45 protein-coding genes and 3 pseudogenes are annotated in these 52,354 nt (G+C 60.4%); 28 read left to right on the forward strand and 20 right to left on the reverse strand.

Features of this window, described 5'->3' with window-relative positions; genetic code table 11:
- From AC1D35_RS19530 to AC1D35_RS19540, 3 genes and pseudogenes are all read left to right on the forward strand, one after another.
- A partial coding sequence (locus tag AC1D35_RS19530) for a hypothetical protein (RefSeq protein ID WP_477939603.1) occupies positions 1–903 on the forward strand: 903 nt, incomplete at its 5' end.
- Between the two features lie 5 nt (positions 904–908).
- A pseudogene (locus AC1D35_RS19535) lies at positions 909–1,262 on the forward strand (ABC transporter ATP-binding protein); the annotation flags it as partial.
- A 152-nt stretch (positions 1,263–1,414) separates the two neighbouring features.
- Positions 1,415–4,153, forward strand: a complete 2,739-nt coding sequence (locus AC1D35_RS19540; protein WP_477939605.1) for an ATP-binding protein — start codon at positions 1,415–1,417, stop codon at positions 4,151–4,153.
- A gap of 81 nt (positions 4,154–4,234) precedes the next feature.
- Here AC1D35_RS19540 and AC1D35_RS19545 read toward each other — a convergent pair.
- The 6 genes and pseudogenes from AC1D35_RS19545 to AC1D35_RS19570 form a co-directional block, all read right to left on the reverse strand.
- Positions 4,235–4,806 (reverse strand): annotated as a pseudogene (locus AC1D35_RS19545) (pyridoxamine 5'-phosphate oxidase family protein); the annotation flags it as partial.
- A 53-nt stretch (positions 4,807–4,859) separates the two neighbouring features.
- Positions 4,860–5,537, reverse strand: coding sequence for an isochorismatase family protein (locus tag AC1D35_RS19550; RefSeq protein WP_477939607.1), 678 nt, complete (start codon positions 5,535–5,537; stop codon positions 4,860–4,862).
- Between the two features lie 26 nt (positions 5,538–5,563).
- Entirely contained in the window at positions 5,564–6,391 is an 828-nt protein-coding gene (locus AC1D35_RS19555; RefSeq protein WP_477939609.1) for an alpha/beta fold hydrolase, read from the reverse strand.
- A gap of 41 nt (positions 6,392–6,432) precedes the next feature.
- Positions 6,433–7,179: an alpha/beta hydrolase gene (locus tag AC1D35_RS19560; RefSeq protein ID WP_477939611.1), complete on the reverse strand. Its 747-nt coding sequence runs from the start codon at positions 7,177–7,179 to the stop codon at positions 6,433–6,435.
- A gap of 64 nt (positions 7,180–7,243) precedes the next feature.
- The gene (locus AC1D35_RS19565) at positions 7,244–8,215 is read right to left on the reverse strand and encodes an alpha/beta fold hydrolase (protein WP_477939614.1); all 972 of its coding nucleotides are present in this window, start codon (positions 8,213–8,215) and stop codon (positions 7,244–7,246) included.
- A gap of 201 nt (positions 8,216–8,416) precedes the next feature.
- Positions 8,417–9,346: a LysR family transcriptional regulator gene (locus AC1D35_RS19570; RefSeq protein ID WP_477939616.1), complete on the reverse strand. Its 930-nt coding sequence runs from the start codon at positions 9,344–9,346 to the stop codon at positions 8,417–8,419.
- A 79-nt stretch (positions 9,347–9,425) separates the two neighbouring features.
- On the opposite strand from AC1D35_RS19570, the gene AC1D35_RS19575 reads away from it, so the two are divergent.
- Positions 9,426–10,319: a DMT family transporter gene (locus tag AC1D35_RS19575; protein ID WP_477939618.1), complete on the forward strand. Its 894-nt coding sequence runs from the start codon at positions 9,426–9,428 to the stop codon at positions 10,317–10,319.
- 452 nt (positions 10,320–10,771) lie between these two features.
- Here AC1D35_RS19575 and AC1D35_RS19580 read toward each other — a convergent pair whose 3' ends face one another.
- The 5 genes and pseudogenes from AC1D35_RS19580 to AC1D35_RS19600 all read right to left on the reverse strand — a co-directional run.
- Positions 10,772–12,271, reverse strand: coding sequence for an ABC transporter permease (locus tag AC1D35_RS19580; RefSeq protein WP_477854748.1), 1,500 nt, complete (start codon positions 12,269–12,271; stop codon positions 10,772–10,774).
- On the reverse strand, positions 12,268–13,116 hold the full coding sequence (locus AC1D35_RS19585; protein WP_477939621.1) for an ATP-binding cassette domain-containing protein: 849 nt from the start codon (positions 13,114–13,116) through the stop codon (positions 12,268–12,270). The genes AC1D35_RS19580 and AC1D35_RS19585 overlap by 4 nt, the downstream gene beginning before the upstream one ends.
- A gap of 3 nt (positions 13,117–13,119) precedes the next feature.
- Positions 13,120–14,088 (reverse strand): ABC transporter substrate-binding protein, encoded by a 969-nt coding sequence (locus AC1D35_RS19590; RefSeq protein ID WP_477939623.1) that lies wholly within the window; start codon positions 14,086–14,088, stop codon positions 13,120–13,122.
- 35 nt (positions 14,089–14,123) lie between these two features.
- Complete coding sequence (locus AC1D35_RS19595; RefSeq protein ID WP_477939625.1) at positions 14,124–15,473, reverse strand: NtaA/DmoA family FMN-dependent monooxygenase; 1,350 nt, start codon at positions 15,471–15,473, stop codon at positions 14,124–14,126.
- A 231-nt stretch (positions 15,474–15,704) separates the two neighbouring features.
- A pseudogene (locus AC1D35_RS19600) lies at positions 15,705–16,142 on the reverse strand (IS5 family transposase); the annotation flags it as partial.
- Positions 16,143–16,385: 243 nt separating this feature from the next.
- On the opposite strand from AC1D35_RS19600, the gene AC1D35_RS19605 reads away from it, so the two are divergent.
- The 5 genes from AC1D35_RS19605 (at position 16,386) to AC1D35_RS19625 (ending at position 20,642) form a co-directional block, all read left to right on the forward strand.
- Positions 16,386–16,943 (forward strand): VOC family protein, encoded by a 558-nt coding sequence (locus AC1D35_RS19605; protein WP_477854744.1) that lies wholly within the window; start codon positions 16,386–16,388, stop codon positions 16,941–16,943.
- A 318-nt stretch (positions 16,944–17,261) separates the two neighbouring features.
- Positions 17,262–18,227 (forward strand): LysR family transcriptional regulator, encoded by a 966-nt coding sequence (locus AC1D35_RS19610; protein ID WP_477939627.1) that lies wholly within the window; start codon positions 17,262–17,264, stop codon positions 18,225–18,227.
- 105 nt (positions 18,228–18,332) lie between these two features.
- Positions 18,333–19,046, forward strand: a complete 714-nt coding sequence (locus AC1D35_RS19615) for an SDR family NAD(P)-dependent oxidoreductase (RefSeq protein ID WP_477939629.1) — start codon at positions 18,333–18,335, stop codon at positions 19,044–19,046.
- A 70-nt stretch (positions 19,047–19,116) separates the two neighbouring features.
- Complete coding sequence (locus tag AC1D35_RS19620; RefSeq protein ID WP_477939631.1) at positions 19,117–19,749, forward strand: DsbA family protein; 633 nt, start codon at positions 19,117–19,119, stop codon at positions 19,747–19,749.
- 215 nt (positions 19,750–19,964) lie between these two features.
- Positions 19,965–20,642, forward strand: a complete 678-nt coding sequence (locus tag AC1D35_RS19625) for a type 1 glutamine amidotransferase domain-containing protein (protein ID WP_477939633.1) — start codon at positions 19,965–19,967, stop codon at positions 20,640–20,642.
- A 195-nt stretch (positions 20,643–20,837) separates the two neighbouring features.
- Here AC1D35_RS19625 and AC1D35_RS19630 read toward each other — a convergent pair whose 3' ends face one another.
- Complete coding sequence (locus tag AC1D35_RS19630; RefSeq protein ID WP_477939635.1) at positions 20,838–21,743, reverse strand: DMT family transporter; 906 nt, start codon at positions 21,741–21,743, stop codon at positions 20,838–20,840.
- 96 nt (positions 21,744–21,839) lie between these two features.
- Here AC1D35_RS19630 and AC1D35_RS19635 point away from each other — a divergent pair, with 96 nt between their 5' ends.
- On the forward strand, positions 21,840–22,628 hold the full coding sequence (locus tag AC1D35_RS19635; protein ID WP_477939637.1) for an AraC family transcriptional regulator: 789 nt from the start codon (positions 21,840–21,842) through the stop codon (positions 22,626–22,628).
- A gap of 736 nt (positions 22,629–23,364) precedes the next feature.
- Here the strand turns inward: AC1D35_RS19635 and AC1D35_RS19640 are convergent.
- From AC1D35_RS19640 to AC1D35_RS19655, 4 genes are all read right to left on the reverse strand, one after another.
- Positions 23,365–23,871, reverse strand: coding sequence for an SRPBCC domain-containing protein (locus AC1D35_RS19640; protein WP_477939639.1), 507 nt, complete (start codon positions 23,869–23,871; stop codon positions 23,365–23,367).
- Between the two features lie 77 nt (positions 23,872–23,948).
- A complete protein-coding gene (locus AC1D35_RS19645) occupies positions 23,949–24,743 on the reverse strand; it encodes an SDR family NAD(P)-dependent oxidoreductase (protein ID WP_477939641.1) in 795 nt (264 codons plus the stop codon).
- A gap of 56 nt (positions 24,744–24,799) precedes the next feature.
- Positions 24,800–25,291, reverse strand: coding sequence for an SRPBCC domain-containing protein (locus AC1D35_RS19650; RefSeq protein WP_477939643.1), 492 nt, complete (start codon positions 25,289–25,291; stop codon positions 24,800–24,802).
- A gap of 3 nt (positions 25,292–25,294) precedes the next feature.
- Positions 25,295–25,897, reverse strand: coding sequence for an NADPH-dependent F420 reductase (locus tag AC1D35_RS19655; protein ID WP_477939645.1), 603 nt, complete (start codon positions 25,895–25,897; stop codon positions 25,295–25,297).
- 160 nt (positions 25,898–26,057) lie between these two features.
- Here AC1D35_RS19655 and AC1D35_RS19660 point away from each other — a divergent pair, with 160 nt between their 5' ends.
- The 4 genes from AC1D35_RS19660 to AC1D35_RS19675 all read left to right on the forward strand — a co-directional run bounded on the left by AC1D35_RS19660 (position 26,058) and on the right by AC1D35_RS19675 (position 30,452).
- Complete coding sequence (locus tag AC1D35_RS19660) at positions 26,058–26,987, forward strand: LysR family transcriptional regulator (RefSeq protein WP_477939647.1); 930 nt, start codon at positions 26,058–26,060, stop codon at positions 26,985–26,987.
- Positions 26,988–27,638: 651 nt separating this feature from the next.
- Positions 27,639–28,712 carry an ROK family protein gene (locus AC1D35_RS19665; RefSeq protein WP_477939649.1) on the forward strand — a complete coding sequence of 358 codons (1,074 nt, stop codon included), beginning with the start codon at positions 27,639–27,641 and terminating at the stop codon, positions 28,710–28,712.
- 267 nt (positions 28,713–28,979) lie between these two features.
- Complete coding sequence (gene lov / locus AC1D35_RS19670; RefSeq protein ID WP_477939650.1) at positions 28,980–30,029, forward strand: blue-light-activated histidine kinase; 1,050 nt, start codon at positions 28,980–28,982, stop codon at positions 30,027–30,029.
- A gap of 39 nt (positions 30,030–30,068) precedes the next feature.
- Positions 30,069–30,452, forward strand: coding sequence for an alpha/beta hydrolase (locus tag AC1D35_RS19675; RefSeq protein ID WP_477939652.1), 384 nt, complete (start codon positions 30,069–30,071; stop codon positions 30,450–30,452).
- Positions 30,453–31,006: 554 nt separating this feature from the next.
- Here AC1D35_RS19675 and AC1D35_RS19680 read toward each other — a convergent pair.
- Entirely contained in the window at positions 31,007–31,957 is a 951-nt protein-coding gene (locus AC1D35_RS19680) for an AraC family transcriptional regulator (RefSeq protein ID WP_477854724.1), read from the reverse strand.
- 108 nt (positions 31,958–32,065) lie between these two features.
- On the opposite strand from AC1D35_RS19680, the gene AC1D35_RS19685 reads away from it, so the two are divergent.
- The 7 genes from AC1D35_RS19685 (at position 32,066) to AC1D35_RS19715 (ending at position 42,736) form a co-directional block, all read left to right on the forward strand.
- Positions 32,066–33,268 (forward strand): MFS transporter, encoded by a 1,203-nt coding sequence (locus tag AC1D35_RS19685; RefSeq protein ID WP_477939653.1) that lies wholly within the window; start codon positions 32,066–32,068, stop codon positions 33,266–33,268.
- A gap of 884 nt (positions 33,269–34,152) precedes the next feature.
- Entirely contained in the window at positions 34,153–34,893 is a 741-nt protein-coding gene (locus AC1D35_RS19690; RefSeq protein WP_477939655.1) for a polysaccharide biosynthesis GNAT family N-acetyltransferase UppQ, read from the forward strand.
- Between the two features lie 886 nt (positions 34,894–35,779).
- Positions 35,780–38,200 (forward strand): penicillin-binding protein 1A, encoded by a 2,421-nt coding sequence (locus tag AC1D35_RS19695; RefSeq protein WP_477939656.1) that lies wholly within the window; start codon positions 35,780–35,782, stop codon positions 38,198–38,200.
- Complete coding sequence (locus tag AC1D35_RS19700; RefSeq protein ID WP_477939658.1) at positions 38,200–39,864, forward strand: peptidoglycan D,D-transpeptidase FtsI family protein; 1,665 nt, start codon at positions 38,200–38,202, stop codon at positions 39,862–39,864. The genes AC1D35_RS19695 and AC1D35_RS19700 overlap by 1 nt, the downstream gene beginning before the upstream one ends.
- Positions 39,865–40,318: 454 nt before the next feature.
- Positions 40,319–41,221, forward strand: a complete 903-nt coding sequence (locus AC1D35_RS19705) for a helix-turn-helix transcriptional regulator (protein WP_477939680.1) — start codon at positions 40,319–40,321, stop codon at positions 41,219–41,221.
- Between the two features lie 91 nt (positions 41,222–41,312).
- Positions 41,313–42,020 carry a YbhB/YbcL family Raf kinase inhibitor-like protein gene (locus tag AC1D35_RS19710; RefSeq protein ID WP_477939660.1) on the forward strand — a complete coding sequence of 236 codons (708 nt, stop codon included), beginning with the start codon at positions 41,313–41,315 and terminating at the stop codon, positions 42,018–42,020.
- 26 nt (positions 42,021–42,046) lie between these two features.
- Positions 42,047–42,736, forward strand: coding sequence for a class I SAM-dependent methyltransferase (locus AC1D35_RS19715; protein WP_477939662.1), 690 nt, complete (start codon positions 42,047–42,049; stop codon positions 42,734–42,736).
- 372 nt (positions 42,737–43,108) lie between these two features.
- Here the strand turns inward: AC1D35_RS19715 and AC1D35_RS19720 are convergent, their stop codons facing one another.
- Complete coding sequence (locus AC1D35_RS19720) at positions 43,109–44,047, reverse strand: sugar-binding transcriptional regulator (protein ID WP_477939664.1); 939 nt, start codon at positions 44,045–44,047, stop codon at positions 43,109–43,111.
- A gap of 84 nt (positions 44,048–44,131) precedes the next feature.
- Between AC1D35_RS19720 and AC1D35_RS19725 the strand changes: the two genes are divergently transcribed.
- The 7 genes from AC1D35_RS19725 to AC1D35_RS19755 all read left to right on the forward strand — a co-directional run bounded on the left by AC1D35_RS19725 (position 44,132) and on the right by AC1D35_RS19755 (position 51,327).
- The gene (locus AC1D35_RS19725) at positions 44,132–44,845 is read left to right on the forward strand and encodes an HAD family hydrolase (protein WP_477939666.1); all 714 of its coding nucleotides are present in this window, start codon (positions 44,132–44,134) and stop codon (positions 44,843–44,845) included.
- Positions 44,846–45,014: 169 nt separating this feature from the next.
- Positions 45,015–46,649 (forward strand): ABC transporter substrate-binding protein, encoded by a 1,635-nt coding sequence (locus AC1D35_RS19730; protein ID WP_477939668.1) that lies wholly within the window; start codon positions 45,015–45,017, stop codon positions 46,647–46,649.
- A gap of 76 nt (positions 46,650–46,725) precedes the next feature.
- The gene (locus AC1D35_RS19735; protein WP_477939669.1) at positions 46,726–47,742 is read left to right on the forward strand and encodes an ABC transporter ATP-binding protein; all 1,017 of its coding nucleotides are present in this window, start codon (positions 46,726–46,728) and stop codon (positions 47,740–47,742) included.
- The gene (locus AC1D35_RS19740; RefSeq protein ID WP_477939671.1) at positions 47,739–48,722 is read left to right on the forward strand and encodes an ABC transporter ATP-binding protein; all 984 of its coding nucleotides are present in this window, start codon (positions 47,739–47,741) and stop codon (positions 48,720–48,722) included. Before AC1D35_RS19735 ends, AC1D35_RS19740 begins: the two co-directional genes overlap by 4 nt.
- An 11-nt stretch (positions 48,723–48,733) precedes the next feature.
- Positions 48,734–49,663 (forward strand): ABC transporter permease, encoded by a 930-nt coding sequence (locus AC1D35_RS19745; protein ID WP_477939673.1) that lies wholly within the window; start codon positions 48,734–48,736, stop codon positions 49,661–49,663.
- An 11-nt stretch (positions 49,664–49,674) separates the two neighbouring features.
- Positions 49,675–50,553 carry an ABC transporter permease gene (locus AC1D35_RS19750; RefSeq protein WP_477939675.1) on the forward strand — a complete coding sequence of 293 codons (879 nt, stop codon included), beginning with the start codon at positions 49,675–49,677 and terminating at the stop codon, positions 50,551–50,553.
- Positions 50,554–50,583: 30 nt separating this feature from the next.
- Positions 50,584–51,327, forward strand: coding sequence for a glycerophosphodiester phosphodiesterase family protein (locus tag AC1D35_RS19755; protein ID WP_477939677.1), 744 nt, complete (start codon positions 50,584–50,586; stop codon positions 51,325–51,327).
- A gap of 141 nt (positions 51,328–51,468) precedes the next feature.
- Here the strand turns inward: AC1D35_RS19755 and AC1D35_RS19760 are convergent, their stop codons facing one another.
- A complete protein-coding gene (locus tag AC1D35_RS19760; RefSeq protein WP_477854710.1) occupies positions 51,469–51,762 on the reverse strand; it encodes a hypothetical protein in 294 nt (97 codons plus the stop codon).
- A 340-nt stretch (positions 51,763–52,102) separates the two neighbouring features.
- Positions 52,103–52,303, reverse strand: a complete 201-nt coding sequence (locus tag AC1D35_RS19765; protein ID WP_477939681.1) for a hypothetical protein — start codon at positions 52,301–52,303, stop codon at positions 52,103–52,105.
- Positions 52,304–52,354: the final 51 nt, after the last annotated feature.

Below are 52,354 nucleotides of genomic sequence, written 5' to 3' on the forward strand. Positions count from 1 at the left end.
CATATGAGCTGGCACTGGGGCGGCTCCTACAACGTGCCTGAAGGCGCGCGCTCGATCCTCGAAATCGACGACGGCAGCGGCAGCCTGTTTCTCGATTTTCCCGCTTTGCCCGCCGGCGGCGGCCGGCTGCTGCTGGCAACGCTCGACCCGCACTCGCACAACGGCCAGCGCTTCATGCCGGCCACCACCCTCTTCCTGCGCTCCTTCTATCCCTGGCTGAACTGCGAACTCGGCATCGTGCGGCCGGCGAGAAATCGCTTCACCTATCTGCAATGCTCGCATTTCCCCTCGGAATGGCATCCCGAATGGATTGAGGAGAGCCTGAAGCAAGTAGGCTTCGAACCGCTCTTCGCTCCGCTCTACGACCTCGGCCCCGAAATGCTCGCCGAGACAGATACGCTCTACATTCCAAGCAGCCATGACGAGTTCTTCCTGAAGAGTCGGGCGAACGATCTCCTCGCCTTTCTCGAACGCGGCGGAAACCTGATCATCGCGGCCGAACCCTGCCAACCCTGGCTGCCCTTCATGGCGCCGTTCCACGCCGTGCCGCCGCGTCCCTTCACCAACATCAAGGTCCGCATCCGCGACGACCGCTTCGCCATCTTCTCCGATCTCGGCGACGGCTTCGATGGGTGGAAGGGAATTTTCGGCCAGTATGCGCGCGGCTGGACCGATCCGCCGCCCGGAGCGATCTGGCTCACCGATGTCGGGTCTGAGCATGATCCGAAACCGGCGGACTGGATATGGCAATATCCGACCCAGACCAGACGCGGCGGATATGTCTTCATGCACAATGGCGACAACATGACCCGCTATCCAGACCGAGGCCCGAAAAAGGAAGCGCTGCTTGCCAATATCGCCGTCGCGCTCCGCAAGCTCTCAATAGGCGAGTTGTTGTTCTAACGGGATACCCGCAGMAATTCTCCGGCGGCCAGAGGCAGCGTATCTGTATCGCCCGTGCCCTCGCGTTGGAACCGAAAGTCATCGCTGCGGACGAGTCAGTCTCCGAACTGGACGTTTCCATCAAGGCTCAGGTGATCAACCTCCTCCTTGACCTGCAGGAGTCGCTTGGTCTCTCCTACCTGTTCATTTCGCACGACATGGCAGTTGTCGAACGCATGAGCCACAAAGTAGCAGTCATGTATCTCGGTGAGATCGTGGAGATGGGACCAGCGAGTTCGGTATTTTCCAACCCACAGCACCCATATACCAAACGCTTGATGGCTGCGGTGCCGATTCCTGACCCGTCGCGACGGAACATGGTTTGGGCACTGCCAGTATCGAACTAACGGTTCATACTGTGCAAGATCCCTGTGTGAGAGCTGAACAAACTGGCCATTAGCTCGCCCTAGATATGTCTTGCAAATGGGCAAGTGCGGTGTGATGTCTGGATTTTGGGATGTGTGAGGGCTAAGTGTCGAACGACGGTCGGTCGCGTACCTTGTCGAAACAAACCGCCTACCAGTTTGGCGATTTCCGGCTGATGCCAGAGGCCCAAGCCCTCCTGTATAAGGGGCAGGCCGTCGGGCTCGGCGGGCGAGGTTTCGATATTCTCACCCTTCTCGTAGCGCGGGCTGGCGAGGTAGTCAGCAAAGCAGATCTGTTCGCGCACGTATGGCCAGACTATATCGTCCACGACCATAACTTGAAGGTCAATGTCGGCAACCTTAGACGCTCGCTGGCCGAACTCGATCCTGCCACGGAGTATATCGCAACCATCGCAGGCCGGGGCTACAAATTCGTCGTCGAGTTGGAAAGCGATCGCCCGGCGCCAGCACGACAGATTGCTTCAATCACAAGTCATCATACCGCTCTACCCCAGGTGAGGCAGCTCCTCGGCCGCGATGACGCGATCCGGCAAATCCGCGGCCAGCTCGACCAACCGGGTTATGTCACCATCGTCGGGCCAGGGGGGGCCGGAAAAACGTCTCTTGCGGTCACGGTTGCTCAGCAATCCTGCGGGGCAGGCGAGGCCATCGCCTTTGCTGATCTCTCGACGCTCAGCGATCCGCGATTTGTGGTGCCAGCGATCGCGTCCGCTCTCGGCGTCTCCCTCGGATTTGACGATCCGATCACAGGCGTGATCGATGTCCTTCGTAGCAACAAGCTGCTTCTGATCATCGACAATTGTGAGCACGTCATCGCGATGGCCGCGACGGTGGTCGAGCGGATATCATCAGAGGTTCCTGCTGCCCGTATCCTCGCGACCAGCCGCGAGCCGCTGAGGACGCGGCAAGAGCAGATCCATTTTCTCTCCGGGCTCGCTTATCCAGACCCGACAACGGCGCTCTCCACGAGCGATGCGGTGCAGTTTCCGGCGGTCCAGCTCTTCATCACCAAGGCGCGCGGCTCTGGCGTTGGGAAACCGACGGACGAATATGTTCGGAATGTCGTCTCGATCTGCACCCGGTTGGAAGGCCTGGCACTCGCTATCGAATTGGCCGCCGGCACGGCCAGTGTTCTTCCACCCTCGGCGCTCGATGACCTCTTCAAGGATGGCTTTGATTCGATGAGTCGGGGCGCAAGGGATACGCCCTTGCGCCACCAGACGCTGGAGGCCACGCTCGACTGGAGCTATCGGCTTCTTCCCGATCGCGAGGCTGTATTGCTCGGTCTGCTTTCGGTGTTTTCGGGACGTTTCAACACTGACGACGTGGAGGCTATGTATTCCGCTGGCGCTCTCGAGCCAATGACCGGACGCGACGCCCTATCGCAGCTTGTGGCAAAATCGCTCGTCGCCGCAGAATACGACGGCGGGACTGTGAACTACAGGCTGGCCGAGAGCACCGGCACCTATGCTGCACGGCGTCTTTTTGGTTCACGCTACAGGGAGAAAGCACGGCAACATTTTGCCATCCGGATAAKGGATAAGCTGCAGATCGCCGAACGGGAATGGTCATCACAGACGTCTCGCGAATGGCTCGGGAAATATCGGAGGCAGATCGACGATGTCCGCGCCGCGATCGCCTGGGCGTTCGATCCTGCAGGCGACGCTGCTTTGGGTGTCGAACTGGTGGTCGCTGCATTGCCGCTGTGGCAAGAGCTTTCAGCGTTCAGGGAAATGCTGGAGGCGATCGACCTTGCAAGCTCAAACAGCGCTGCATTGGTAGGGCTTGCGCCTATGGGACGAGCAAAGCTCTCCACCGCGCGGGCCTGGGCCATGACGCTGGCACGAAACATGCACCCGCAAACTGAAGATGCCTGGCGCGAAAGTATCTATCATGCGAACGGGTCTCGCGATGCCGAGTTTCAAGTGCGCTCGGCATGCGGACAAGCCGTTTTCCTTGCTTATTCCGGCCGGCCGCGCACGGCGTTACGCAGCATGAACGATTTTGCGGCAGCAAAGGGTTTGGACTGGGCATCAGCGCCCGACGGCAAGCGGCTGTTGGCGCATATCGAGATTTACGCTGGTGAGCTAAATTCAGCATCAGCGCATCTTGAGGCGCTGATGGGTGAATGGGGTCACCTTGAAGAGGGTCATGGACTGTCCCGGTTCCAGGTCGACTTACCCGTTGGCATTCGTCTGTCTCAGGCATTTTTGTTCTGGTTACAGGGTGACCCTGATCGCGCTTCCAGTCTGGCCAGTCGCGCCATTGATCGTGCCGCCGATCTCGATCACATGATATCTTTGGGCAATGCCATCTCGCTGGCTGCTCTACCCATCGCTTTCGTGGAGGGTGATCTGGAAATCGCTTCGCAGCTTCAGCGGCAGTTGGCCGACGTCAGCAGGCGTGAAAGCGTCGGCATTTACGAGGGGACAGCCACATTTTTCGACGGTGCTATCCAGTCGGCTCGAGGTGACGAAGCTGGTTTTACCTTGATGCAAGACAGCATTGCCAGATTGCTCCGGGGAAGCTGGCGTGCTCGCGTCCCTTTCTACCGCAGCCTATTGGCGGAGGCCTATATTGCTGCAGGCGAGACGCAACTTGCCGAGAATAGCCTGCGCGCCGTGCTTGGTGAAATCGGGATTCGTGAGGAACGTTGGTGGCATCCGGATCTTTGGCGCGTCGCGGGCATGATTGAGGCTGGAAGAGCCCGTCCACACCAAGCAATGCGCTATTTCCAGAAGTCGTTGAACAGCGCGCTTGCCATGGGTGCGGGCGCAGCGACCAAGCGGACCCAGCTTGCCATGGCTACAACAGACTTGCGCTGAACCTGGCGCTTCAATCTGAGGTTCGATGATTGCCCCCTCAATCTTTTCGTCGCGAGCCGATGCGCTCCATGAGCGACGCATTTCTCGCTCCAGCTGGGTAATCTTGTCCAGAAGGTGCGGTGAGGCCGCCAGAAATTCGGCTTCGGTCAACTGCGGCACGATATGTTGCAGACAGTTCCAGTCGAGCGCCTCAAGCTTCAGCTCGAAAAGGCGTTCAGCCTTGGCTCCATATTCACGGTCTGTGATGCTCTCCGTGAGCACCGCGTCCGCGTTGAGTTCCAGCTTCTAATCTTCAGCCGGGTACGGGCTGGATAGTCCATCAGAAACAGGCATGTCCGGTCGTTCTCTGCCAGATTTCCGGTGCTGATATATAGGCGATTACCACGGTGATCGATGAAGGCGAGCGTTCTATCATCGAGGACCTTGAGAAAGCCCTGAGGCCCGCCGCGATGCTGGACATAGGGCCGCCCGTTTCCGAAACCGATGCCGTATAGAAGCTGTCGCGCTGTGCGATGAACGCGATTTCTCTCATCGAGRACCGGTCGAATTCGCGGTGCCCCTTGAAGTCGGACCCAGAGACGATCCGCTCCCATTTCTGCTTGCGCCCTGCAAACTGCAGGCGTGATCGCGATATCCACGATACCATAAGTCATATCGTATCTCCCTAAGGTGTGGTCAGTTCGCAGGGCGGGGGATGCATACAGTGCTAGATTGCCTCTCTAGCGGCCTGCTGCGCTCGCGCATAGCTCTCGGCCACCGCAGCATAGTTGGGCGCGACCAGTCCGTAGAGCTTGCCGAGTTCGGCAGCCTCAGGCCGCGCCCAAGTGCGGTGAAGCTCGGACAGCAATGCGTTGGTCGATGTCGGCTTGACGCCGCCCTGCACGAACCGGGCAAGCGAAATCCGAGAGGCCATTTCGCTCGGATCCCCCGACGCATCGAGGACCGCATAGACGTCGTAACCGGCGGCGCGGGCGTCGAGCGCTGGAAACATCACGCAGACGCTGGTCCAGACGCCTGCCATGATGAGAGTATTGCGGCCGGCCGAGCGAACCTTTGCGACAAAATCATCATTGTCCCATGCGTTCACTTCCCCCTTACGCGGCACATAGACGGCGTGCGGAGCCAGTTCATGGATCTCGGGCATCAGCGGACCATTGGTGCCGGCAGGTTCCGAGGCGGTCGTAATGACCGGGATATCCAAAAGAGTGGCAAGCCTGGCGATCATCTCCACATTCCGGCGCAGATCAGACACCGAAATGTCCTTAACGGTCTGGAACAGCCCCGACTGGTGATCGAGAAGCAGGATCAGGGCGTCGGAGGGATCGATGAGGGCCGCGCCGCCACCGGTCGGAAGCACGCTCGGCTTGGATTTGCTATTGTACATGGTCATTGTCCCTTTTTAGGTTTCAGTTAGTGGGTCAGGTTTCGGGCGAGGAAGTCGCGCATTACCGGGATCATCTCGTCCGCCTTGTCTTCGAGGGCGAAATGTCCGGTATCGAAAAAATGAAGTTCGGCGTTGGGCAGGTCGTGGAGATAGGCTCGCGCTCCCTCGGGCCGAAAGATGGGATCATGCTCGCCCCATAGGACCAGCGTAGGCGGCTGGTGTTCGCGCAGATAAGCGTGAAACGCGGGGTAGAGCGCGACGTTGGTCCGATAGTCGTAGATAATATCCAGCTGGATTTCCGCGCTGCCCGGGCGGTCGAGGAAGAGCTGATCGTACAGCCACGCCGCGGGATCGATTCGCGCCTCGTCCTTCGTGCCGGCGAGATATTGGAAACGTGTGCCGTCGAGCGACAGGAAAGGCCGCATCGCGTCGCGGTTTACCGGGCCGTTGTCGGCCCAATAGGCGCGCGTCGGCGCCCAGAAATCCCCCATGCCATCCTCGTAGGCATTCCCGTTCTGGACGATCAGGGCGGTCACCCGGTCCGGATGCGCGAGCGCCACGCGAAACCCGGTTGGCGCGCCATAATCCATGACATAGAGAGCGTAGCGTTCAACACCCAGTTGCTTGAGAAGGCTAGCGATGACATTCGAGAAGGCGGCAAAGCCATATTCGAAGTCGTTCGAAGAAGGCATTCCCGACAGACCGAACCCCGGAAGGTCGGGCGCGATCACATGATAGCGGTCGGCGAGCGCTGGAATGAGGTTGCGGTACATGTGCGAAGAGCTCGGAAAACCGTGCAGCAACACCACGACAGGTGCGCCCCTTTCTCCGGCCTCGCGGTAGAAGACTTCCACTCCGGCAACGCTCGTGGTTCGGTGATAGGTGACAGGCCGGTTCATTGTCTGGTTCCCTGGGTCGGCGTTGAGGCCGAGGCAGCGACCGCAATGAATGCGGCGACTTCCTGCGGGTGCGACATCATCACGGCGTGACTGCAGTCTATTTCGGTGATCGCTGCGCCGGCACGGGCAGCCATCCGGCGTTGCGCACTTGGCGGCACCATCCTGTCGGCGGACGCAACGAGATAGAAGCTGGGTTTGGTCTTCCATGCTGCATGGGTGAGAGGCGCAATGACCGCCGCAAGGCCCCAGGGCAGCTGCGCCGCTGCCATGAACCGCGTGGTGGCATGGGCGACATCGGCTGCGAAGGCTTCCGGAAAGCTGGCCGGGTCGACAACAAGGTAGCCGTCCTGCGGGGGGAGCAGCGGCGCCTTTGCCTCGCCAGGCTCTTCAGGAGCTTCGTTCAGCGCCGCGACCGACTCTCCGACATCCGGTACGAATGCCGCGATATAGGCCAGCGACCGGACCTTGGGGTTGGCGCCGGCTTCAGTGATGACGGCTCCACCGTAGCTGTGGCCCACCAGAAGAACCGGGTGTCGGGCCGCAGCGATCAGACGCTCGGTGGTGGCAACGTCGCCTTCAAGCGAGATCGTCGGGTGTTGGGCGACAAGCACTTCAAATCCGCGGTCGACAAGTTCGCCATAAACCTGTCGCCAGCCTGAGCCGTCGACAAAAGCACCGTGCACGAGGACGATCGAAAGGGATGGCGCCCCAGTTGCCTGGGTACCCAAAACGGGATTGGTCATGATCTTTTCCTTTGAGGGGGCTGGCGGCGGGGCCGTTGGCCCCGCGAAATGGATTAGTTATCGATTAGTCGCAAACCTTGCGGTCGAGGAAATCGCGGATGAGCGGCGCCATCACGTCGAGTTTGTCCTCAAGGGCGAAATGACCACTGTCCAGAATGTGCATCTCGGCGTTCGGAAGATCGCGAAGATAGGGATGTGCGCCGGGTTCGGGGAAGATCTTGTCGTTCTTGCCCCAGACGATCAGCGTCGGCGGCTGGTGATCGCGGAAGAAGGCCTGGAACTGCGGGTAAAGCGGAACGTTGCTACCGTAGTCACCCAGCAGATCGAGTTGAATGTCTTTGTTACCAGGGCGATCAAGCAGGGCCTGATCGACAACCCAGTTGTCGGGGCTGATATGTGCGACATCACCCATGCCGTCGGTGTACTGGAACTTCGTCGTTTCGAGCGTCACCAGGCCGGCGAGTGCTTCCCTGCGCTCTGGCGTCTTCTCGGCCCAATAGGCCTTGATCGGATCCCAGAATGCGGCGAGGCCTTCGGTATAGGCATTGCCGTTCTGCACAATCAGGGTTTCGACCCGTTCTGGATGTTTCAGCGCCAGGCGGTATCCGATCGGCGCGCCGTAATCCATGACGTACATACTGTAGCGATCGGCTCCAACCTTTTCGGTCAGCTTGTCGACGATGTTGGTGAGATTCGCAAATGTGTAGTCGAACTTGCTGTGATCGGGTGCGTCACTCTGGCCGTAGCCGGGATAGTCAGGTGCAATCACGCGGTAGCGATCCGCGAGCAGCGGAATGAGGTTGCGGAACATGTGTGACGAGGTCGGAAATCCGTGCAGGAGCAGCAGGACCGGCGCGTCCTTGGGGCCGGCTTCGCGGTAGAAAACCTTCACACCGTCGATCGTCGTGTTTTTGTATTGAATTACGGGAACAGCCTTCGCGGCAATGACCGCATTATTCGGCAGGCAGCGGGCTTCGGCCGCAACGGGCGTAATCGCCATAAGAAGTGCGACAGTGGTAATAAGATGTTTTTTCATGATGCGTTCCTTTTCAAAAGTGGGTGCTGATCGAGCATCAGCGCCTCTGGAAAAAGGACTAGCACCAGCGGTCTTCGGGCCTGGGATAAATAAGGGTAAAAAGTTGAACAGTCAGTCGTGGTTGATCGCACAACCAGCAGCGTGAATCGCTCGATCCAAACAAAAGGCAATCTATTGCCGTTCACAGAGGGGCATTAATTATCACTGTCGCGATGTGCCTGGCGCTGTAAAAGCCGCAATCGTCGCCTCTGTCTGCCCCGCTTCGCTGAGCAGTCGTCGGGCAAGTTCTATCGCTGGCCCGCTCAGTCCACCTTCTGGACGAATCAAATGAAAGGAAACGTGATACTTGAGGGTCCGCTCGGAGACGGATACAAGGCTACCATCGGCGAGAGCCGCGTCCGAGAGCGGGGGTCGAGCTAATGCTATACCCACACCTTCAACGCAAGCGTCGATGACAAGATTGTAGTCTTCGAACCGGCGATCCTGGCCGCGAGGAAGATACTCGACACCGTCTGCCGCGAGCCACCGGCGCCATCCTTCAATCGTCGAATCATGAAGAAGAGGCATTGCCAGCAGCGACCGCGCATCCCGGTGTTCCCCAAGCTTTGAGAGAAGTGCAGGCGACATGATGGGAAAAGAGCTTTCGGCCCAGAGGGGAACAGCCCGTACGCCGGCCCAAGGCCCCTTGCCACAACGAATGGCAAGGTCCGTCCCTTCACTGAAATCCGCCAGACGATGCTCTAGCAGCAAATCAAGATGAAGGTCGTCACGTTCAAGATTTGGCAAGCGGGAAAACAGCCAAAGCGACGCGACCGACGGTGTCAGCGAAAGTCGGACGGTTGTCTTGTGGCGGCGGGGAACCCACCGCTCATCGCTGCCGGTCAGAAGTGTCAATGCCTCCTGGGCTCGGGCAAAGAAGCGCATGCCTTCCGGGGTCAGGCTGACGCCTCGAGCCTGTCGGGCGAACAGCTGCACGCCCAACCAGCGCTCCAATCGCGATATCTGCCTCGAGACGGCACCATGGGTGATACCGCCTTCCTGCGCGGCGGCGGAAAAAGAGCCCAGCCGGGCGGCACGAGAGAAAGTCTCGAGCGTATCGAGCGGCGGAAGCGTTTGTGAGCTGTGAACCATAGGCACATGAGAGCATCGATTGCGATGCTTTTCAAGCCGAGACTCGGTGCCTAAGTTAGGCCAAAGTTCAGGAGCGCCAATGACCGTCCTCGCAGACAATCCAACGAAAAGCACCTTTGACGCGCCGGCTCTTGCCGCGATCGTCATAACGATCCTCTTTTGGGCATCATCTTTTGTTGTCATCCGAATCTGCCTTGGCCCCCTGACGCCCGTCCAGCTCGCGACCGCACGTTACGTCGCCGCCGGAGTGATCGCTCTCGGCTATCTCATGTTCCGTTGGACAAGGCCAAAAGGGCTTGACCTATTGCGCCTGTCGGTCGCTGCCTTTCTTTTTATCGCGGCGTACGCCGTCCTGCTAAATACCGGAGAACAAAGCGTTGCGGCGGGACCTGCCAGCTTCATTGTCAACACGATGCCTGTATTCACGGCCCTCATAGCGACATTTACTCTAGGAGAGCGTTTTGGCTTATGGGGATGGGTCGGTACGGCCGTGTCATTTTGTGGCGTGGCGCTCATTGCGGCCAGTGCCGACGGGGCTTTCGATTTCGATCCTAACGCCGGATTGATCCTCGCGGCGGCTTTGTGCGCGGCAGTCGCCAGTGTCTTGCAAAAGCCCATACTCAACCGGATGCCGGCACTGGCAGTTACAGCCTGGGTTTTGCTAATTGGTTGCTTACCGCTATTACCAGCTGTTCCGGCAACGATTGAAGCGGTTATCGCTGCCCCGGCCGCCGTCAACCTTGGCGTGGCTTACCTGGTAATTTTTCCGACAGCGATCGGTTATGTAACGTGGGCAATCGCCTTGAAGCGGCTGACGGCTGCGCGCGCCTCGAACTTCTTATATGGAGTACCGCCTACCGCAACGTTTATCGGCTTCATCTGGCTCGGAGAGATTCCCTCCCTTCTTGGGACGATCGGAGCGTTAACGGCAATATTTGGGGTGGTAATTGTTAACTTCATGCGTCAGAGATGACGCTTGTTCCCGAAAGTCGTTGAAAATCCAGGCTGAGCTTGGGTTTACACAATGCGCGGCTGTGCGGCCCTTTGCATCACGACCTTTCCAATCATTGTGCCCTTCTCGACGAGATATGCCTCCTGCGCGATCGCACCTGGTACCACCGCACAGCCACGGTGGAACACGATCGGCTCGCGTCTTTCGGACCCCAGTGCTGCCGGAGAGGGAACAAATTTCACTTTGGCGATAAGGCAGTGCGCAACATTCATCCATCAGGCGCAGGGTCCTGCGCTGCGCTGGCCGCCGTTCGCAGCGAACCAATGAACGATGCCAGTCCCCCTGCGAGTGCGCGCCGCCTCATCTGATGAGGTGAGGCCGGGTGCGTTCCTCGAATGGAAGTCGTGCCCCATTCCTGAAGATGGGGAACGACCTTTTCGACGAATTCGTCGAAACCGCTGGCCGTCTGATTGTCAGTCACGAGGGGTCCGACGGCCTTGCACCACGCGGTCCAGCACGATCGCGCAGAGCAGGATCGCGACGCCGGCCAGCAGACCTTGTCCCTGGGCAGCATATTGCAGGGCATGCAAGACATCTTCTCCAAGGCCCTTGGCACCGATAAGAGCCGCAATCACTACCATGGACAGGCACATCAGGATGGTCTGGCTGACGCCCGCCATTATTGAGGGTGCAGCCGTCGGCAGGTCGATCTTGAAGAGAACGAATGAACGGGACGCACCGAAAGCGATGGCGGCCTCCCGGACCGATCCAGGCACCGAGGCGATGCCGAGCGCGGTCAATCGGACTACCGGCGGTATGCCGAAGATAATCGTGGCGATGATGCCCGACGGTTTACCGATCCCGAACAGGGCGATGACCGGTATCAGATAGACGAATGCCGGCATGGTCTGCATGAGGTCGAGCAGCGGGCGCAGCACCGCAGCCACTTTCTTGTTGTAGCCGCACAGAACTCCAAGGGGGATGCCGACCACGATCGAGAGCAGTGCGGCGGCGCCGAGGAGCGCAACCGTCTGCATACTCTTCTCCCAATATCCAAGGATCGCCAGATAGCTCACCGCCACCAGGGTCAGGAGAAAGATCCGAAATCCGGCAAGTTGCCAGGCGATTGCGAGGATCAGGCTCATGACGACCGGCCACGGCGTCTTGGTGAGGATCGCCTCCATGAGGCCTAGCATCGTTTCGATGCACGCCGTGAACGCTGATGCGACGGGAGCAATCGAATTGCTGAAGGAGGCAACGGCCGTGTCGAGCCAGGCTGCGACGCCGGAATTCCACGACGGGTCGCTCGGAAAGGCGCTGAACAATGTGCGCTCGTGGAAATGCAGAAATATGATTGGAACGAGGACGGCTAGCAGCACCGTGGCGCCAAATGCGTGCAAGAGACTAAATCCGCCTTTGGCTTCACCATGTTCGAGGCGCCACTGGCGAAACCGGCGTTCTGCGAGATGGTTGGCCAATCCTCCCAGCAGGATGCGCGAAAATACAAGAAGGCCCATGCCGGTCAGAACGATGAGAAAGGCGCCCGACTTTGCGTCATCTGCATGCCTGCGCGCATCCTTCGCGGCCTGGTCTAGGGCGCTGGCCGAACTTGTTAACGATTTTGCGATGGAGGATGTGGGATCCTTTTCGTTTGCTGTCTTCATTTCGGCGAGGCGCGTGACGAGGAGAGCTTCGAGGCGATCGGCGCGCGCGCCTTGATCAAGGCTCGCACCGCCGGCCAGCCCGAAGGCGATCAGGACGATCGCAAGCAGTTCAGCAATCAGAAAAGGCCAGAAGGCCGACCATAGATGGCGCCCGGCGAGCCAGATCGGGCCGAGGACAAGCGAAGCGATGTTGAGTGAGGGAACGTAGCCGCGCCGCTCGCCAATGCGTTGAAACGCATCGACGTAATAGGCTTTGTTCGCGACGACGAACCGGCCGATAGCCTCATCTCGTGCCACGTGATTGCTCATGCGCTTGCCCGGTCTCTGTGGGAAGACAGATCGTCGGACGACGACCGCCGCGCATTGCGAACGAAACGCCGGACGTAGTCGTCGGCCGGGGTCCTCATCAGGTCGCTTGGAGTTCCCGACTGCACTATGCGGCCCGCCCGCATCAGCACGACGCGGTCAGCGATCCGGAACGCCTCATCGACGTCGTGCGTGACGAAGACCGTTGTCTTTCCGAGTTCGCGTGAGAGGCTCATGAACTGGGTCTGTAGGTCGTGTCGGATAAGCGGGTCGAGCGCGCTGAACGGCTCGTCCATGAGGAGGATATCCGGATCCGCCGCCAATGCCCGCGCAAGGCCAACACGCTGTTGCATCCCTCCGGAAAGTGCGCTTACGCGTCCATCGCCCAGACCTTCCAGACCGACGCGGCTCAGGAGTTCGTCGGCTCGATCCTCTCGTCTGGTACGGGCTACACCTTGGATTTCGAGGGGGAGGCCGACATTGTCGCGGATCGACAGGTGGGCAACAAGAGCGTGGGACTGAAAAACCATGCCGATCCTGCGTGAGCGCAGTTCCCGAAGAGCCTTGTGCCCCAGCGAGCAAACATCCGTGCCATCGACACGCACCGTTCCGGCACTCGGTTCGACGAGCCGGTTGATAAGGCGCAGCAACGTCGACTTGCCACTGCCTGAAAGCCCCATCAGGCAGACGAGTTCACCTTTCTCGACCAGAAGACTGGCGCCGCCGACGGCGATGGTGCCCTTATGGCGCCTGAGGACGGTCTCGTCCGGGGATGGACGACGCGCTTCGGCCAGAACCGAGCCTTCGTCCCTCCCGAAAACCTTCCACACATCCTCAAGCACAATCATGGATCAGTTCCCGATCCAACCGGCGACGAGATCGGGATTGGCGGCAAGCCATTCCTTTGCCGCTGCATCGGGCGTCTTTCCTTCAACCGCGATCGCGTATGCGAGCTTGCTGACGGCCTCGGTGCTGAAGGTCACTTTTTCGAGTACGGCCGCGACGTCCGGAGCGCTTTCTGCCAGCGAGTTGGAATAGGCGATGTGGATCTCAGCGTCCTTGTAGGCCGACTTGATCGAAGACTTTTCCAGCCAGTTCGGATCGGCCGGCTCTACGAACGTCCAGTTTGCTTCGACGTGTGCTGGTTCTTCAAGCACTTCCAGCTCATAACGTGCGAAGTTCTGGTGCGGCCCATAGCAATAGCCGATCCAGCCGGTGCCGCCTTTTACAGCCGCATCGAGATCTGCCGTCGCGACCGCTTCGTCGGTCGTCTGCAAGTCGAAGAAATCGGCGAAACCGTAATCACGCGCACGAACGGTTTCGATATTGGTCGACAACCATCCGGCAGCGCCGATCCAGATCTTGCCTTTGCCCTTGCCGTCAGCGGAAAACGCCGCCGCCTTGGCGGGATCGGAGAGATCGAAGACAGAGTGAACGTTATACTTCTCAGCGGCCGCCTTGGTCGTGCAGTAGCCTTGCGTGCCGGCGTAAGAGTTGGCGGCGAGCTTCACCTTGCCGCCTTCGCTTGCATATTGATTGACAAGCGCCCTCTGGTTCGGAAGCCACACATCGGTCCAGATATCAATCTCGCCGCTATTGCGGTTCAGGGCTTCCCAGATAACCGGGACCGACGCAGCCTTGACGGCCTGAACTTCCTTCCCGAGTTGCTCTTCGAGAAGGGCTTTCACCACATAGGCCGTTCCTTGCGCGGTAGCATAACCGGGATCAGCGACGGTAATCGGATTGGCGAGCGCGAGCGCCGGCGTAAGTATTGCGGCTGCGAAGGAGACTGCGGTTATAGGCTTGGCGATCAGGGTCATAAGGGGTGTCCACATGGGTTTGAAGTGATCGGAGTTCAGCCGAGCTTGCGCGCCGGTTGAGCTTGTTCTTTCTGGATATCCGGTAGCCCGAGCCTCTGGCGCAGCGATCCCGTATGCGGGCCAGAGTTGAGAAGGCCGCGCTTTCTGAGCAGGGGGACGACGCCGGAGATGAAATCGTCCTGCCCCTGCGGAAATGTTGGCGGCATCAGCATGAAGCCGTCTGCGGCGCCGCCGGCATGCCAGTCCTCGATGTGCCCGGCAACGTCTTCTGCCGTACCAATGACCTCGACATGGCCACGCGCGCCGGCAATCCGTCGGGCGAGTGCGCCGACTGACAGTCCTTCCTTCCTGGCGAGTTCGGTAAGCAGTGCCTGGCGGCTGCGGATGGAGTTCGAGACGGGCAGGTCGGGCAGGGGGGCGTCAATATCGACATCAGAAAGATCGACATCACCGAGGTAGGTCTCGAGAAGCGACAGGGCGACGTCCGGTTGGATGAGATCCTGGAGTTCGGCGTACTTGTCTTCCGCTTCGGACTTGGTCTTGCCGATGACCGGAAAGATGCCCGGCAGGATGAGAACGTCGTCGGGATCGCTGCCGGCCAGTTCGCGCCGTTTCCTGATGTCGTCGCGGAAACCTCGCGCGGAGATGATATCGGTCTGCGCGGTGAAGACGACGTCTGCGGTTTTCGCGGCGAGCGCCTTCCCGGCATCGGAGGAGCCCGCCTGCACGAGCAGAGGTCGCCCCTGGCGCGATGGCAGGACGTTCAACGGACCCTTGCTGCGGAAGTAACGTCCCTGATGTCCTGCAGGCCCGACGGCATCATCCTGAAAGAAAACACCACTCTTCTTGTCGCGGACAAACCGTTCCGGGTTCCAGCTTCTCCAGAGAGAAATCACTGCCTCAACGAATTCGTCGGCACGTTCGTAACGTGCGCTATGATCGAAGTTCGGTCCTGGGTTGAAGTTGTCGCTTTCCTGTTCGAGCGAGGATGTGACGATGTTCCAGCCGATGCGACCGTTGCTGATGAGGTCGAGCGACGCGAGTTGGCGGGCGAGATTGTAAGGCTCGTTGAACGTCGTCGATGCCGTAGCTACCACACCGATCGTCTGTGTGGCCGTCGCCACTGCCGCCGCAAGCGTCAGCGCCTCGAACTGATGAGACCATTCATCGACACGCCGCAGCGCTTCCGGGCGCGCCTTCGGAACGCCTAGGCGATCCGATATGAAGGCGATGTCGAAACCGGCGGCCTCTGCCGATCTTGCAGCGGCGATGTAATGATTGACGTCGATATTCGCATCGACCTGCGTCGATGGGTGACGCCAGGCAGCGACATGGTGGCCGCTGGGGTAGAGCATTGTGGCGAGGACAATCTTGCTTAAAGGCATCGGAATGCTTTTTCGAATGAGGAATATTCCCTCAAAATACCGAAGACGCGCCCACCGAATAGGAATGCCTATTCAATTTATGGAAAAAGTGGAGAAAGTTTTGGCCGTCGTTTCCCTAACTCAGGATTGGTCGCGGCTTCTCTGCTTTGTCGTGGTCGTCAATGTCTTGCCGTCCAGATGCATTCCGCCGTACGCCTTTTTCGCTAGATCGGAAAGAGATGCTCTGGCGAGGAGTTCTTGGCGGAACCAGGTGCTGTCGTAGCCCTTATCGGCGATGAGGCAATCAGCTTTGGGCAACGCGTTGAGCACGATCCGAGCGCCCTTGTGGTCGCTCATCGGCCTTCAGAGAGCAGCATGATGATCGGCCGGCCGTGATCATCGCAGACGGCATCGAGCGTCGAGTTCAGCCCGCCCTTGGTTCGCCCGATACGACGGGGAACATAGAAGGCTTGCCGCGGTGCGGTGGGCCTTCAGATGTGTCGCGTCGATCATGATGTGCTCAGGCAGGGGGCCTTCGCCGGCCAAGGCAGCGAAAACCCTGTCGCACACACCGAGCCGGCTCCAGCGAATGAAGCGGTTGTAGAGCGTCTCATGTGGCCCATACTGCGAAGGTGCATTCTTCCACTGCAGACCATTGCGGATCACATAGACGATGCCACTGACCACACGAGCCGTCCTCACGAGACCTTGAGCTTATTTCGGGCTTATAGTCGAACGATCAAGGCAAGCCAGGTTATGGCTTCGCTGTCTCGGCCGCCTAATCGACCTTTCGTCCGCAGCGGCTTCCAAACCGATCAGGTCGGATACTAAGGTATCGACAATACCTTGGTTCAATGGAGGGCCTGCATTCACCTAAGGTAACGTCCTTCCTATCGCGAAGCTGCCGCGGTGGTTGCAAACAAGGAACCGGATATGACCGCTACTGATACGAAAACCAGGATCGCTGAAACGTCCGATGCCAAGCCCGTCGCGATGAACCTTGAACTAATCGTCATTCCGGTGTCCGACGCCGAGAAATCGAAGCTGTTCTACACGAACCTGGGATGGCACCTCGACATCGACCATTCTACGGGCGACGACTACCGCATCGTCCAGTTCAGTCCACCAGGATCAGGCTGCGCCATTATGTTCGGACAAAACATAACAACTGCGGCGCCTGGATCGGTGAAAGGAATGCATCTTGTCGTCTCCGATATAATGGTAGCGCGCGCCGACTTGGTCCGCCGCGGGATCGCGGTCAGCGAGCCATTTCACGACGCCGGTGGCATCTTTCACCATTCCAACGGCAAGGGCATTATGCAGGGACCGAACCCTGATCGAAAGAGTTACGCGTCCTACGTCCGCTTCGAAGATCCGGATGGAAACGTTTGGACGTTGCAGGAGATTACGGCACGCCTGCCTGGCCAACCTGGAGACAAGACTTTCACAGGCCAGCTTTACGAAGCTGTTTGGGGCGTCTCTGTAAAGTGAGCTTCGGCTTCCGAAAGGCCGTTATAAAAAGAGGGTGCCGCAACACTCTCTCGCTCCAGCAATTGGTAGCCATTGCGCATCGATCGAGATCATCGAACTGGGCATCGGTGGCCAGGAATTGATGGACGATCTCTGCACCGTCGGCTGCAGAAAAACAGTTGACGTGAGGAGAAGGCGCACAGCTCATTGGGCAATTTGCTGGCGAGGATTTCGGTTTGCGAGGCCCCCATCCGTTTCTCCTCTTGGAGCGGCTGCCGGCCATTTACTGATGGTTCGGATCCCGCGATAAATTGATGCTTTAAATTCGCGGAGCACGAAATGGATCGCATCGACGCAATGAAGGTGTTCATCACCGCCGTGGACGAGGGTAGCCTGGCTCGCGCAGCCCGAAAGCTAAAGCGGTCGCCTACGGCAATCAGCCGCGCCCTGAACTCCTTGGAAGCGCACGTCGGCGTCGAACTTCTTCACCGGACGACAAGAAGGCTCAAGCTCAGCGACGCGGGCCAGCGGTATGCGGCCGCGTGCCGCCGCATCCTCACCGATCTCGAAGAGGCCGACATCATCGCGGGTGCGGAGCGGGCCGCGCCTATGGGCGTTCTTACGATCTCCGCCCCGCCTATCCTTGGTGAAGAAATTCTCCGACCGATCCTCGATGAATTTCTTCGCGCCCATCCGAGCGTCTCTGCAAGGTTCTTAATGCTCGATCGCTTCGTGGACCTCGTCGATGAGGGCGTCGACATCGCCCTGCGGATCGGAAATCTCCCGGACTCGTCGCATATCTCCACTCGGATCGGTGGAGAGGTCAGGCGCGTGGTCGTTGCTTCGCCCCGATACCTCGCTGAGAATTCGCCGATCGACGACCCCTCCGATCTCGCGAAGCACCAGATCGTAGCGTTTACGAACTTCGGACTGGAATCTTGGAGTTTCGGCCCGGCAAAGGGATCATCGGTGCCGCGAACCGTGCACTTCACCCCTCGCTACGAGGTCAATAGCGTACGCGCGGCGTCCGCCTCTGCTGCCGCCGGCATCGGCCTTACAAGGCTTTACTCCTATCACGTTGCGGAGTTCATTCGAAATGGGCGCCTGAAGATCGTCCTTCCGGAGGCCGAGCCGCCGGCTCTTCCCGTGCATCTCTTGGCACCGCAAGGTCGGACCGCCGTTGCGAAGGTGCGCTCCTTCATCGATTACGCGGCTCCACGACTGAGGGCGGAGTTGAGTCGGATCGCGTCCGAAGCTGGCGTGTTAGAGAATTCTGCCGAAAAACGGTTGAGTGCATCCCGGTAGGCAGCAATTCTCGCGGACAATGTGTGCATCTAAATCAATAGCACCGACGCCAAGGGCGGCGGGCGGCCCTGGTGAGGACCGCTGCAATGGAAAAGGATGCACATCATGAGCAATCAGCAGAAGGTCGCCATCATCACCGGCGCCTCGCAGGGTATTGGCGAAGGTCTTGTCCGCGCATATCGCGAGCGGAACTATCGCGTCGTCGCTACTTCTCGTTCGATAAAACAGGGTTCGGACGACGGAGTCCACGCCGTCGCAGGCGACATCTCCAACTCCGAGACCGCAGACCGAGTTATTCGTCAAGCGCTCGAACGTTTCGGCCGCGTCGATACACTAGTGAACAACGCCGGCGTGTTTACCGCGAAGCCATTCGTGGATTTCACGCAGGACGACTACGATTTGAACTTCGGCGTGAATGTTTCGGGCTTCTTCCACATCACCCAGCACGCCGCCCGGGAAATGCTCAAGCAGGGCTCCGGCCACATCGTCAGTATCACGACGAGTATCGTCAATCAGCCGATGGCCGGCGTTCCCGCCGCACTTGCCTCACTCACGAAGGGCGGATTGAACGCCGTGACGAGGGAATTGGCGATCGAATTTGCCAAAACGGGAGTTCGTGTGAACGCCGTATCCCCGGGCATCATCAATACGCCGATGCACGCTCCTGAGACCCATGAGTTCCTGTCCGCCCTCCACCCCGTAGGCCACATGGGCGAGATCCGCGACATCGTTGACGCGGTCATTTACCTCGAAGGGGCAAGCTTCGTCACCGGAGAGATTCTCCACGTCGACGGCGGCCAGAACGCCGGTCGTTGGTAGGCGTCAGCGAGAAAGCAGGTGCATGGTGCAAAATGCGCCATGCATCAAATAGCAAGTGAAAGGAAAAGCAATGGAACTCATACTCGCCGCCGATCCGATGTGCTCATGGTGTTATGGATTCAGCAAGCAGATGGAGCTTCTACTCCAACGGCGTCCTGACGCCTCATTGAAAATTGTGCTGGGTGGACTGCGCGCGGGAGCGACGGACGTTCTCGACGACGCGGGAAAGCAGTTTAGACTACATCATTGGGCAAAGGTCGAGGAAGCTAGCGGCGTCCAGTTCAACCGCGACGGTCTGCTCGCAAGGACTGGATTCGTCTACGACACCGAGCCCGTATGTCGCGCGGTCGTTACCGCCCGTATCCTTCGACCCCAGGCCGACCTTCTAAAGGTCTTCCGGGCATTCCAGCATGCGTTCTATGTCGATGCCCTAGACACCACCAATGGGTTCGTGTTGGCGGAAGTCGGATCCCGCGCTCTTGAGGAACTTGGTCATCCTGTCACTGCCGAGGAGTTCTTCGATACCTTCAAGAAACGGAGCACCATCGAGGAAGCAGCGACGGACTTCGCGACGTCTCGTGCCCTGGGCGTTTCGAGCTTCCCAACGCTGTTTATTAAGAAGGGCGAATATCTTCGTCGGGTCGGCGCGGGTTATACACATGTCGATGAACTTGAGAAGCACTTGGCGGCAATGGCCGCCTAGCGGTCGGTCCAGATACTGTTCCGGGGATTACGCAATGCCCGTTGGCGCCGTGCAGGTAACTTGCGAAGGCACGGCGCCTGATCACGCCTCGGCCAGAGGACTTCGAAACCGATACCAAGGTCTCCCCGATACCAATGTGCAAATGCGCATCTCGAAGTCGTGGCTCACAATCTCGGCGGCAGCGCTCGCTGCTTAACCGAAGAGAGGAGCGAAAGATGAAGATCCTGATGGTGTTCACCTCGCACGACACACTTGGCAGTACGGGACGCAAGACCGGGTTTTGGCTCGAAGAGGGCGCCGCGCCGTATTACGTCTTTCGCGACGCCGGGGTGGAACTGACACTGATTTCTCCAAAGGGAGGTCAGCCCCCAGTCGACCCAAAAAGCGACCTTCCCGAGAACCAAACACCAGCGATGACGCGATTCAAGGCTGATCAAGCAGCGCAGCAGGTGTTTGCGACGACCAGAAGGTTAAGCGACGCCCGCTCTGAAGATTTCGACGCGGTCTTCTACCCTGGCGGCCACGGTCCTATGTGGGATCTCGTCGATAATCCGGAGTCAATCAAACTTATTGAATCGTTCTACAGTTCCGGAAAACCTGTAGCCGCGGTTTGCCATGCGCCGGCCGTCTTGCACCGCGCCACTTACCAGGGCGTGCCGATCGTAGAGGGCAAGCGTGTGACTGGTTTCGCAAATAGCGAGGAGGAAGAAGTGAAACTGACAAAGGTTGTCCCATTCCTCGTCGAGGACGAACTCAAGCGTTTGGGCGGCTTATACGAAAAGAAGCCGAACTGGGAGAGCTTCGCGATTACCGATGGCAGGCTGATCACTGGACAAAATCCGGCGTCGTCCACCGCCGGTGCGCAGTCCCTTGTCAGGTTGCTCAAAGCTTAGTTCGACCGCCGACCCCCGAGCATGATCAACCCGAGTAGGGCCCTCCCTGCCGGGCGCGCGGTCCGTGGTCGCCAAAGAAAAGAGATCGAACATTAGCGAACTTCCCGTCTGCGTAACGGCAGATGAGGGAAGCTTTAGAAGAGATAACCTTGGGGACTCGCCGTTATCCGGGCCTTGCCGTGGTCTAGTCCAACTTTACTCGGCATTCACCGCTATAGTGACCGGCCGTTTCTGAGCGGCTTTTCGCTGCACGAGAACGATGCCGGCAATCGTCATTCCGCCTCCGACGAGATGATAAGGATGCAATGTCTCGCCGAGGAAAATTGCAGCGATGATCGCAGTCAGGATTGGTATCAGGTTCATGAAAATCGCGGTGCGGGCCGCGCCAAGATGCTTGACGGCCGACATCCAAACGAATGGCGCCAGAATAGAGCCGGGGATTGCGGCATAAAGAACCAAGCTGGCGTTCGGCAGGGTGAGCGCGGGAGCATCGGACAGGAGATAACCGGGGAGAAGGAACACGACTGCCGCGCAGATCTGGATGTAAATCGACGTCCATGTGGCCAGCGGGATCGTCCACCGCCGCAGGAGGATTCCGTAAGCGGCATAGGCGAGCACAGCAACAAACATCATCGCGTCGCCATGTCCGACACCTYGGGACAGAAGTCGTGCCGGGTTGCCTTGCCCGATGATGATGAAGATCCCGACGAGTGAGATTAGAGCGCCCGACATTGCGAGCGATGAGGGCCTTTCACCAAGGAATAGCGCACTTAATATCATGGTCAGCAGCGGGACAAGCGACAGCATGATCGCCATGTTAGTGGCTGACGTGAATGCGGCTGCGTAGTAGCCGAGGCCCTGACAAGCCGCCATGCCAAGCAAGCCAAGAAGTGCAAGCCTGGGAAGATGAATGGCAATCGTCCTTCGGTGACGCCAGGCATCCCGCGCGATCAGGGGCGTCAAGATCAGAAAAGCAATCAACCAGCGTTCGAACGCTATGACGCCGGGTGGGATCGCGCCCGCTGCAAGCTTGCTAACGATCGTATTCCCCACCCAGATGACGACCGCTAGCAAGGAAAACAGAAGATATCTAACAGGCATGCAAGCCTCCACGTTTCAACTGCTTCCCACCTATCAAAAGTCTGATTATCGTTATATAGTGATAATAGGACATGTAATCGTGAGAATGGAACTGCAATGGTGCCTGTCATCCATGCCGGACAGGATCCGGCGCCTTTGTCCTTCAGAACCGAGAACTACGAATCCGGAGCAGTCTTMGAAGAGAAGCGGCAATCTTGGGGGAAAATCGGTTACGCGGTCCGGGGCGTCATGGAAGCTAGAGTGGAGGGGAAGCGGTTCCTGTGTCCACCGCACTTTGCGACATGGATTCCGGCCGATGCTCTGCATTCCTGCCACAATCGCGAAAACGTCAAGTTCGTTTCCATCTATATTGATCGCGAACTTTGTTTGGAAATGCCGGCAGTTGCCTGCACACTCGCGGTCAGCCCGTTGATCAAAGCCATTCTCGCTGACTTTGCCGAACGCCGCATAACGGTGCCTGAGACCGACGCTGACCACCGCCTCGCACTGGTATTGATGGATCAGGTGCTGAAGGCGCCCCGGCGCGAGAGTTTTCTTCCCGTGTCCGACGACAAGCTGCTTTGCTCGATTACGGATGTGCTGCAAAAGGACCCAAGCGATCGCAGATCTCTTTCGGAATGGGCACGCTCGCTCAATGTGGCGGAAAAGACATTGTCGCGACGCTTTCAAGCGCAGCTCGGCATTTCATTCAATGACTGGCGGCAAAGGCTCAAGCTCGTCGCAGCACTTTCCCTGATCGAGGGCGGCACATCCATTCAGTCGATCGCGGCTGCGCTCGGCTATAGCAGCGCTTCAGCATTTATCGCCATGTTCAAGCGCCAGACCGGGACGAGCCCAACACAGCTGACAGGATCGTTCGCAGACATTGGCCTTGCAGATTTTTGATCGCTTACGATCCGACTTATCCTGTAGAGCCAGTCAAATGGCGCCGATCTAGCTTGAGCTTCGCAACCTTGATGAATTGATCGTTCACCTTGCCGACGTTCTTTGGGGACCAGAAATCGGTCGCGAGCGCCTCGCGAAAGTTGACTGCTGCTAGCATCGCATCTTCCTGTTTTGCACCGCCAGATAATAGGCCAATACTCCGCCACGTTTCTTGAACGTTTGTGCAGCCTAAAACGATAGCTGCTCCTCGCGATGCTACGGACCTGGAATTGTCGCCGATTCCCCGATCCACATCGGCACTATAGATGCCAGGAGCGGGACCGGCGGCAGAAATTCAAGGCGCGCCATTGGCAGTCTCGGGTCAGGACCAAGGCAATGAGTTGCCCGCCAGGCACCAGATCGTCAGCGAAATCATTGTCAGGAAGCCAAAGACCGACCCGAGAATGGCAGCCGCTCCGAAGGAGTTCTCAGAGACTGTCGCAAAGGATGCGGCAGCCCCCGTGGATCATTGCCCAGCCACTTCTGATTGTAGAGTACCAGCCACGCCCCACCGATCAGATTTGTCGTCGTGGCGGCAGAGTTTCCGACCCGAGGCGCCCCGGTGCGCGCCAGCCGCCCGACAATCGAAAAACTGCTAGGAAAAAGAGCAGTCACAACGTCGAAGTCGACTGAGGGCCGACTCCGGTTGGATCCAATGCCGGGATCGAACGCCCTCCAGGTAGGTGCTCCAGCTGATTTAACACCGTACTCGAGCTTCGCGCTTGACCGCGACATCTGCGAGATCGCGAAGCAGCTTCTCGTGGGTTCGCCAGAAGATGTCTGGCGCCTCCTTTGCCAGTTCGATCCAGAGCGGTCCTTGCATGGTCTCCTCTGTCCAGAGGTGGCATCCCTCATCGGTCGGCGTGATGATCCAGGCGTGATAGGCCCTCGAGGCGGCCGAGGCGGCCGAGGCCTTGGGGCCGCCCGCCCATGCGATACGGCTGATCGGCTCGAACTCGACGACCGACGCTGACACGTCCTGTCCGGCCAGATTGGTCTCGAAACGAGTGCCGAATTGCAGACTTACATGTCCGTCCAGGAGATCGACATGCGAGACGCCGGGACAGAAGCTCGTCCATGCCAGCGGATCGGTCAGAAGCGACCAGATCGTCGCCGGAGACGCGGCTACCTCGAGCTCGTTCGTGAAGTGGATCGGAGAGCGGCTGGGCGTCATATCCGCCGGCCAGTTGATGACTTCGAACATTGTGTTTCCTTGCGATCAAAAGACCACGTGCAATCGGCCAATAATTGCGGCGGATCGCACGCGGTTCGTAGGAATGGTCAGAAGATCGAGCGGAGGACGCCGCCGTCGACGCGCAACGCTGCGCCGGTCGTGCCGGATGCCTGTTCGGAACAGACGTAGACCACCATGTTCGCGACTTCGTCGGTCGTCGTGAACCGGTTGATGAGCGTCGTGGGACGTGCGGTCTTGAGGAAGTTCTGCTCGGCCTCGTCCTGCGTGATACCCTGTTCGCTAGCCGTTTCCGCCATCCAGTTTCCGAGAATTTCCGAGCGGGTCGGTCCTGGAAGAACCGAATTGACGGTCACCCCGGTTCCGCCGACGAGTTCGGCAAGGCCACGGGAGACCGAAAGCTGCGCCGTCTTCGTCACCCCGTAGTCGATCATTTCCTTGGGGATGTTGATCGCGGATTCGCTGCTGACGAACACCACGCGGCCCCAGCCGCGTTCGACCATGCCCGGAATGTAGTGCCTGGCGGCCCGCACGCCGCTCATGACGTTGAGCTGGAACAGGTCGAGCCACTCGGCGTCCGACTGGTCGAAGAAGCCGTTGAGGTGAGCCGTGCCGAGGTTGTTCACCAGGATGTCGGCGTCCGCGATCCGGGCTGCCAGTGTGGATGATCCCCCGGCCGTCGAAAGGTCGGCGGCGACGCCTGTGAATTCGGCCTCCGGCAGACGGAGCCGAAGCTCCTTCAGCGCCGCGGCGACGCGTTCTTCCCCGCGGCCGTTGATCACCACCGACGCGCCGGCACGGGCCAGCCCTTCTGCGATCGCAAAGCCGATGCCGGCGGTCGAGCCTGTAACGACGGCCCTTCGGCCCTTGAGTTCGATTTTCATAATGTCATCTCCGTTTTTTTGGTGTCGGATTGCTTCGCGCCCGAATCGCGCCGGCGTCAGGCGACTTCAGCTTCTGCCGCGCGGGCAAGTCGTTCGACCCAGTCCTGATGGTAGCTGTAGAGGCCGCCAGGGTGGCGACGTCCCAGCATGTCGAGGAACCACTCGCCCTGCTGGGTTTCCTCGGTCAGGACATGGCATCCGTCCTGAGTGGGCGTGATGACCCAGCCGTGGTAAGCGGTCGAACCGGTAGCGTCGCCATCGACCGTCGTCGCCCATCCGAGCCTCCGGTTCTCAACGAACTCCGTCACGGCTAGGCTCATGGGGTAGCCGACGGTCACGCGGCTGTACCGGGTTCCTAGCGCCAGTTCCGACTGTCCCGTGAGGATCTTCACCTGGTCTTCGGCTGGGAAGTAACGATACCAGTTCTCGGCGTCGACCAGCAGCTTCCAAACCACTTCGGCCGGCGCCTTCACGTCGATGTCGTTAAGCGCATAGATCGCCGAGATTTTCGGATCGAAACGCTCGGGCCAGATGACACGATCGTACATGGATCAGCCCTCCCTCTTGAAGAAGTCCTGGAAGATGAGCGGCGCCCAGCTCCTCTCCTGGGCCTGAACGAGGCGCCCGCCTTCCGCAAGCCTGCCCAGGTTCACCGGAGCAAAGCCCAGCCTGCCAACGATGTCGGCGACTTCGGAAACTGCCCCGTCCTCGTCACCCGACAGAAAGATGACGCGGTGACCTTCGGCAGTGCGGGGATCCTGGCCGAGGAGATGGGCGGGAAGGTGGTTGAACGCCTTGACAAGACGCGCGCCGGGCATCGACCTGGCGACGACGACCGACGACGGCTCGCCACCCAGATCTGCCAGCGGCACGCCGTACGCATTGGTGACGTCGATGACGACCTTGCGTTTCCAATCCGCAGCCGCCTTCGCCACGTCGAGGTGCGACCAGAATGGAACGGCGAGAACGATAACGTCGGCCGACAACGCTTCTTCAAGACCGAGCGGACGGACAGGGTTGCCGTGTTCGGCCACGGCCGACGCGGCGGCATCCCGGCCCCGAGAGTTGGCGACGCCGACGGCGATGCCACTGCGGGCGAACTGGCCGGCCAGAGCCTTGCCGACGCTGCCGCTTCCGATAATCGAATATGTCATGACCGATCCTTACGCTTGCTTGCTGGACTGCGGTGCAGAGGAGGTATTCCCCTCCACCGGCGTCGTCGCCTGTTGCCAAGAACGTAGGTCGTGCTTGTTCATCTGATAAGATGATATATTGTGATAGATAGTATCTGGTTATGAGATGGATAGCTGCGCTGTGATTGAAGGAGTTTCACTCGACCAGTTGCGGACCTTTATCGCCGCAGTCGATGAAGGCAGCTTTTCCGCAGCTGCCAGAAAGCTCAACCGCGCTCAGTCTGCAGTCAGCGGATGGGTCGGGGCGCTCGAGGCTCAGATCGGCGTCGCGCTCTTCGATCGTTCGGGGAGATACCCGGCCCTGACGGCTGAGGGCGTGCTGCTGCTTGCCGACGCCCGCAACATCCTCACCGGGGTGGACACGCTGAAGGCGCGAGCAAGGTCGATGACCTCGGGCGTCGAAACGGAGCTTTCGGTGGTCGTCGACGTCTTCTTTCCCACAGCCGTCATCAGCGCCGCCGCGAAGGAGTTCGCGAAGCAGTTTCCATTGACGCCGCTGCGCCTTTTCGTCGAAGGCCTGGGAGCGGCATATCAGCCCGTTCTAGATGGCCGATGCAGCCTCGGGATCCTGCCGCCCTTGCCCCAGCCGTTTCCGTCGCTGGTCAGCGAGCGCCTGGGCGAACTTCCATTGGTCGCGGTCGCCTCGGCGCAACATCCGCTGGCACGCTTCCGCGGGCGCATTCCCCGCCAGGAAGTGACGAAGCATATTCAGATGGTGCTCACGGATCGATCCGATCTGACGTCCGGCAGAGACTTCGCAGTCGCGTCTCCTGCGACCTGGCGGCTGGCGGACCTGTCTACCAAGCACGCCTTCCTCAAGGATGGCGTCGGCTGGGGCGGCATGCCGCTGCACATGATCGAAGCGGATCTTGCCGAAGGCGCCCTCGTGGTCCTCGATGTCGATGACATGCCGCCTTCCGGTTACATGCTGACGATGTCGGCGTTTCACAAGCCGTCACACCCCCCCGGTCCGGCAGGCAAATGGTTCGTCGATCGGATCAAGGCCCTTTGGCACGGTGCTGACGTCGTCGGAGCGGGATCAGTCCGCTGACGTGAAACGGCTCCCCCGGTCGTGGAGGGGCCCCATCTTTGCATGATGCTGCCTCAGGCGAATGGTTAGATGACGACATCATCGACAGCGCCAGGTCGCTGGTGCGGCCGGGGAGGTGAGGATACGTTCCCTGCGGAAAGGAAGAATTTAGTTAAGTGCCATTCAATCGGATTTCACTCTGCTGGTTCGGGCGGCGGTTCCCTGCGTCCGGAGAGGGATGCGACGATGACCTCTGTCTCCGGGCGATCACCCCCGTTGGCGTGTTCAGTTTGCCGCTACCATCGGGAAGCTGATAGGAGATCTCGGCGTCATGGCCCTCGACATGCTGCCGTTGAGCAGCGGACTTTCCTGCAGCAAGGGCGGTAACATGGTCGGAGAGGTCTCCGACCAGACATCGCCAAGGCCATACCTGTAGCCTCCGTTGTTCTTCCCGACATGATAGGTGATCTCATCATTAGGTTTTTCGTCCGCGCGATGGCGATCTTCGACAGAAGGGCGGATGTTCGCTGGCTCTCGAGCGTTGCCCGCAACTGCCGGCGGAATGGGAGGCTTGGAGGCTAAAGGGCCCTTACCATCTCGAAACGCCTTGGAACACCGAAAGACAGTTGCGCGTTTCTGCGTTCCCGACACTCAGCAATCCCGCGAGCCTTCATGACAAAACCGAACCATAAGCCTACCGATGATACGACACCACTCGTTCACGGCGCGGCCACATTACCCTCGGTCGTCATCGACGACTACAACAACGAGGCACGAGACAGAAAAGGATTCATTGGCGACGGCGCCAACAAATCATCTTTCCGTCACAAGCTAGATCATCAGAGGAAGCTGTTGCGAGAGCTCGGACGTGATCCTTTTGGCAAGATCCCGACGAAAGAGCTGAAGAAGAAGGATATAGACACGCTGCTTTCCGGAGAAGATGCCGAGGCAACAGCTATGGTGCTGGGCGCCATCGAGGAATTTTCCCGGAACTTTGCCGCAGTCATCAGGAAGTTTCTGAACGAAAAACCCTGGAAGAACACTGAACGGATTGCCGTCGGCGGCGGGTTCCGGCAGCGCAAAATCGGCGCGCTTGTCATTGCACGCACCATGATGCTTCTTCGTGATGGCGGCGTCGAAATCGAGCTCGTCCCCATTTCGCATCATCCGGACGATGCCGGCCTGATCGGCTCGGTGCACCTGATGCCGGAATGGATGCTGAAAGGGCATGACGCGATCCTGGCCGTCGACATCGGCGGAACCAACGTCAGGGTAGGCATCGTCCGGTTCGGGAGAGACAATAAAAGCAAAATCGAAGATGCCTCTGTCGTGTCATCACTCATCTGGCGACACGCGAGTGAAACTCCAAGCCGGACCGCGACCGTCGCGAAAGTTTCAGAAATGCTTGAGGAACTGATGGTGAAAGCGGCGGAGGCGAAGCTTCGCCTTGCGCCATTGATCGGGATCGGCTGTCCGGGTGTGATCGAGGCCGACGGTGCTATCGTTCGAGGTGGGCAGAACCTTCCAGGCGGGAACTGGGAGAGCGATCATTTCAATCTGCCGGCGGCTCTCGTGAAAAGCATTCCTCAAATCGACGACGCGGAAACGTTTGTGATCATGCACAATGACGGTGTCGTTCAGGGCCTTTCACAGATCCCGCTGATGACCGATGTATCGAGTTGGGCGATCCTGACGATCGGCACTGGTCTCGGGAATGCCCATTTCACAAATCGCGTTCACGGGTAGACGGAACATAAAGGCCAACCTTTGCGCTTCGCCAAGCTTGACAGTGGTAGTTTGAGTTCAGCTTTCGAGCGCGCCGCGCCTGCCCGTCTTAAGCACCCGGTTGAGGACCGACGCCGCAACGACGTGGTCATTGTCCGCGTGTTTCAATGCTGAGACCGCACGACCCGCGTCACCGGCCCGCAAATGACGGTGTCGAACTGGCACCAAATCATTGAAACCATTGCCTCAGATCGGCGTTTCACTGAGCGACCATTGATAAGGTGCCCCGTGTCTGAAGCTGCCAAGTCCGACATCCACGGCGACCGCCCCGCCGCCGCATCGAAGAAGGGCATGGCCGACCACAAGGAACTGGCCACGTTCGCGTTTCAAAGAACGCGCATGCCCATCGTCGTCGCCGACGCCCGACAGCCGGACTACCCGATCGTTCTCGCCAACGTGGCGTTCCTCGACCTGACGGGCTACGACGCTGAAGAGCTGCTCGGCCGGAATTGCCGCATGCTCCAGGGCGAGGCGACCTCCAGAGCGGCGGTGGCCGAGATCCGGGCCATCATTGCGCAGGAGCGTGAGGGCACGGTCGAGGTCCTGAACTATCGGAAGGACGGCAGCACGTTCTGGAACCAGCTTCACCTTAGCCCCATTCAGGACGATGACGGACAACTCGCCTACTATTTCGCCTCACAAATCGACGTCACAGAATACCGGAAGGTCCAGATGCTGGAAGAGGCGGAACACCGTCTGCTTCTCGAAGTCGACCACAGGACGAAGAACGTCCTGGCGATCGTTGACAGCATCGTGCGCCTCAGCCGGTCCGACGATGCGGCACTCTATGCGGCCTCGGTGCAACAGCGCGTCCAGGCGCTGTCGAGGACACATATGCTTCTTGCCGAGAACGGATGGCAGGAGGCTTCTCTTCGCGACATCGTCTCCCTTCAGGTTGGCATTTATGGAGATCAGAACGTCAGAATCGGCGGTCCGGATGTGATGGTGCCGGCACCGTCAGTCCAGCCGATAGGCCTCGCTATCCACGAGCTCGCAGCCAATGCCGCAGTTCATGGCTCGCTGTCGCGTCGCGGCGGCAGCCTCACGATCGACTGGAAAAGGGAAGGCGAAGGTCTCATCCTGATTTGGCACGAACGCGGAGGAACTGGGTCGAAGGCGACCCGGGGCAAGGGGTTCGGCAACGTGCTGCTCGGCGCGGTTCTCGAAAAGCAGCTCGGTGGCAAGATCGCCCGCGACTGGCGGAACGACGGCCTGCGGCTCGTTGTCGAGCTGCCGTCCCTCGACCGCGTTGGCCGAGGTCTGAAGGCGAAACCGTGAACGTCGAGCATCCTCTGTGTGTTTAGCGACAGGACCCGAATGCCAAGCAGATCATCGCTCGTCATCTTTCTCCATGGGATCGGCGCCTCCGGTGCGCAGCTTATGCCGCTTGTAGCCTCTTGGCGGGCGAGCCTTACCAATACCCGCTTCGCGGCCCCGGATGCACCGATCCACCATTGGCGCGGTCATCAATGGTTCTCGACGGAGGGCGACCCGTTGGATCCGGCGCGCATCCGTTTAGCGCGTGAGGCATTCGACGCGTTGATGAAAGACGTCGTTCATCGCGAAGGATTCTCCGACGCGCACGACAGGATTGCCTTCGTCGGCGTCTCTCAGGGCGCCATCGTCGCACTTGATGCAGCGGCCTCCGGGCGCTGGAAGATCGGCGCTCTCGTATCCGTCGCTGGGCTCCTGCCGCCGTAACGGATCTCGTCGGCGAGCAAGGCTACGCCGGTCCTTCTCGTTCACGGTCAGAACGACACGACGATTCCTTACATGGCTTCGACGCTTGCGGCTGCTCAGCTCGGGACCGGCGTGGGTCACACGATCTCATCGTCGGGAGCGGAAAAAGCTCTCGCCTTCCTCAGACGAACGCTTGCATAGTGCGCAGTCTCGACTGCTTCTGCCCCTTGCGTGGTCATGATCGACAAACCGCCTCCGGGAGACGCTTTCCTTCGCCTTCGACCGGATGGCGGTCGCGCGAATTCGCGAGGCGAAGGACTGAGGATGGGTTCCTATTTGCAAGCCCTGCCGGATCTACGATCGTGGTTCGTACTCGGACACCGTTTCACGAACAGTCGTCATCGAGGTTCGGCGACCCTCGCGAGGTGGAACGGTGGCAAGGCGGAAGGAGCCGGCAAACGACATCGCCTCTTTCACGCCAACATCGCTGAGCGATCATGAGCGCAATGCGTAACGGGCGGCGGGTGGAAGGTTCTTCGGGGCGTGGATACTATCGCTGCGGAACGGGTAGGAATTCAGGATGCGAGTTGACCTCGCAGCCGGGTCGCATCCAAGGCGCGCGCACGAAATGTTACAGGCGGAGCGCCGATGATGCGCTTGAAGGCTCGGCTGAAGGATGCCTCCGATTCGTAACCGAGTCGTTCGGCAATGGCGGCGACACGCTGTCCTTCGCGCAGCCACTGATGTGCTTGATGCATGCGCATTCGGGCGACGTAGCGGGCAGGCGTCTCTCCAACTGCCCTGGCGAAACGTTCGGCAAAACCGGATCGAGATGCTCCCATCTTCCGCGCGAGCTCGTCGACCGTCCAGTCATGCGCAGGATCGAGATGGATGGCTGCCAGAACGCGCCCGACCTCGGGATTGCGAACCGCCGTCAACCAGCCGGATGAGTCACCGCACCCGTGCTCCACCCATGCTCGAATGAGTGTGGCGGTAAGGACGTCGGCGAGGCGGGCCAGAATACCGCCGGCGCCAACGCGATTCATATCCACCTCGCGCATCATTGCATCGAGGAGCGGAGGGATAGAAGGTTCGCTGGCTGCGAGGTCGGCTGTGCGCATCACATTGGGCATCAGTTGCAACAGCGGATGTTGCTTGTCGACATTGAACCGCATGACGGCAAAGAACAGCAGGTTGCTTGCGTCCGCACAGGGACACTCTAGGTCGACGATCCCGTCGCAGACGGGTCTGCGCGGCATGCGTTCCACCGGCGTCGGCGCGATCCCGGGCTCGCTTGCAAGCACATGTGCATCGCCTCGTGGCAGAAGGACCGCATCGCCCGGATGCATCTCCATCCATTCCCCGTCCGGCGTCTGCACAAAAGCCTTTCCCGCAGCCAGGAAATGAAACTGCGCTTCATCCTTCATCGGAAACGCCGTCGCCCACGGCGCAGAAGGCTGACAGCGGCCGTAGTCGACCCCGTCAAGACGAAGTCCCCGCATCATCTCGGTTAATGCATCGCTCACGGCCAGCTTTCACTTTTTGGACGAATAGTCATGTCTTWTAGATTTTGCAGCATAGAAACACCAGGGCGACCCGTCTAGCCTTTCCGTAGCAACTTTTGGAGACGGCATATGAACATCAGCCCCGACGCCGACGGCTTCCATAAGGAGATCCGAACAATGGATCCCGCCTGGGCCGGCGTCGTCTCTCTTTCGCTTGGCGTCTTCGGTCTTGTCACGGCCGAATTCCTGCCGGCCAGTCTGCTCACGCCGATCTCTCATGATCTCAATGTCAGCATCGGCGCTGCGGGTCAGTCCGTAACAATGACAGCTGTCGTCGGTGCTTTTGCCGGACCCGCCGTGGTCATCGGCACGCGCCGGATCGACCGCCGCATTACGCTTCTCGCCCTGACGAGCCTGCTGATCGTGTCAAGCCTGCTTGCAGCCTTTGCCGACGGCCTTACCGCGCTTCTCATTGCTCGCGCGCTGCTTGGTATCGCCCTCGGTGGCTTCTGGGCCTTGTCGCTTGCGCTTGCCATGCGGCTCGTTCCGGAGCAGTTGATGCCGCGAGCGATGGCAATCATCATGACTGGCGTATCCGTCGCGACGGTTTGCGCTGCGCCCGTCGGCGCATGGGTTGGGGAGGCCTATGGGTGGCGTTCCGCTTTCCTGATTGCCGCCGGCGTCGGCGGCCTTGCACTCATCGTCCAGATCCTCACTTTGCCCGCCATGCCAGCCACGGGCTCTGCCGGATTAGCCACAATGGCCGCGGTGCTGCGCCGTCCCGCGATCCGGCTTGGCCTGCTGACGGTGCTGCTGGTCGTGGCCGGTCATTTTGCAGGTTTCACATTCATACGGCCATTCCTGGAGACAGTTCCGCATCTAGGGGTCGAAGGCATCTCGGGCGTACTCTTGGCCTTCGGCATCGGCGGCTTTCTCGGCAATCTGTTCGGTGGCTTTGTCTCCGAACGCAGCACCCGCCTGTCAATCGTTATCGCAGCCGGCGGGATCGCCGCAACCACCTTGCTTCTCGCGCTCGCTGGCGTCCTCCCGGTCGTAGCTTTGATTGCCACTGCTCTTTGGGGTTTCGCGTTCGGGGCCCTGCCGGTGAGCGTTCAGAGTTTCGTGACGCAAGCGGCATCCGACGAGGCAGAAAGCGCTGGCGCTCTGATGCTGACGACTTTCCAGGTTGCTATTTCCAGCGGTGCTGCAATCGGCGGCCTGATCGTCGAGGCCCAAGGGCTTGAAGGGGTATTCGGCTTCGCTGCCGTGTCCGCACTCTGCGGAGCTGTCGTAATCGGTGTCCGCAGCCGAGGAACCGTGGAGACGGCATAAGCTCCCGCGACCAGTTCCGCTGTCAAACGGATTGAGCCTTGTCCGCGTCTGCAAGGACGCGAATGGGTGCTGGCTACCAATGCAGGCAGCCGGGTCTCAAATTTTGCCTCGGGCTGCGAGAACCAGGACCTTAAGCTGATCGAAATTGCGGACACCCTGTCGGTAAAGTTCGATAGTGATTGTCGCGCTCCTTGATGTCTCTTCGTCACCGATCAGCAGGTCGTCGAGACGTCGCGGCCGATTGCCGTTGCGTCTGAACCGACAAAGAACGAACAAATCCGCGCCGCGCTTCTCAAGCGGCGGCCCACTCGTTGACATAACTGCACGCGCTTCGCAGTTCCCCTTGCGTGGATCGTCATATGCCGAGCAGGCACGAACGGGCTTGCGGTGAGCGAGGAACAGATGGCCGGCACTGGCGGACATCTCCCAATTGCCAACGCCCTGGCATCGAAGTGACAGTGATTCCACGCGTCGTGTTCCCGCCGTCGAAGCCACTTTCCATTTGGCCAGCCGGCGCGAATATGCGCAATCGTGACCGGATCACGTGTTGAAGTTGGGGAGGGTGTTACTGTTTGCTCTGAGCAGAATGGAATGGAATTCCGTTCGAAGTGAGGCCATCCAGCGTTTTGCCGATGCGCGCAACTGACGTCAGGCCCTAGAAGACGATGATCTTGTTCCTCGCCAGTCCTCAATAAAAAGTAGCAGAAAATTAACCATTTACGCGTGGTAGCATGGAACATTCGATCTTGCTAATAAGTTGATGATCCGCAGATCCTCAGCCTCTAGTCCCGCACTCGGCGGATGCGGATCGCAGGAGAGCGCGCGCCTCCTTCATTGTCATGTCGCCGGAACGTGTTCCGGCCAATTGGTCTTGGAGGACTTCAATGTTGTCTTATAAATTGGGCGTCGCCTTGACGGCCCTTGCGTGCGCAACCCTTGGCATGTCGAATGCGGCAGTTGCACTCGATATCGGTGGACAGAACGGCATCAGTGTCGGCAGTAATGGCAGCGGCGGCCTCGGCGTATCCGTCGGGGGCCGCACTGGCGTTAACGGCAGTGTTGGAAGCAGACCGAGCGGCGCGCTCGGGGTCGACGCTTCCGTCGGCGGCTCGAGCGGCCTCAACAGCAACACCTCGGTCGGCGGCAGTAACGGCGGGCTCGGCGTCGGGACGCGGGCAGGCATCGGCGGGTCGAACAATGTCCGTACCACTGTGAACGCCACTCTCGGTGGATCGAGCCTCGCAACGACGAGAACCGATGCCACGGTGAATGGTTCTCGGGGCGTGGCGGCCGACGTTGACGCGACGGTCGGGGGAACAAGGCTTGGGAGCGCGCGTGCAACGGTCGGTTCCACTGGCACCACGCTTGCAGATATCCTGCTCGGCTCTCCGCCAACAGCCGGTCGCGACGCGAATGGCGGCAATGACACCGGCGAATCCGGCATTGCAAGCTCCAGCGGTTCGCGGATAGCCAATCCCGCAACGGAGCGTCAGGTCAGGGCGATCAGAGACATGTCTTCCCTCGAGCGCGCCAAGGCAAAGGTCCGATGCAAGGATGTGCTGCGTTCCGGTGGCTATGATGCAGGTCTGACAAGCCTCTGCAAGATAGTCGTCTCAATGCGGTGAGAGGCACGGTGAGCGCTGCGCTGCGGGTATGCCCGACCCTCGATCTCGGATGATAAGATGGGAGGTCCTTCAGGCCTCCCTTTCTGTTGGGAAATGTGGACAGACCGTTGCCTCATTGGTGCTCGTGGGGGCATACGTAGCGATCATCCTGCGAAAAGCGCATCGCCGAAAGGCGTCCCAGGGCCGGCGCTATAACGTCTCTCAATGGGCTCAATGAAGGCATGGCAGCGAATAGATATTCGCCCTTTGCGCCGATCGAGCTCACATTCCATAACAATCGGCCGACAATGATCATCCGCACTCAGACGCGGCGTGCGTCCTCATTCAGATATAGCCTCTGGACGATGGCGAGGAATTATCACCGCCGGCAAGGCCTACGCCGATGCCCTCATTGGCGGGTCAGMCCTGAGGTGCTTCGACGGGTGATCCTGCGCGCCGCGAACGAAGCCGGCATCTCTGCTCTGTCGCTCGTCCATGACGAACATCGCGAGAAGTCTCAGCCGACCCGCGTCCGTCGTTGCGTGGGCAATGACGGCGCAATCACCATTAAGTTCTGCCCAGCGCCTTTATCACGTCTTTAATGCTGACACATGCCGGTCTGCCGAACAAATAGAGAACTTCAGCAACGAGGAACCCGCGATGCACGTGCGGACGGATCGCGATGCCCTAACTGAATTTATGCCTGATACCAAATAACGTCGTTTGTGTGTGGTTTTGAAGAACTGTATCGAAGCTCGTCAGACCATGTCTGATGCCGTTCGGAGGCGTCGGTCATTCCAGCCAAGCATGAGATCAGGTCGCAGGTTCCGGTGCGTGCATCCGCGCGCCAGGGCATCCGTATCACGGCCAGGTCTCGTTGCTTGCAGGCGCAGCGGGAGTCCGGAACGTGCTAAGATTATTCACCTCGCTCTTGAATGTGCTCACCAATCTCGTGCTTGCCGCGGCCATCGTGGCATTCGTGCTGTTGCAGGGCGCGACGGCAAATTTGCCGGATTACCGGGCGCTTGCCGAATGGCAGCCGGCGCTGACCTCGCGGCTCTATGCGAGCGACGGCTCGGCACTTGCCGAGTTTGCCAGGGAAAAGCGGTTGTTCCAGCCGATCGGCTCCGTGCCGTTGCGAGTGAGGGGTGCATTCCTTTCCGCCGAGGACAAGAATTTCTACCAGCACGGCGGCATCGATCTCGAAAGCATTGCGCGCGCTTTGATGTCCAACATCGCCAAATCGGTCTCCGGCGACCGGCTCGTCGGCGCTTCCACCATTACCCAGCAGGTGGCGAAGAACTTTCTGCTGACATCTGATCGCACGGTGGAACGCAAGCTGAAGGAGGCGCTGCTGGCGATCCGCCTCAACCAGAGTTTCAGCAAGGACCAGGTGCTCGAGCTTTATCTCAACGATATCTATTTCGGCTCGGGCGCCTATGGTCTGGCGCAGGCGGCGCTCACGTATTTCGGCAAGAGCGTTGGCGAACTCGATATAGCCGAAGCCGCCTATCTGGCAGCGCTTCCCAAGGGGCCGAACAATTACAATCCCATCCACTCCTATGAGAAGGCGCTGGCCCGGCGCAACTGGGTGATCGGCCAGATGCGCGAGAACGGCTTCATCAGTGCGGCGGAGGCCGGCAAGGCTGTCGATGAACCGCTGAAGGTGGTGCTGAAAGAGCGGCGGGTACAGATTGCCGAGAGCGAATTCTTCACGGAGGAGATCAGGCGTTTCCTTCTGGCCAGATATGGCGAGGAAGGACTCTACACGGCTGGCCTGACGGTGCGCACCAGCCTCCATCCCGCCCTACAGCGGGCTGCAATGAAGGCGCTGCGGCGCGGGCTTGTCGAATACGATCAGGCGAGGGGATATCGCGGGCCGGTGGCACAACTTGCTCTAGGTGAGAATGCCGAACAGGTTTTCCAGAGGGTGCAGGGGCTTGCCGACGTTCCAGAGTGGCGGCCGGCGCTGGTAACAGGTGTGACGGCCGATGGGCTGGAGCTTCGGATCGATGGGCAAGCCGACAAGTCGCTGCGCATGGATAAGGCGAATAGCTGGACGCTTTGCAAGATCTCCGAGGCCGGTCGGCGCTGCTTCAAGACGCCGGGCGAGGTGTTTGCCTCGGGCGATATCGTCTATGTCGAGGAGACGCCTGCGGGCCTCCGCCTGCGCCAACCGCCTGATGTCCAGGGCGCGCTGGTTTCGATGGAGCCGCGTACGGGCCGGGTCGTGGCGATCGCGGGCGGCTTTTCCTTTGCGCAGTCGCAGTTCAACCGGGCGACGCAGGCCTTCCGGCAGCCGGGCTCGGCCTTCAAACCATTTGTCTATGCGGCAGCGCTCGATACCGGCTATACGCCCTCGACACTCGTGCTCGATGAGCCGCTCGCCATTCCCGATGGCGCCGGCCATATCTGGAGCCCGAAGAACTACGATGGCAAATCCGACGGTCCGTCGACCTTGCGCGTCGGGCTTGAAAACAGCCGCAATCAGATGACCGTGCGGTTGGCGCGCGCCGTCGGCATGGAGGTCGTTGCCGATTACGGCGAGCGTTTTGGCCTTTACGACCAGCTGACACCTTATCTGCCGATGGCGCTCGGGGCGGGTGAGACCACGCTGATGCGGCTGGTGGCCGGCTATTCGGTCATCGCCAATGGCGGGCGGGAGGTGCGGCCCTCGATGATCGACCGGATCCAGGACCGGACGGGCCATACGGTTTTCCGGCAGGATGACCGGGGATGCCCGGATTGCCGCGCCGCAAATTGGCAGGGCCAGGCCGAGCCGGGTGTCATCGACGACAAGGATTACGTTCTCGACCCGATGACTGCCTACCAGATTACCTCCATGTTGCAGGGCGTGGTTGAGCGGGGCACGGCGCACGGCGTCAGCGTGCTTGGCGTGCCAATTGCCGGCAAGACGGGCACGACGAATGACGAGAAGGACGTCTGGTTCGTCGGCTATACGCCCGATCTCGTGACCGGTGTGTTCATCGGCTACGATACGCCACGGCACCTCGGCTCGGGTGAGACGGGCGGCGGGCTTGCTGCGCCCATTTTCATCGATTTCATGAAGGTGGCGCTCGCCGGGCGTCCTGCTTCGAAGTTCATTCCGCCTGACGGTTTGATCTTCCACAGGGTCAACCGGAAAAGCGGGCGGGAGGTGGCCGATGGGGCCGGGATCTCCGAGGCCTTCAAGCCGGGGACGGCGCCCTGCAGGGGCGCCTGCGCGGTCATCGGCGATGAGGAGCAGGTAAATATTGCCAGCGATCCCGGCGGTCTCGACGAGACGACGCGGGCCGAACTTCTGCGCAATACAGGCGGCCTCTACTGATGCGGCAGGCCTCCTTCCACGCGTCCAGGCGCACTGCCTCCGCGAGCTCTCGTATCCTCATCCTGATGATCGGCTTTTCCGTCGCTTTCTTCATCGTGGTGGGCCGGCTCTTCCATCTCGGCCTGCAGGTGTTCCCAGAAGCGCAATGGATGCCGAAGGGCAGTATCAACGGCCGGCCGGCCATTCTCGACCGTAACGGCGAGGCGCTGGCGATGGATATTCCGATTACCAGCGTTTATGCCTCGCCGAAACTGATCGTCGACGTGGACGAGGCGGTCGAGCGTATCACCGCCATTCTGCCGGAGCTTGACCGGCGTCAGCTCTATCAGCGGCTTTCCTCCGGCGCGCAGTTTGCCTGGATCAAACGCCATATCAGACCGCGCGAAGAGCAGGCGTTGTGGAATGCCGGCATTCCGGGCCTGAGCTTCCAGAAGGAGAAGAAACGCTTCTATCCGAAGGGAACGCTGGCAGCGCATGTGCTCGGCGCCGTCAACATCGACAATATTGGCATTTCAGGCCTGGAAAAATGGATCGAGACCGATGGTCTGGCAAACCTGCGCGAAAGCGGCATGGAGCTTGCGAGCGAAGATCTCAGCCCCGTCGTGACGACGCTCGATATCAGGGTGCAACACGCGCTCGAAGACGAGATCGCCAAGGCGATCATTAAACATGATGCCAAGGCCGGGGCCGGCCTCGTGCTTGATGTCGAAAACGGCGAGGTTCTGGCGCTGGCATCGCTGCCGACATTCGATCCGAACGAGCCAGCCGATGCGCTGGAGCCYGACAGAATCAACCGTATCGTGGCGGCCGATTTCGAGATGGGATCGACCTTCAAGGCGCTGACGACGGCGATGGCGCTCGATTCAGGAATGTTTTCTATCCACTCGGTCATCGATGCCAGTAAGCCGCTCGCCTTCGGGCGGATGCGCATCCATGATTTCGAGGGCAAGTACCGGCCTCTCTCAGTGCCCGAGGCCTTCATTTACTCCTCGAATATCTCGATGGCGAAAATGGCGATCGCCGTCGGCAAAAAGCGCCAGCAGCAGTTTCTGCGGCAGTTCGGGCAGATGGACGCGCTTCGCACCGAACTGCCGGAGACAGCGATGCCGATCCTGCCGAGACGCTGGAACGAAGTCGAAACGGCGACCGTGTCCTTCGGGCATGGCATTGCCGTCACGCCACTGCAGGCGAGCATGGGCGTTGCCGCGCTTGTCAATGGCGGGCGGCTGATCCGGCCGACATTCGTGAAAGACACGCCGGTCGAGGCCCGCACATTTGCCGCCGGCCTGGTCGCGGCGCGGACGAGCCAGGCGATACGCTATCTGATGTCGCTGAATGCCACGGCAGGTTCGGCCAAAAAGGCCAGGGTCCCCGGCTATTTCATCGGCGGCAAGACCGGCTCGGCCGAAAAGGTGGTAGCCGGGCGCTATTCGAAGGAGCTGAACATCACTTCCTTTATGGGCATCGTGCCGGCCGACAATCCGCAATACCTACTGCTGACGCTGCTCGACGAGCCCAAGGGACTGCCGGAAACATACGGGTTTCGCACGTCGGGCTGGAATGCCGCGCCGCTCGGCGGGGCGGTGTTCAAGCGCGCGTTGCCGATGCTGGGTGAGCTCCCGTCTTTCGAGGCGCAGACCGACCCGTTTTCGGGTGTCCGCTGAAGCCCACGTGTCAGCGAAAGATCTTGCAAGGAAGCCTGAATGCCGATCGCATGCCAGGTCGTCAGAAAAGGCGTGAACCGTGCCGAGAGCGACGCCGCCTTCCTCACGATTTCGATGCCGCTTCATCATAAAACCAACATATGGTGCCGCCCGGTAGTCCGCAAACCCCGCCTTTACGTCTGACTTGAGCGCGAGAGAGTGGCCGTGATCGGGAAACATGTTCGTCCGCAGCGGGCGATCAGTCCGTCGATGTCGCCTGGCTGCCCGGTTGCGGACATCGACGGTTCGTCAACATCGAGAAGGCCTTGCTTCTCAAGGCGGCCGAAATGACGGATCGGTCCACAGACGGCAAAGGCATCAGTACGAGGGTCGCGGGCTGAATTTACGCGTGTGAACGGCTTTTCCTCGCCTTCCGCCAGCGTATAAAGGCCTGGAGAAACAGCGAGTGTTCGACATGACAGGTACACCAGGAGGCGCTTTGCGCAGTGCCGCTATCACCGCGAGGCTGTTGACGCTTGCTAAATGCGACACGCGGGCTGCGCCGCAGTGGCAACACCAGCCTCCTGTCATCTCTGCATTCGTCGCCCGCCAACGTGAAACGATAACGCAGCTTGCCATGTCGACGACCGGTCTTGTCATCATCCTTGAGGGAGCAAAGGAGCTCACCTCCGGTGCAGAACGCCGGGTCTACAGGAGCGGCGACATCTTCGTTCTTTCGGCCAACGAACATTTCGACGTTGTCAATGAACCAGATGACAAGACGGGTTACTATCGGGCCTTGTTCATTCGCTTCGACCGCGCACTCATCATTGAGGCGGCCCGGCTGTGGCCGCAGTTCGTAAACCAGGAGACACGTTCGACGGAGCCTCGGATCACCGATGATCTGTGTTCAGCGATCCTTCATGCTGCGCAAGCATTAGCCCATCGCTTCCCGGTGTCGCGTCGGGTGGTCGAGCACCGCCTTCTCGAGGTGGTATTGGTGCTGGCCGAACAGGGAGTGCTTTCGCTCGCGCCCAAATACATTGAGGATTCGGTTGTGGCGGCGGTGCGTCTCCTGGTGCGGCATCGTCTTCATCTGAATTGGACCACGGCAGCGGTGGCTTCCGAATTCTCCATGTCTGAAGCAACACTGCGTCGGCGGCTTCGAGCGGAGGGCCATACGTTCCAAGGTCTACTGCTCGATGAGCGGATGAAGGCGGCCTTCATCATCCTGAAGGATCGTGACGCGGATGTCGCCGACGCGCTGGCGGCAACGGGGTATCATTCGCGCTCGCACTTTTCGAGACAGTTCCAGGTGCGCTTTGGAGCAACGCCCAACGAGGTCCGTCTCGGTAGAGGAGCGCCGTCGAGCTCTTGATTGGAGTCGGCTCAAACCTGATCGGTATCGGATCATCTGCAGACATGATCGTCGCTATCCTCACCTCATCAACCGAGAAGGATAAATCGACATGCATCGATATTTACCGAGAGTGGGTACGGTTTGCGCCCTGGTATTTGCAACAACGGCGGCTGGATCCGACATCAAGAGTTTGAAGGTCGAGATCGAAGGAGTTGAGCAAGGCGGACGCCTGCCGGACAAGGCCGCCTTCTGTCCGCCATCCGCTACCACACAGAGAAACATTAGCCCTGCCATCACCTGGTCGTCAGGACCGCAAGGCACGAGATCTTATGCTCTGTTAATGACGGATCCAGATGTCCCCCGGGATTTCAGCCGGATCAACAAGGCAGCTATAATGATCCGGCGCGACGACCCGCGAGTTTCGGTCTACCACTGGGTACTTGCCGACATTCCGCCTGACACGAAATCGCTCGCGGAAGGTGTTGAAAGCGAAGGGCTGGTTCCCCACGGAAAGCCTGTTGGCGAGACGGCACACGGACGCCGGGGGACGAATGTCTACTCAAGCTTCCTGGCATCTGATCCGGAAATGGCCGGGACCTATGGTGGCTATGATGGTCCTTGCCCTCCGACAAACGACGAGCGCCCGCACCGGTACGTGGTTCAGGTCTATGCGTTGGACGTCCCGTCACTCGGCCTGAACAGCACCTTCGACGGTTCGTCAGTGGAGAACGCAATGCGGGGTCATGTTCTCTCGCAAGGAAACGCCATAGCCACTTATTCCCTCAATCCGAGTGTCACCAAAGAGCTCGGCCAATGACAACAATCGCTCCGAGGAACTCTGAGATGACCACAAATGAAACTGCTGCATCCGTACTGTTTACCCGCGATGCTCGAGGTTACGACGATCTGCGCCGCCGCCTAATTCCCTCTTTCGATGAGTTCTACGGCACCGCCGTGAAGCTCATCCAGGAATGGCAATCGGGCGCAAATCTTGAGGTGCTGGATGTCGGCGCCGGGACCGGCCTCTTTTCGGCGATGGTTTTGGAAGCATGTCCGGTCGAGCGCCTCTGCCTGCTAGATGGATCCTCGGCGATGTTGGAGCAGGCCTGCGCACGTGTTGGGCCAAAAGTGGAGGTGGAGCTTCATCATGCTGACATGGCGGTTGCGGATTTGGGTGGGCCGTGGGATCTCATTGTATCGGCGCTGGCGATCCATCATCTTTCCGACGAAGGTAAGCGCTTACTCTATGGCCGCATCCGCCATGCCCTGAAGCCCGGCGGGCTGTTCGTCAACGCCGAACAGGTAGCCGGACCTGGAGCGGCCGCAGATCAACGCTACCAGAAGATATGGCTCGAAGGAATTCGCCGGCTCGGAGTTTCGGATCATGAGATCGATAAGGTTGCTGAGCGCATGCTCCATGACAAATGCGCCTCCGTTGAAGATCAACTTCGCTGGCTACGCGATGTGGGCTTTTCGGACGTCGACTGCAGCTTCAAAGCCTGGCGGTTCGCTGTAATCAGTGGCAGGGCATAGGAAAGCGCGAGGCTGGCAGCTGCGGTTGTTGTGCGCCATGAGGCTCAAGCATGGGCGACGCAACGGCATGGCGCGGTGTTTACGTCCCAAAATCTGTTGCGGCGACGTCCACTCTGACGAAGTATCTCGCGCGCTTCGATCTCCGGTTCGAAGACGTCAAGAAGAGATATCCGAGACGGAAGTAAGCGGGTCGGCGGTCTAAACCCACTCAACAGCTTTAAGATCGGTGCCTTTCGGTTGGCGGCATTTGCGACAACATTCGGGGAGGTGCGGCCGAAGGGGTGGAAGGCACACGTCCCACATTCCACCTACCATCCTCAAACCCTGCACGCAGGCCGGTCGCCTCCAATAGACGCAGGCACGCACCTCACCTCATCCACCCGCCAGCAACGCCCTTGCGCTCTCCTCGTCCGTAATCAGTGCGGTTGCGAGTCCGGCGCGTACGGTGGCGGTGAGGATGGCGTGTTTGTGGATGCCGCCCGAGGCGACTATGCGGCAGGGGATCTTGCGGTAGTCGGCGAGGTCGGGGGCTAGTACCTGTGCGTTCAGCGGGTGGGCGACGGGGCGGCCCTCGGCATCGATATAGCGGCCGAGCAGGTCGCCGACGGCGCCGACGGCGATCAGGTCACCGACGTCGGTTCCGGCCGGCAGGCCGTAGCGCACCTGCAGGGATTGCCTGGTCACGTCGCCGACGCTCAGGTAGGAAATATCCACTTCGCAGGTCTGGCGGAAGATGCGCTCGAAGACCGATTGCGTGATGATCGCCTCGCGCGATTGCGGGCTCTCGGCATAGATCGGTGCCGCGAAATAGTGGCATTGCGCCTTCAGGACCTGCGCGAAGGCGCGCACGATCTCGAACGTGTTGATCTCCGAGCCGCGTGTCAGCCCGCCCATCATCGAGCGCAGCTCCATCCCGGGCTCGCTTGCCGGCGTCATGTTGGTGACGGTCTCGCGCAGCGTCGCGCCCCAGCCGACCCCGATGGAGCGGGGCTTGCGGGCCTGGATCAGCCGGTCGAGATAGGCGGCTGCGCCACGGCCGAGCGCCTGGTGCAGGAGCTGCGGATCGGCAGGGGTGGGCACGACGACTGCCGCCTCCAGGCCGAAACGTTCCTGCAGGCGCGATTCCAGCTCCATGCCGGCGGCAAGCGGCGAGGCGAAGCTCACCCTGACGATGCCTTCCTCAAGGGCTGCGGCCAGGAACTCGTTCACCCGGCGACGGGTGAGGTACATGCGCTCGGCGATCTGCGCCTGCGTCAGCCCCTCCACGTGATAGAGCCAGGCCGCCCGGATTTTCAGTTCATGCGATTCCATCAATCCCCATCCCCAACGTACCCTAAATGCCTTGGCGTTACATATTTCACATTGGTGTAACATATGTAACGTAATGCCGTCTGCATGACGATAGAACTTCTGATCTTTGATTGTGACGGCGTATTGATCGACAGCGAGCCGGTGGCGAGCGGCACGCTGGCGCAGGCCCTGCAGCGCGCCGGCATTGCCTTGAGCCAGGCTGAGGTCCACCGTCGCTTCACCGGCCTTTCGGGGGAGGCGGCCGGCCGCCTCTGTCGCGAGGAACTCGGCCTTGCCGATCCGGACCGTGTCTTCGCCGATGCCAAAAGCGCGCTCTACGCGGAATTTTCCCGTTCGCTGCGGCCGATGGCCGGCATGGAAGAGCTGGTGCGGAATGTTAAGCAGCGCAAATGCGTCGCGTCCAACAGCGACATGGAGAGGCTGCGCCGCAGCCTCGGTCTTCTGGATCTGTGGACGGAATTTGCCCCGCATATCTATAGCGCCGAGATGGTGGCGAGGCCCAAGCCTGCGCCTGACCTTTTCCGTCTCTGCTCCGAAAATCTCGGCGTGGCGCCGCACCGCTGCCTTGTCATCGACGACAGCGCGCTCGGGATTACCGGTGCTGTGGCGGCGGGCATGACGGCAATCGGCTTCATCGATCCGGCCGATCCACGCAGCGGACGGCACGAGGCGCTGAAGGCGGCAGGCGCTCTGCAAACGGTGGAGGGAGCGGGCGAACTGGCGCGGGCGCTCGACGCGTTTTCGGCGGGAACCGCCGCTTCTTCTGCAGGCAAACCGGCGGTTCAAGCCGCCGGCTGATCTCGTCGCACGGGGCCTTGCCTTACGCGCTGGAACGGCTCTTCGCGGCATCCGCGACGGGCGCCTTTATTGAAAAATTCATGAAGCCGTCAATCCGGCGACATCTAGCTGATTTTAACAACACAGACCACGAGCGGGGGCTCGTCGGTCAAGACACAAGGAGTTTCCGATGATTTCGATCAATCGACGCGGCGCGCTCGGCCTTCTCGGCGCCACCGCCGGCACGCTCGTTCTGCCACGCCTCGCTTTCAGCCAGGGCAAGCGTCCTTCCATCACCATCGCGGTGCAGAAGATCACCAACAACAACTCGCTCGACGTCTATCACGAGCAGTCCAACGTCGGCGAGCGCATCTTCTATCCCAACCTCTGGGAAGGCCTGATCCTGCGTGACTGGATGGGCAATCAGGGTCCGGTTCCGGGTCTTGCCACCGAATGGAAGCGCATCGACGACAAGACGCTCGAGCTCAAGCTCCGCCAGGGCGTCAAGTTCCACAACGGCGATGAAATGACCGCCGAGGACGTCGCCTTCTCCTTCTCCAAGGAACGCGTGTTCGGCAACACGGAACCGGCCGGTGGCAAGACCATCTTCGAATCCGATCACAAGCCTGCGACCGCCAAGGAACTGCCGGCAACCGTGCCCGGCGTCGGACGTCGCCTGTGGCCCGCACTCGCCGGCATCGAGATCGTCGACAAGTACACCGTGCGCCTGCACAACACGACGCCCGACGTGACGCTGGAAGGCCGCCTCTATTCCGGCGGCAGCCAGATCACCAACCGCCGCGCCTGGGATGAGGCCGCAAGCTTCACCGAATGGTCGCGCAAGCCGATCACGACCGGCCCCTACATGGTCGGCGAGTACAAGCCGGACGTTTCGCTGACGCTCGTCGCCTTCGACGAATATTGGGGCGGCCGCCCGCCGTTGGAGCAGATCCGCTTCGTGGAAGTTCCGGAAGTCGCTTCGCGCGTCAACGGCCTCTTGTCTGGCGAATATGACTTCGCCTGCGACCTGCCGCCGGATCAGATCGCCGCCGTTCAGGCCGCTCCGGGCTACGAGATCCAGAACTCGACGATCTGGAACCACCGCATTTCGGTCTTCAACACCCAGAACGAGATCCTCGCCAACCCGCTGGTTCGCCGTGCCATGACCCATGCCATCGACCGCCAGGCGATCGTCGATGCGCTCTGGGCCGGCAAGACGGTCATCCCGGCCGGCCTGCAGTTCGAATCCTTCCGCAACAGCGACATGTTCATCGATGGCTGGGCGCCCCCGGCCTACGATCCCAATCTCGCCAAGGACCTTCTGAAGCAGGCCAATTACAAGGGCGATGCGATCCCCTACCGCCTGCTCAACAACTACTACACGAACCAGACGGCCAACGGCCAGATCATGGTCGAGATGTGGAAGCAGGTCGGTCTCAACGTCGAGATCGAGATGAAGGAGAACTGGGCGCAGATCCACGATCCCCAGGGCATCAAGGGCGTGCGCGACTGGTCGGCTGGCAACTCGATCAACGACCCGATCACGCCGATGGTCGTGCAGTTCGGCCCGAACGGCGAAGTGCAGCAGAAGAAGGACTGGACGAACGCGGAGATGAACAAGCTCGCCGTCGTCATGGAAACCTCCACCGACCGGGCGCAGCGCAAAAAGGCGATTGCCCGCATGCTGGAAATCGCCGAGCGCGAAGACCCGGTCTATCAGGTCCTGCACCAGAATGCCGTCTTCACCGGCATGAAGTCGTCGCTGAAGTGGAAGGCCGCTCCGGCCTTCGCCATGGACTTCCGCGCCACCAACTGGTCGATCTGATCGGCTCCTCGGTCTCCGGCGGCTGAAGGGCTGCCGGAGATCCTGTTTTTGATGCAACAAAAAGCGGGGATGAAAGATGGGCACGACCGGCTCCAATCTCGTGGAACTGCGTGACCTGACGGTCGCCTTCGACGGCATGCAGGTTCTCCACGGCATCGATCTCGATGTCGCCAAAGGCGAGGCGCTCGGCCTCGTCGGCGAATCCGGCTGCGGCAAGTCGGTCACGTGGCTTGCAGCCCTCGGCCTGCTGCCCGGCAAGGCGAGCGTTTCCGGCTCGGTGCAAATCGAAGGTCGCGAACTCATCGGTGGATCGCGCGCGGTGCTCGAAAGTGTGCGCGGCAGCCGCATCGCCATGATCTTCCAGGACCCGTCCAGCTCGCTCAATCCGGTGCTGCGCATCGGCCGGCAGATTTCCGAGGCGCTGTCGGTCCATCGCGGCCTGCGCGGCGAGGCGGCAAAGGCCGAGGCGCTGCGGCTGATCGATATGGTCGGCATTCCCGATTCGCGCCGCCGCTTCGATCTCTACCCGCACGAGTTTTCCGGCGGCCAGTGCCAGCGCCTGATGATCGCCATGGCGTTCGCCGGTCAGCCCGATCTTCTGATTGCCGACGAACCGACCACCGCGCTCGATGCAACGATCCAGGCGCAGATCCTCGATCTCCTGACCCGCCTGCGTGCCGAGACCGGCATGGCGACCGTTTTCATCAGCCATGATCTCGGCGCGGTCAGCCAAGTCTGCGAGCGCGTCTGCGTCATGTATGCCGGACGCATCGTGGAGGAGGGCAGTGTCGAACAGCTCTTCTCCGAGCCGCGCCACCCCTATACGCGCGGCCTGTTCGATGCCATTCCGCGCCTCGACGCCGGCCGTGAACGGCTGATCCCCATTCCCGGCACCGTTCCCAATCCGAAACATCTGCCGGACGGCTGTTCCTTCTCACCGCGCTGTCCGCGCGCCGTCGAGGCCTGTCGCAGCGAGCGCCCGCCGCTCGTTTCTTTCGATGGCGGCCGCAAGCTCGCCTGCACGCGCCCGGTGCCCGTCGCGGTTTCTGTCGAGACCCGGTCGTCCCGTATCGCCGAAGGTCTGCTGCAATGACGCCGCTCATCGAAGTCCATGATCTCGTCCGCATTTATCAGATCCGTCGCGGTCTCTTCGGCCGTCCGACGCCGGTGCGCGCCGTCGACGGCGTTTCGCTCTCGGTCATGCCGGGCGAAACACTCGGCATCGTCGGCGAATCCGGCTCCGGCAAATCGACGCTTGGGCGCATGCTGCTCGGCATAGATGACGCGGACCAAGGAAGCGTGCGTTTCCAGGGGCAGCCGATGCCGGCGCGCCATACCGCGGAATGGCGGGCACTGCGCGCCAAGATGCAACTCGTCTTCCAGGACCCGCTCGCAGCGCTCGACCGCCGCGTAACGATTGCGAAGCAGATCGCCGAGCCGCTTGATATCCACAAGCTCATTCCCAGGGAGCATCAGGGGTCGCGCGTGACGGAACTGATGCGGGCCGTCGGCCTGCGAGATGACCAGGCCGACCGCTATCCCCACGAACTTTCGGGCGGCCAGCGCCAGCGCACCGTGATCGCCCGGGCTCTGGCTTCGCGGCCAAAACTGCTCGTCTGCGACGAGCCGGTTTCCGCGCTCGACGTCTCCATCCAGGCGCAGGTCGTCAACATGATGCGCGACCTGCAGGAAAAGAACGGCATCGCCATGGTCTTCATCAGCCACGACCTGAAGGTGGTGCGCAACATCGCCGACCGTGTCGCGGTCATGTATCTCGGCCGCATCGTCGAGGAGGCTTCTTCCGACGTCATCTTCCGCGCCCCGCAGCATCCCTACACGAAGGCGCTGGTATCCAGCGTGCCCATTCCCGGCAAGCCGCTCGAAGGCCGCGTCATCCTGCAGGGCGAGCCGCCGAACCCGGCCAAGCGCCCTTCTGGCTGCGCCTTCCATCCGCGCTGTCCGCTGGTCCGCGACATCTGCCGTTCCGTAGTCCCGGAGCTCCAAGGGATCGACGAGTACCGCAGCGCCGCCTGCCATGTCGTGGCGGGCAAGACCACGCCAGTGGCGGCATAGGGGAGGGTTCCATGATCCGTTTTGTTCTCGTCCGCCTGTTCCGTGCGATGCTGACCATCATGGCGGTCGTCACCTTCGCCTTCGTGGTCCTGCGCATGTCGGGCGATCCCGCCATGGTGATGCTCGGGCCTGACGTGCCGCAGGAGTCGGTCGATGCCTTCCGCAAGGCATGGGGCCTCGACCAGCCGCTCTGGATCCAATATCTCGCGTATATCAAGTCGATCTTCACCGGTGATTTCGGCGTCTCGATGCGTGACAAGGCATCCGCAATCCAGCTGGTGCTGGAACGTGTGCCGGCGACACTGCAGCTGACGGTGCCGGCCCTCATCTTTAAGCTCGTTTTCGGCATTCCTGCCGGCGTCTACGCGGCGCTGCACCGGCAAAGCTTCTCCGATCGCGGCGTCATCCTGCTAGCCGTCCTCGGCTTCACCATTCCCTCCTTCGTCATGGGACTGCTGCTCGTGCTGCTCTTCTCGGTCATCCTCGGCTGGCTGCCATCGGGCGGGCAGGATACGTGGGTGCACGGCATTCTGCCGACGCTGACCATGAGCATCGGCGGCATCGGCATCCTCGCCCGCTTTTCGCGCAGTGCCATGATCGAGGTGATGGGCCAGCCCTATATACGCACCGCCTCGGCCAAGGGGCTGACATGGCGCGACGTGGTCTGGAACCACGCATTGCCCAATGCGGCAGTGCCGATCGTCACGATCGTCGGCTTCATGGTCGGCTCGCTGATTGCAGGCGCGGTCGTGGTGGAATCGATCTTTTCCTGGCCTGGCATCGGCCGCCTGCTGGTGGTCTCCGTCAGCAATCGCGACCTCGCCGTCGTTCAATGCATCCTGCTGATCATCGCCGCCGTCATGGTCGTATCGAACCTCGTCGTCGACCTGCTCTACGGCTGGCTCGATCCGCGCCTTCGCTCACACGCGGCCGGACATTGAGGAGAAAGCCAATGGCAACTGTCGATCTCGCTGGGACATCGGCTTCCGGAAAGCCGAACCGCCTCGTCTCGTTTCTGCGCCGCAACGTGCCGCTCTCGGTGGCATTCGGCATGCTGTGGCTCGCGGCAATGGTGCTGACCGCCATTTTCGCCGACTATATCCGCCCGTTCAACATCACGGCCATGGATCTCGGCAGCCGGCTTTCAGCGCCGGGCGGCCTCAAGCATCTGCTCGGCACGGACGAACTCGGCCGCGACGTGCTTTCGCGTCTCATCCAGTCGATCCGCGTCTCGCTCGTCATCGCCTTCGGTGCGACGATCCTGTCGGCACTCTTCGGCACGCTGCTCGGGTTCCTCGCGGCGCAGTTACGCGGTTTCGTGGAGCATCTTGTCCTGATGCTCGCCGATTTCCAGGCGGCACTTCCCTTTCTCATCATGTCGCTCGCGGTGCTCGCCTTCTTCGGTTCCTCCATGCTGTTGCTCGTCTGCCTCATGGGTTTTTACGGCTGGGAGCGCTATGCGCGCATCGCCCGGGGCCTTGCCATTGCCGCCGGCGCGCAGGGTTATGCGGCGGCGGCGGTGCAGCTTGGTGCCACACCCTCGCGCGTCTACCTGCATCATATCCTGCCGAACGTCGCCTCGACGCTGATCGTTTCCATGACCCTCACTTTCCCGGAAATCATCCTGATGGAAAGCGGACTCTCCTTCCTTGGCCTCGGCGTGCAGTCGCCAGAAACCAGCCTCGGCAACATGGTGGGCTTCGGGCGGGAATATCTGACGCGCGCGCCCTGGATCATGCTGGCGCCCGCCGCCGTCATAATGCTGACGACGCTTTCGATCTCGCTCGTCGGCGACTGGCTGCGCGACAAGCTCGACCCGACCATCCGCTAATGCTGAAATCAACAGGTTGAAGGTTATTTCATGACGCTTATCACCGGCCACCGCGGCGCCCGCAACCTCTGGCCCGAAAACTCGCTCGCCGGCTTCCGCAATGCGATCACGCTCGGCGTCGACGCCATCGAATTCGATGTGCACCTGACGCGCTCGGGCGAACTCGTCGTCATCCACGACGCGACGCTGGAACGCACCGCCGAAGGTGTCGGCCCGGTGCAGGACCTGTCGGTGGAAGCCCGCAGGTCCGTCAGGTTGAAAGGCACGGACGAGGCCATTCCGACGCTCGCCGATGTGCTCGATGTGCTTGCGGTCAACAAGGGCATCGACCTACATGTCGAGATCAAGATCGACGAGACGGGTACGCCCTATCCTGACATTGCCGCGCGCGTCGCAGCCGAGCTTTTTCGCTTCGGTGTCGGCGGACGCTCCTACCTGACCTCCTTCGATACGTCGGTGCTGGAGGAGTGCCGCCTTCACGCGCCAGATGTTTCCCGCCTCGTCTCCGTCAACGCCGCCTGGGCCGAGAAGCAGGGTGGGCTCGCCGCCTTCGTCGACCGCCTGGACGGGCTGGTGGAGATCGTAGCCATTCATCACGAGCTGATGGAAGCCGAATGGGACTTGATCCGCAGCCGGCTGCCGCTCGACCGCCTCTGTGTCTGGACCCTCAACGACGAGTCCGGCATCCGCCACTGGTTGGAGCGCGGTATCGGCAGCCTGACCTCGGACAGCCCGGATCTGGCGCTGAAACTTCGCGCCGGTATTGCTGCGTGAGCTATGGATTTGCCTCTGCGCCCTAGCGGGGGAACGGCCCATTAAGCCTGTGCCATTGGATCAGTGGCGCGGTCATGGCGCTGTGATTTCTGCTGGTCGGCTTGGACACCATGCGAAATGGCCGACGGCCAGCTTTCGTCCTCATATCGAAAGCGGTACCACCGATGACATCATCAGCGCGCTTGCTGCGCCAATGGCCACCGCGTCATCAGCGGCACGGCCGGCGATATCGCCGACGATCTGGCGGCTTGGTTTACGGCGGGTGCCGCCGATGGTTTCGTGCTGATCCCCGCATGGTTCCCAGGCGGCCTGGAAGACTTCATCGACGCAGTGGTACCGGAATTGCAAAAGCGCGGACTGTTCCGCACTGCCTATGAGGGGCAAAACCTGCGCGAGAACCTCGGCCTTCGCGGCCGGCCCTCGACAGGGCATCATGCGGTCAGCTGCGTTCGTCTCGTAATATAAGGCAGGGGCGGGCGAACGGCGCGGCGCGTCAGCCAGTTGCAGGACGGACGCGGTGTCCGCCGCGATCGGCTTGAGGATTTCGGTCCGCAGTCGTTACATGCTCATCGCCAGCGAAACCGGCGCTCCAGGGCAGAAATCTCGTCACCGACTTCACGAAGGCTTGTCCGCATGTCCGCCTGCGCGGTTGCTTCGTCGAAATCATCGAGAAACAGACTTCGAAACTCGTTGATGACAAGAGCCCTTTCGAGCTCGTTATGGCGTGCGGACAATCGAAGCATGCGTCGCAGTCGGCCCATCGGACATGTCCCTGTCAGGCTGCCCGTCCCGGCAGCTTCATGCCGGGTGCCATCAAAGCGTGGATGGCACGCAGAACATCCGGCGCGGATGCAAAGCGCTGTTCGTCGAGATCATAGACCTCCTCGTATTTGACGGCAACGAACCGCACACCGGTCCCGTCCGGGACAATGATGCCGACCTGTATTCCGGCATATTCGATAACCTGCTTGGCCATGGCCTGCCTCCGATGAGCATCGATAGTTCCGAGCGGGACAAGGTTCATACT

The sequence above is a fragment of the Rhizobium sp. P1_E6 genome, assembly GCF_056405875.1.

Bases quoted from the DNA above. Each gene is read 5' to 3' on its own strand.
- AC1D35_RS19550 (WP_477939607.1), bottom strand. From the start codon at position 5,537: ATGTACAATAGCAAATCCAAGCCGAGCGTGCTTCCGACCGGTGGCGGC.
- AC1D35_RS19560 (WP_477939611.1), bottom strand. From the start codon at position 7,179: ATGACCAATCCCGTTTTGGGTACCCAGGCAACTGGGGCGCCATCCCTT.
- AC1D35_RS19565 (WP_477939614.1), bottom strand. From the start codon at position 8,215: ATGAAAAAACATCTTATTACCACTGTCGCACTTCTTATGGCGATTACG.
- AC1D35_RS19570 (WP_477939616.1), bottom strand. From the start codon at position 9,346: ATGGTTCACAGCTCACAAACGCTTCCGCCGCTCGATACGCTCGAGACT.
- AC1D35_RS19575 (WP_477939618.1), top strand. From the start codon at position 9,426: ATGACCGTCCTCGCAGACAATCCAACGAAAAGCACCTTTGACGCGCCG.
- AC1D35_RS19580 (WP_477854748.1), bottom strand. From the start codon at position 12,271: ATGAGCAATCACGTGGCACGAGATGAGGCTATCGGCCGGTTCGTCGTC.
- AC1D35_RS19585 (WP_477939621.1), bottom strand. From the start codon at position 13,116: ATGATTGTGCTTGAGGATGTGTGGAAGGTTTTCGGGAGGGACGAAGGC.
- AC1D35_RS19590 (WP_477939623.1), bottom strand. From the start codon at position 14,088: ATGACCCTGATCGCCAAGCCTATAACCGCAGTCTCCTTCGCAGCCGCA.
- AC1D35_RS19595 (WP_477939625.1), bottom strand. From the start codon at position 15,473: ATGCCTTTAAGCAAGATTGTCCTCGCCACAATGCTCTACCCCAGCGGC.
- AC1D35_RS19605 (WP_477854744.1), top strand. From the start codon at position 16,386: ATGACCGCTACTGATACGAAAACCAGGATCGCTGAAACGTCCGATGCC.
- AC1D35_RS19610 (WP_477939627.1), top strand. From the start codon at position 17,262: ATGGATCGCATCGACGCAATGAAGGTGTTCATCACCGCCGTGGACGAG.
- AC1D35_RS19615 (WP_477939629.1), top strand. From the start codon at position 18,333: ATGAGCAATCAGCAGAAGGTCGCCATCATCACCGGCGCCTCGCAGGGT.
- AC1D35_RS19620 (WP_477939631.1), top strand. From the start codon at position 19,117: ATGGAACTCATACTCGCCGCCGATCCGATGTGCTCATGGTGTTATGGA.
- AC1D35_RS19625 (WP_477939633.1), top strand. From the start codon at position 19,965: ATGAAGATCCTGATGGTGTTCACCTCGCACGACACACTTGGCAGTACG.
- AC1D35_RS19640 (WP_477939639.1), bottom strand. From the start codon at position 23,871: ATGTTCGAAGTCATCAACTGGCCGGCGGATATGACGCCCAGCCGCTCT.
- AC1D35_RS19645 (WP_477939641.1), bottom strand. From the start codon at position 24,743: ATGAAAATCGAACTCAAGGGCCGAAGGGCCGTCGTTACAGGCTCGACC.
- AC1D35_RS19650 (WP_477939643.1), bottom strand. From the start codon at position 25,291: ATGTACGATCGTGTCATCTGGCCCGAGCGTTTCGATCCGAAAATCTCG.
- AC1D35_RS19655 (WP_477939645.1), bottom strand. From the start codon at position 25,897: ATGACATATTCGATTATCGGAAGCGGCAGCGTCGGCAAGGCTCTGGCC.
- AC1D35_RS19665 (WP_477939649.1), top strand. From the start codon at position 27,639: ATGACAAAACCGAACCATAAGCCTACCGATGATACGACACCACTCGTT.
- AC1D35_RS19675 (WP_477939652.1), top strand. From the start codon at position 30,069: ATGCCAAGCAGATCATCGCTCGTCATCTTTCTCCATGGGATCGGCGCC.
- AC1D35_RS19685 (WP_477939653.1), top strand. From the start codon at position 32,066: ATGAACATCAGCCCCGACGCCGACGGCTTCCATAAGGAGATCCGAACA.
- AC1D35_RS19690 (WP_477939655.1), top strand. From the start codon at position 34,153: ATGTTGTCTTATAAATTGGGCGTCGCCTTGACGGCCCTTGCGTGCGCA.
- AC1D35_RS19705 (WP_477939680.1), top strand. From the start codon at position 40,319: ATGACAGGTACACCAGGAGGCGCTTTGCGCAGTGCCGCTATCACCGCG.
- AC1D35_RS19710 (WP_477939660.1), top strand. From the start codon at position 41,313: ATGCATCGATATTTACCGAGAGTGGGTACGGTTTGCGCCCTGGTATTT.
- AC1D35_RS19715 (WP_477939662.1), top strand. From the start codon at position 42,047: ATGACCACAAATGAAACTGCTGCATCCGTACTGTTTACCCGCGATGCT.
- AC1D35_RS19720 (WP_477939664.1), bottom strand. From the start codon at position 44,047: ATGGAATCGCATGAACTGAAAATCCGGGCGGCCTGGCTCTATCACGTG.
- AC1D35_RS19725 (WP_477939666.1), top strand. From the start codon at position 44,132: ATGACGATAGAACTTCTGATCTTTGATTGTGACGGCGTATTGATCGAC.
- AC1D35_RS19730 (WP_477939668.1), top strand. From the start codon at position 45,015: ATGATTTCGATCAATCGACGCGGCGCGCTCGGCCTTCTCGGCGCCACC.
- AC1D35_RS19735 (WP_477939669.1), top strand. From the start codon at position 46,726: ATGGGCACGACCGGCTCCAATCTCGTGGAACTGCGTGACCTGACGGTC.
- AC1D35_RS19740 (WP_477939671.1), top strand. From the start codon at position 47,739: ATGACGCCGCTCATCGAAGTCCATGATCTCGTCCGCATTTATCAGATC.
- AC1D35_RS19745 (WP_477939673.1), top strand. From the start codon at position 48,734: ATGATCCGTTTTGTTCTCGTCCGCCTGTTCCGTGCGATGCTGACCATC.
- AC1D35_RS19750 (WP_477939675.1), top strand. From the start codon at position 49,675: ATGGCAACTGTCGATCTCGCTGGGACATCGGCTTCCGGAAAGCCGAAC.
- AC1D35_RS19755 (WP_477939677.1), top strand. From the start codon at position 50,584: ATGACGCTTATCACCGGCCACCGCGGCGCCCGCAACCTCTGGCCCGAA.
- AC1D35_RS19760 (WP_477854710.1), bottom strand. From the start codon at position 51,762: ATGATGCCCTGTCGAGGGCCGGCCGCGAAGGCCGAGGTTCTCGCGCAG.
- AC1D35_RS19765 (WP_477939681.1), bottom strand. From the start codon at position 52,303: ATGGCCAAGCAGGTTATCGAATATGCCGGAATACAGGTCGGCATCATT.